Genomic DNA, 54,981 nt, shown 5'->3' on the forward strand with positions numbered 1-54,981 from the left:
AACACTTTCTTATATGTTCAATAAAAAATGGATCAGCAGATTTGGCCTGAACCAATTGCGGATTTACGCTTCGACCAATAACCTGATCACCTTTTCGAAATATAGTGGCCCTAACCCGGAGAACGTAACCACATTAGGTCGCGATATTTCAAACGGTTACCCTGTACCACGTACTTATAACCTTGGTTTAAACTTAGAACTTAATACAGGCAACTAATCAATATTATTATGAAAAAAGTTATCATTTATACTATAATTATGGCGGCAACATTCTGTTTGCCTTCCTGTAAAAAGTTTTTAGATATACAGCCACTAGATAAATTAACCGGAAACAATTTCTTCCAGTCGAAAGAAGACGTGGTGGCCAACATTTATAATTTATCGCGTATTGTTTTTGGCAAGTATAACGAAACGCACTTTATTGGTGCCACCGGCGAATACCGTTCGGGCGAAGTATTGTACGAAAGTCAGTCTGATTTGGCACCTGCCCGTGAGTTTGTAGAGATTTTAGGTAAAAACAACCTCTTATTCTTAATTTCTGGCGGCAGGCCATGGGATTTCTACAACTTTGGCCGCATTACCGACTGGACGGCTTATTACCAGGCCATTCAGGGTGCCAATATTTTAATTGCCAAACTGGATGAAGGTGTTCCAGGCGTATCAGAAAGTGAGAAAAATTCATTTAAAGCTGAAGCCGCATTTATCCGCTCGCTAAGCTATTTCACCATGGTGCGTTTATATGGCAACGTAGTGTATTATACTGATGCATTTCACTCTGCGGCGCAACCTAGAGAAAACTTTGTTTCAGTATTGAACAAATGTATAGCCGATCTTAAAACTTATAAAAATTCGATCGCCTGGACCTATACCGACCCTTCTTTAAAAGGGGTACGTGCAAGCCGGGGTAGTATTGTGGCGCTGATGATGGAAATGAATATGTGGAATGCAGGTTTCGATCCCAACAATGCCCAGAAATATTATCAGGAAACAGCCGATTTAGGTAAAGAACTAATTGCGAGTAATGCGTACCGTTTATTGCCAATTAATGAGTGGGCAACCGTAGTAAAAGGACGTTCGGATGAAAGCTTATTTGAGTTTTACCGCAGTATTAACTATGGCGATGCAAATGCAAATATTGCGCCTATTGCGGATATGTTTTTGCACTATCCGTATAAAAGACCAGAATATACCCACCGTGTGAGTTTTGCTTATTACCGTGGAGAATATATGCAAAAACTTTTTCAGGATGGTAGCGATAAGCGGATTACCAGCTGGTTTAACGAAGATATTTTCGCCGATAACGGAAAGTTCATGATGCTGAAGTTTGCACAAAATTCATTTTCTACAGGCGAGGAAGATGCCAACCCCGATAACACCTTTATGGTTTTCAGGTATGGTGGCGAAATATTACTGGCAGCCGAAGCACTGGCCAACCTGGGTGAAGATACGGAATCGATCAAATTGTTAAATATGGTTAGAGATCGTGCACAAGCTTCTAAATACACTGGCGGCGGTGGCTCGGCCCTTAAAGATTTTATCTTTTACGAAAGATCGAGAGAGCTGATTGGCGAAGGTCACCATTATTTTGATCTGGTACGTACCAAAAGAATTTTAAGTAACCAATGGTCGTACAATGTACTAACGGCAGATAAATTTAGCCGTGGCGCATGGACCTGGCCAATAAACTCAAGCGCATTAAATAACAACCCGTATATGGTACTGAATGAGTACTGGGTTAATGGCGGTAATTAATTTGATTTAAAAGATTAAGAAGAAGATATGAAAAAGCTAATGATGATATGTGCGGCACTTTTACTCTTGTTAAACGCTTGTAAACGTGACGAATATTATATAGATGGCGGTAGGGCCAATCCCGATTATCAGGGCAGTATGCTTAAATACCTGCAGGATAAAAAAGTCCCTTTTGATACCGTAGCGAAGATAGTTAAGCTGGCTGGTATGGAAGAACAGTTCAGTAAAGAAGATTTTACCTTCTTTGCCTTTGATGATGATGTGATTAAAAGGACCATCGGCGATATCCATACCAACGACAGGAATAAAAACCCAAGATTACTTTCTTTAAACCAAATGCTCTACGAAGCCGGAAAGGATACTGTGAAAACACTTGATCAGATTAGCCCGCTAATTTGGCGCAAATACCTGCAACGCTACATGTTTAAAGGAGTAAATGCATTAAAAGATTATCCGCAGATTGATATGGATTTAAAAAGCATTTATCCAGGTGCCCTTCATTACGATTATAACAACGATGTATCGAACATAGGAGTGGTGTATAACAGTGCCAATGGAATTAAGTACATCGGCTACAGGCAATTGGTATTTTCATATATACCCGATATTTCAAAGCCGAACGACAATTGGTACATCAGCTATGTAGCATCGTCAGATATCAAGCCTACCAATGGTATGGTACACACCTTGCGTTACCAGGGTGCATACCTTGGATTTAGCCTCTTCGAGTTTTTTAACGATGTATACAATACCGGTTTAACACCAAGTAACAAATAATTAGCCTGTTATCATTTTAAAAGAACAAAAACATGAAAAAAATAAAATACATGCTAATCGTATTTTTTCTTTGCGGCCTGGTTATTCAGGGATGTAAAAAAGAAGAAGAATTGGGTAGCGATCCCTATGCAGATGGAAAGGCTGCATTGGGCATTGGTATAAGCCAGACCTTACCGTCTGTACCTGCAGAAGGTATTGTAGGTACAACCGTTACCATTAAAGCCACCGGACTTTTGCCCTATAAAGATCAGTTAATCTTTATGTTTAACGGCGAAAAAGCACAGGTAGTAAGCGTAACCGCAAGCGAAATTACCGTTAAGGTACCCGATGCCGGTAGTACGGGGATCACTTCAATTGCCATTGGCGATCAGTTAATCCTAGGCCCGCAGTTTACGGTAACAGGTATTATTAAAAATGATATTACCTGGAAAGCAGCAGCAGGTGCAAACGGTTACGTAAGCCAGTTTTACGAAATGCAGGATGGTCGTGCGTTGGTAATTGGTGCTTTTAATAACTACGATAATAAAGGGATTATTACCAACATTAATCGTATTGCCAGAACATCATTAGACGGCGATTACGACCGTACTTTCAGAACGGGCAGAGGCGCTAATGGTTCATTATCGCGGGTAATCGAAATCGGTGGCAGGTTTGTCATCGCCGGTGGTTTTAGCGGTTACAATCAGCGTACCGAAAACATCAGTAACATTACTACTTTATATCCTAACGGCGCCATTGATACCATTAAAATACAAACCAAAAAGAAACCAACCTTAACTGATACTGTTACCCAAAAATGGTTTCCGAAATTTAATGGTGGTACCAACGAATTCATCAACCGCATTTATCCGCACCAGGGGAAAATATTGGCCACTGGTAATTTCAGGTATTATGTAAAACGTACTTACGATAAAGACAATTACGATTTTACACGCGATACTGTTATTCTGGATAGTACCGAAATACGCCAGATTTTAAGATTCAATTTAGATGGTTCGCTAGATAAAACCTATCGTTTTAATACGGCAACCAATAAAGGTAATGTAAGTGCAAATGGCCCTATTGATACCTATATGCATACCGATGCAGCCAACTTTGAAAAACTGATGGTTTTTGGAAACTTCAGCACTTTCGATGGGCAACCTGCCGTAAAGATATTAAGACTGGCAGCCAACGGAACGGTTGATCAGAGCTTTAATCCGGGTAGTGGGGTAGATAATGGAATAACATCGCTTACCTATAATGCCACTACCAGAAAATACTTCATTACAGGGGCATTTACAAAATACAATGGCAAACCTGTAAATGGAATGGCGCTCATTAATGAAGATGGTAGTCTGGATGAGTCTTTCAACGCCAGATTCTTTGAAGGTGGCTACCCTTACTTTGCCCGCCAGATTTCGAACGGGTTGATTGTGGTAAGCGGCGATTTTAAAAAGTACAATAATGTAACAAGAAATGGTTTTATGGTGCTTACACCAACAGGACTGCTTGCGCCTGGATACAATACTACCGGACCATTTTCTGGTGGACTTTCTGATGTGGTTGAAACCAAATCTGCCGATGGTAAAAAAGCATTATTGCTGATTGGTGGCTTTTATCGTTTCGATAATCAGCCTTATAACAACATGGTAAGAGTAACTATTGAATAAGCGTAGTTAAACATAAATTAAGATGAGCACAATAAAAAAATATAAATTATTGATGGGTGTAATGGCCGCAATAATTGCAATCGCGATACTTTCTTGTAATAAAGATTTCGATAGGACGCTTACCGCTAAAGATGGTACCGATACCACAAAGGTAAGATACGGCAGCCGTAAGGTTTTGTACCTGATTGTTGATGGTGCAAGAGGGCAATCTGTAGCTGCGGCCAATATTCCAAATATTACCGCTTTACTGCCAACTTCTATTTACAGCTGGGTGGCCTTAAATGAACCGGAGGCTACACAGAATGCGAGTAACTGGGCAAACATGTTAACCGGGGTAAAGAAAAGCAAAAGTTTGGTAAATGATGATGCGCTGACCAATAATAACCTGCAGAATTATCCGATTATTTTTAAACGGATTAAAGAAAGCAGGCCACAGACTAAAATTGCCGCTTATACCTCCTCTACAGTATTTAAGAGCTTAACTACCGGGGCCGATATCAGCGATCTGGTAGCTGGCGATGACCAGGTAAAAGCTGCGGTAATTAACCAGCTCAATACCGATACCGCTTCGGTGGTGGTAGGGCATTTTACGGATGTAGATAAAGCCGGTATCGCTTCTGGTTACGACAATTCATTCCCTGCCTACAAAGCAGCTATAGAGAAATTTGATGCCGGAGTAGGAGAGATTATGTCTACCTTAAAAAAGCGTAAAAACTATGCAAACGAAGACTGGCTGGTGGTAATTGCTTCAAGCGATGGAGGTGCATTTACACTTCCTCCAAATGCCGACGATCAAACCATTTTTAGTAAAACAGCCAATAATGCGTTTGTGATTTATTACAGTGCAAGCTATAAGAAAAGGATCCTTGTGAAGCCATTTACCGGTAACAGGTACCTGGGTAAAACGGTTAAACTGGTTGGGCAGGACATTAGGGCGGAAATTGCAGGAACCGATGCCGATGTTTATAATATTGATGATACCACCAAAATGACTATTGAGCTTAAGGTGAAGAAAAACAAAGATCAGTTTTTCTGGCCAAGCATTTTGGGCAAACGTAACGAATGGTCTAGTGGGCACCCAAGTGTGGGTTGGGTAATCTATCTCGAAGACCGTTACTGGTATTTTGAGTGGAGAGGTACAAAAGATGGCGATTATAGGCAATGCAGAGGCGGCGACCTCATTCAGGGGCGTTGGGAAAACCTTTCGGTTAAATTAGAACAACGTGGTAATCAAAGATTTATCCGTACCTACACCAATGGTACTTTTAACAACGAATTGGAAATTACCGCTTCAGGCTCACTGGCCAATACTAACGCACTTAAACTGGGTTATTTAAATGGACAGGGGCACGGAGAACCTGATGTGTATGTTAGTGATATCCGTTTCTTTAAGTTAAGTGTGCCAGATGGGGTAATTCAGCAATATGCTTGCGAAACCGCTATCGATCAAAGTCACCCATCTTATAACTATTTAGTTGGTTACTGGCCTGCTACCGATGGAAATGGTGATAAAATGGTCGATCTTTCGTCGCAGGCCCGAGATTTCAAATTACAGGGACCATATGTTTGGGAAAACTTCAACGATCTGATCTGTCCGCCTTCTGCCAGCACTTTGGCGGTACTGGTTCCACAAACATCAGATATACCCGTTCAGGTAATTAACTGGTTAAAGATAGCCAACAAGCAAAACTGGGCGCTTGACGGAAGAGTTTGGTTAGATCAATAAAATTTTGCCATCATTTAAAAATATCAAAAATGAAAAAAATTATATACACCCTGTTAATAGGTTTCATCATCATTATTGGTGCCTATTCTTGTAAAGAATCGCAGATAGAAGATTTGAAACTGCCTGATCCGGCCGGTAAAAGCATTACAGGAGAAGGAATTGTGGTAGGCAATGTAACCATGGACAACCAGTTTGTAAAAGTGCCTTTCAAAATCTCCCTTTCGGGTATGGCTGAAGAGGCTTTTCAGGTAGGTTTAACCTTAAATAACGATACCGTTACCCAGTTAATTAATAACGGAGGCTTAACCAATGCCGTACTCATGCCATCGGCAGCGGTAGAATACCCCAATGTAATTAATGTAGCTTATGGTACCGATAATGCTGAAGGAATAGCTATTGTACGCAGATCTGTACTGGAACGTTACCTGGGTAAGAAAGTGGTTTTTGCTTTAAAGCTATCTGCACCAGGCAAAGGCAACAAAATTGCCAGCGGTAAATCTACTATTTTGGTTGTTATTAATACATCCGATTTACTGAAACAAAGTGATGTACATTATCTTACTTTTCAAGGCGGTGGTATCTATACAGTTGTTCAGGGACCAAATTATCAGGTTGGGCCTGCCGGGGTCACCATTCCATTGATTATCAGTTTGGATAATGCGCCTACAACAGCCTTTAATGTTAAGATCAAAGATAATATCGATACCATTGCCACCTTACTTTCGGCAGGTACCCTAATAAATGCCATCCACTTGGCTGCTAAAGATTTTACCCTCGATACTTTGGTGCGGTTTAACACCGGGGCAAGCAGTGCAACGGTCAGGCTATCCATTCCGTGGCCGGTTTTTGATGCCAACATCGTAGCCAATAAAAAATTTGCCTTTGCTTTAAGCCTTAGCGATAATACCAATCACGTTATCCACCCTACAAAAGGTAAAGTAATTGTGGTGGTAGATCCAAGCGTAAACCTCGATAACAACTCCCCGATTATTGGCAACGGTACTGGTTTAATTGCGAAATACTATACCGATACCCAGCTGGCACCTGATGATGGAAGAGCACCAACAACAACAAGGATTGATGCCGAAATTAATTTCGCCGGTGATGACTGGCCTAAAAATGCAGGAGTAAGTTTTGATAATTTTGCTTCAAGATGGTCGGGAGAATTTTTGGCACCGGTAAGAGGCGATTATATTTTCTACCAGACTACATGGGACGATGGTTCAAGGTTATTTATTAATGGGAAAGCAATAATCGACGATTACACCACACAATGGAGTCAGCCTGGAAGGAAGGCTACCATCCGGCTAGAGCGAGGAATCAAATACAGAATTGAGGTACACCACCGCGAAAATGTTGGTGGTCAAGAAGCCAAACTTGAATATGAAGTACCTTCGGCAGGTATTACAGGTAAACGTGTTATTCCAAAAACACAATTATTCCCAACCCCATAAACATAAATAGATATGAAAAGTAACATGAAAAGATTATTCAACATCTGTGCACTTTTACTGCTTATCGTTGTGTTAACGGTAAAGTGCAAAAAGAACAGTACGGAAGAGGTTGTACCGGTAGTAGAAGAGCCCAAACCACTGGTTGCATTCGATTATAAAATACCAGACCCGGCGAAATACCAGGAGGTGCAGTTTACGGCCGATCCCAAAAATTATAAAACTTTGTTGTGGCAGTTTGGTGATGACAGTACTTCGGTTGAGGTTTCACCTAAACACGTGTACCGTTTTCCGGGTACTTACCGGGTAATTTTAACCATCCGTAATGGACAAGGATACTCTGCAACTAAAGAGATTAACCTGAAAGTGGTCGACCCTAACTTCGATCCAACCAAATATGGCGAAAACTACATGAAAACCATTGGCGGTAAATTTTCAGTTAACCTCGAGGCTGGTGCAGGTCCCAATTCTGCTGAAGGATCTAGTAAACTTGTCGATCAGGACATCAATACCAAATTTTTGCAGGCAGGTTTTGATGGTACACAACGTTGCACTTTCGAGCTTAATACACCACAAGTAGTGGGTGCCTATACCATGACTTCAGGGAACGATGCCGCCGACCGCGATCCGAGATACTGGATTTTACAGGGCTCGTTAGATGGCATTCAGTATACCGATTTACATACCGTAACGGTGTGCCCATGGGCAAATGAAAACAGCGGACCAAGCAGAAAACAAACCAAACTTTTTCACTTTGATAACTATGTGGCCTATAAATTCTACCGTTTGTACATCAAAGCAAACAGGGGTAGCCGTATATTTCAATTGGCCGAGTGGACAATCAACAAAAAACAGCCTTAGTTTAAATAGGTTTTACACACAATTTGAAAAATACATGGAGCTTAAAAACTTCATGTATTTTTTTGAAGATTGATTTTAAATGTCAAAAAGACAATTAAAAAATCAGCATCTCTAGCAAAAAGTAAATTATATTTTATACTTTAGTAAAACGTTTAACTAACGTTAAATCTAACCAGAATATAAATCAGATTTCAACACACATACAAATTATGAACAAAACCAACACTTTAAAATTCTTGGGCATACTGGGCTGCATATTTGTAGGCGGTTTGCTAAAAGCACAAGAGCGTAAAGCCCCGGCTTATCCCTTAATTACGCACAATACCTATTTTAGCATTTGGTCTAACACCGATAAATTAAACGAATCTGCTACCCAACATTGGACGGGTGCCGATCATTCTCTTTTGGGGATGATTAATGTTGATGGTGGAATTTATCGTTTTTTAGGTAAAGAAACCACTACTTACAAAACAGTTGTACCTGCTTCAGATGAAAAAGGTTACGAAGTAAAATATACAGAAACCGAACCTCAAGGCGATTGGAAAGCTGCAAATTATACGGCCAGCAACTGGCAAACAGGTAATGCCCCAATAGGAGACGATGCCAAAAATGTGAAAACATTGTGGAAATCGCACGATATCTGGGTAAGAAGAACCTTTAACATAGCTAACCCAGCATCAATAAACGAACTGTTTTTAAAGCTCAACCATGACGATAATATTGAGGTTTACCTAAATGGGAAGAAAATTTATACCAAAGAAGGCTGGACCAATGATTTTAAATACATTGCCTTAAGCAATGGGGATAAAAGCGCTTTAAAAGCCGGATCGAATGTAATTGCCATCCACCTGATTAATACTGCCGGGGGCCGTTTTCTTGATTTTGGTTTAGTAGACAAATTAAAGGATAATGCCGAAAAAGTACAGATAGCTAAACAAAAAAGTGTTGATATTAATGCTACACAAACCATTTATAACTTTACCTGCGGCAAGATAGATTTAAAATTAACTTTTACATCTCCTTTGCTAATGAATGATATGGGCTTATTTGCACGTCCGGTTTCTTACGTCTCCTATCAGGTAAAAGCAAATGATGGTAAAACCCACCAGGTAAAAGTATACCTCAGTGCATCATCAAACATTGCAGTTTACCGCCCTACGCAAGAAGTTACAGCAAGTAAATATAGCACGGCCAAATTATCGGTATTAAAAACGGGTACAGTAGAACAGCCAGTTCTTCAAAAAGCAAGTGATGACATGCGCATTGATTGGGGCTATTTTTATGTGGCTGCGCCAAAAACAAGCAATGCCATCCAGTTTGTAACGACCGAAAAAGATGCTGCTGATGCTTTTAGAAAAGGAAATTCGGCTTCAACGGCTAAACAGGGTAAAATGCTTGCATTAAATACCGTTATCCCTTTCGGACCGGTAGGTAAAGCTGCGGTAGAAAAATATGTTGAATTGGGTTATGATGAAATTTATTCCGTTCAATATTTTAATAAAAACTTAAGACCATGGTGGAATACCTCAGGTAAAGAAACCATCGAAGCACAATTAAGCGCTGCTGCAGACGAGTACAAAACCGTGATTCAGAAATGCGAGGCTTTTAATCAAAACTTATATGCTGATGCCTTAAAATCAGGTGGTAAAGAATATGCAGATTTATGTGTTTTAGCTTATCGTCAGAGCATTGCTGCGCATACTTTGGTAAAGAGTCCGCAGGGCGAAATTTTATGGTTATCTAAAGAAAACAACAGTGGTGGTTTTATTAATACTGTTGATGTAACTTACCCTTCGGCGCCATTATACCTCATTTATAATCCAGAATTATTACAGGGCATGTTGAACGGTATTTTCTATTTCAGCGAAAGCGGAAAATATCCCCACCCTTGGGCTGCGCACGATTTAGGTACCTATCCTTTGGCAAATGGACAAACTTATGGCGAGCCTATGCCGGTAGAAGAATCGGGCAACATGATTATTTTAACTGCTGCCATTGCTAAAGCACAAGGAAATGCCGACTACGCCAAAGCACACTGGAAAACTTTGACCACCTGGGTAGATTATTTAACCAAAGAGGGTTTAGATCCTAAAACGCAATTGTGTACCGATGATTTTGCTGGTCACCTGGCCCGTAATGCCAATTTATCGGTAAAAGCAATTGTAGGTATTGCCTGTTATGCACAAATGGCACAAACTTTAGGTTATACAGACATAGCTAAAAAATACCGTGATATTGCCGAAAATATGGTGCCAAAATGGATAGAAATGGCCGATGCAGGCGATCACTATGCCTTAACTTTTGATAATAAAGCTACCTGGAGCCAGAAATACAACCTGGTTTGGGATAAAGTATTAAACTTAAATCTGTTCCCTCAAAAGATTTACGATACCGAAACTAAATATTACCTAACCAAACAAAACAGGTATGGCATTCCATTGGACAGCAGAAAAGCCTACACCAAAAATGACTGGATTTTATGGACGGCCACTTTTGCTCCTACCCAAAAAGAATTTGAGGCTTTGGTGCACCCGGTGTACAAACACGCTATCGAAACTGAATCGAGAGTACCTTTGAACGATTTTTACGATTCAAATACAGGTATACGCGATAACTTTAAAGCCAGGAGTGTAGTTGGCGGTTTTTATATGAAAATGCTTGCCGATAAATTGGCTGGCAGATAATTTTACCCCTTAAAATAAACAATTAAAGGTTCTGCATTAAATTGTAGGACCTTTTTTATTCCCGCCATGCTACGTGTCCTCACGTAATATCAGTATCTCTCCTCTTGGTCTGTGCCACCACAGATCTGAATATAGCCCCGGTTGCAGCGTTACCCTGCAGCAACGAGGTACGAGGCAGCGAAGCGTATAAGCGTAAAACGGGAAGAAACCTACAATTTTTTACCGGCTTTGCGCTTCAAATGAAAATTGTTTTTTTTATCTTGCCCATTGTTGCCTCAATGACCGAAATAAAAATCATAGCGTTTGTAAGATTGCTTCTTCGGCCGAAATAGCCTCATCGCAATGACGACTTATTTTTCAAAACTCAAATTCTAATTGATTGCTTTCTGGCTTTTCGATCTCCACATCATCATAAAACCGCGATAAAGTAATACCCAACAACCGTACTTGGGTTAGCCCAATGGTTGCTTCTTCTAAAAGTTTGATGGCTTCTGCATAAATCACTTCTGCTTTGTTTATCGGCGTAGCAAAAGACCGGCTGCGCGTAATGAGTTTAAAATTGGCAAATTTGATTTTTAAGGTTACTGTTTTACCGCTCAGTTGGTATTTTTCCAAACGTTTGGCCACGATTTCACTAATCTGTTTCAGCAGGTCGTGCATCACCGAATCTTCATTGGTATCTTCGGGAAAGGTATCTTCTGCACCAACTGATTTGGTTTCGCGATTCGACTGAACCGGGCGTTCATCAATACCACGAACAATTTTATAATAAAACTTTCCCGATTTCCCGAATTGGGCAACAAGCTGGGCTTCAGTTAATTTTTTTAAATCTGCACCTGTATTAATCTGCATGGCCTTCATTTTGGCGCCGGTAACTTTACCTACCCCGAAGAATTTTTCTACCGGGAGTTTTTCCATAAAAGCTTCAATCTTCGACGGGCCAATAAAAGTTAAACCATCGGGCTTGTTCATGTCTGAAGCTACTTTGGCCACAAACTTATTGATGGATACGCCTGCCGAAGCCGTTAAGTTTAACTCATTTTTAATCGCGTCTTTAATTGATTGTGCAATATCAATAGCTGATCCAATTCCGAGCTTGTCTTCCGTTACATCAAGGTAAGCTTCATCCAATGAAAGGGGTTCTATAATATCAGTATATCGACTAAAAATCTCCCTAAGCGCTCTCGAAACCGCGGTATAGGCATCAAAACGTGGGTATACGAAAATTGCTGTCGGGCAAAGCTGGTAGGCTTTGCTGCTCGACATTGCCGAACGGATTCCATATTGTCGGGCTTCGTAACTGGCTGTAGAAACCACACCACGGCTATCGGGCTTGCCACCTACCACTAAAGGCTTCCCTCGGTATTCAGGAAAATCGCGCTGCTCTACAGATGCATAAAAAGCATCCATATCGATATGGATTATTTTTCTTAAAACCGTTGGAGTTGAATCAGACATGCAATGATCTAAATTTCGTGATTTTTATCAGGATTATTGAGCTAGATTTTTTTTTCTTTACAAAATATGGAGAGAGCAATTCGTTTTTATAAAAATGCAAAGCACGAATGGTATGCCGATATACCGGAATGGGGCGGCGATATAGCCGATCTGCAGATGGTAGAAGGTGCCGATGAATTATTAAACTGGATAGCGGTTGCCGCGGATGAATGCAAATTACTGATGGCTGATGAGTATATTGAAAATGCTGAAATTTTGGATCTTGTTTATGTGCGTGAAGAGAATTTAGGCGGTGGTGGCGACTATCTGTTAGAAAAATTTAGAGGAGAATTTAAAAACCATAAACTTTGGCTTTGTCATGTAACGGAGTTTATTTTTGAACAATTGCCCGAAAGGATTTATTTTAAAGAAATTAAATAATCACTAAAGCGGGCATCTGCAACCCTACCAATGAAACACCGATTTTGCAATTAGCCCCGGTTGCAGCGTTACCCTGCAGCAAATGACCAACAGGATCGTCATAAAAAAGTGAAATAAATTACCTTCGGCGAACTCGATTAAGGCCCGGTTTACTCCATAACTTTCCGCTTTGCTACACATGAGGGTAGCGGTTGGCTAATCCAATAAAATTTCTACTTTATTCAACAGCGAATCCATTTCAAATGGTTTTTCCATAAAATCATTCGCACCGGCATCCAGTGCAGATTGCCTGATGTCTCTGCTGGCTGAGATCATTAAAATAGGAATTTCCTTAAATTGAGGGTCGTTTTTAAGCTGTTTGCAGATATCCCTGCCATCATGTCCACTCATCCAGATATCTAGCATAATCAGGTCTGGTTTATTTTTTACTGCATCTATAACCGCCCCACCATCATATGTAAACTCAACATCATAACCCATCACTTCCAAAATCATCGTCACAGCATCAACAATTCCTTCATCATCATCTGCGATGAGTATTTTCTTATTTCCCATTTTGTAATTTTATTTCATATCGTTTTGTTTTTCACTGGTAAATGAGAAGATGATTGATCGCGTACTGTTATTAATGCGGTAAAGATGCTTTTTGTTTTAAAAAAAATGAATATTTATTTAAAGTATTTTGCCAAGGGGTGCATCAACCACTTTTATTACTGGATCTTATAGCTCAATGCCGAGCTTACAAATGGAATAATTTTAAAGCTTATAAAATATTTCGGACATTTATAGTTTATATTTACAGCGTTTATTCAAACTAATTGGGTTTAATAGCCAAAGATGGACAGTATTAATATTAAGAAGTTAGCAGAAGCATTAAATTTATCTACTTCTACAATTTCGAGGGCTTTTAGGGATAATAGTGACATTAATGGTGCTACCAAAGAGCGTATATTAGCCAAGGCGAAAGAATTAAACTATCAGCCCAACCATTACGCCAGTAATTTAAGGGAGCAAAAAAGCAAAACCATTGCGGTTATTGTGCCCGAATTGGCCAACAACTATTTCTCGCAGGCTATTCACGGTATTGAGCGGGTAGCCAGAGAAAACGGTTATCATATTCTCATTTACGTAACGGATGATGAATATAAAAAGGAAGTAACCTTCATTCGCCACTTACACAATGGTAGGGCCGATGGTATTATTATGTCGGTTTCCGGAGAAGCCAACGATCATAATTACCTCAATAAATTTGGCAGTAAAAGATTACCGCTGGTATTTTTCGACCGAATTTATGAAGATATTGATACACCAAGAGTAATTACCAACGATTATAATAGCAGTTTTCTGGCTACAGAACATTTAATAGAGCAGGGCTGCAATAGAATTGCCTACCTGGTGGTTAATAAAAGTTTATCAATAGGTAAAACCCGTATGCAGGGCTATCTTGATGCACTGGCTAAACACCAGATTCCTTTCGAAGAAAACCTGGTTATAGATTGCAGCAACAGTTACGAAGAGAATAGCATTATCATTAAAGAGGCTTTAACTCAATTAAAACCCGATGGTATTTTCACCTCGGTAGAACGTTTGGCTTTTGCTACTTACTATGCTTGTTACGATCTCAATATCAACATCCCAAAAGATTTAAAAGTGATCAGTTTTTCTAGTTTGGAAATTGCTCCCTTGTTAAATCCTTCGCTCACCACCATCACCCAACCGGCCACCGAAATAGGAGAGGAAGCGGCTAAATTATTGTTTACTATTTTAGATAATCATGCCGATAAAAATCTGCCAAATGAGGTAGTTTTAGTGTCTAAAATTATCAAGCGAAACTCGACCGGAAATGGCTAAAAAATGGCTCAAAAAACGGGCATGTTTTTAGACTAAAATTTTCAAAAATTTTCTTCACTTAGTGTAAAATACGCAGAATTTAGACCGATTTACGGGAACGTTCCCGAAAGATGACTGAATTTTGATCCAATTTTTTCGGGAACGTTCCCGAAAAAAGCATTAAAAATGGCTTAGTGTAATAATTACACTTTAAATTTAGATTTTACATTTTTAATATACTTATTATTAGATAATTAAAAAATTAACAATTATTTAATATAGATTTTTACATGCCAGAAAAAGCTAATTTTTATGCTGGTTTTCTTGTCTGTATTTTAGCCCGAAATATATTTTTTAAATAAATTTTGAAATATCATTAACAGCTGTAAATTAGACCTGTGTGTAAATCACTATAATATTTAACCAAATTTTTATACTTAAACGAGCTTCAAATATGAGAGTATTTTACCTGTTAAAACAGGGGCTTTTGGTGCTGTTAGTTTTTTCAGCATTAATGGTAAAAGCACAAACCGGATCGGTATCTGGTAAAGTGCTTGATGAAACCGGCCTGCCATTACCTGGCGCTTCTGTAGTTGTAAAAGGAACAACAAGAAGTACATCAACCGATGCTGATGGTAATTATAAACTAGCAGGTTTATCGAATGGTTCGATAACACTATCTGTAAGTTTTATCGGTTATCAAACCCTTGATAAAGCCGTAAGCATTTCAGCAAATGCTACTGTTAATTTTCAATTGGTGCCTGATGCACAAAAACTGAACGAGGTAGTGGTAATCGGTTATGGTACTGCAGAAAAGAAAAACCTAACCGGATCAATCACTACAGTAGGTGCCAAAGATTTTCAAAAAGGAACGATTACAACGCCTGAACAATTAATTCAAGGTAAAGTAGCTGGGGTTAACATTATTAGCAGCAGCGGTCAGCCAGGGGTTGGTAGTCAGATCCGTATCCGTGGAGGAGCTTCTTTAAATGCCAGTAACGATCCTTTAATTGTTATTGACGGAGTTCCCTTCAGTGGAAAATCAATCGATAACGCACCTAGTCCTTTATCATTGATCAATCCAAATGATATAGAGAATTTTACCGTGTTGAAGGATGCAAATGCTACAGCAATTTATGGTTCGAGAGCATCTAATGGCGTAATCTTAATTACTACTAAAAAGGGGGGGACAGGTGCACCTGTAATTAATTTCAGTACAAATAATTCTGTTGCAACCATTGCAAAAAAGGTAGATGTGCTCTCGGCAGATCAAATCCGTACTTTTGTAAATGCCAATCCAACTGCAACTTATGCAGAGGGCAAAACATTTGTTTCGCTTTTAGGAAAAGCAAATACCGATTGGCAAGATGAAATCTTTCAAAATGCTTTTGCTTCTGATAATAATCTCAGTATTGCAGGTAAATTTCACGGGGTTCCTTATCGCGTATCTGCAGGTTATTTAGATCAACAGGGTTTGTTAATTACCGATAAGTTTAACAGGGCTACAGGAGCCATTACGATTTCCCCAAGATTATTCACCGATCACTTAAAAATTGATTTAAGCCTGAAAGGTACGTTAACCGAATCTCACTTTGCGAATGATAACAATAATGCCATTGCCAATGCGATCCAATTTGATCCTACGCAATCGGTTACCGCAAATAATCAGTTTGGAAATTATTTCGAGTGGTTAAGAGCAGATGGAACCTTAAACCCTAATGCACCAAGAAACCCGGTAGCGCAGATCATGCTAAGAGATAATAACGGAAATGCTGCCCGAAGCTTTGGAAATGTAAGATTCGACTATTCTTTCCATTTTTTACCAGAATTACATGCTAACTTAAATTTAGGTTACGATGTTTCTAAGGGAGCAGGACGTATTTTTGTTCCGGCATTTGCCGCTACAAGTTTTTCAACTAACGGATCGGCTACCCAATCTCTAAATACATCCAACAATAAGGTATCAGAGTTTTATTTAAACTATGCCAAAGATGTGACCAGTATCAGAAGCCGTTTTGATGTAACTGCGGGTTATGGTTATTATGATAATGCTAAAACAAACTATAGCTTTAACGAGTATAGCGCAACAGGTGTATTAAGAACAACACCTAAGTTTCCATTCTCTGTTGATCGCAACAAATTATTGTCCTACTACGGAAGGTTGGTTTACACTTTAGCTGATAAATATATCCTTTCGGGAACTATGCGTGCAGATGCATCATCAAGGTTCGCTGCCGAAAACCGTTGGGGTTATTTTCCTTCGGTTGGTTTTACCTGGAGAATTGTGGGCGAAAACTTCTTAAAAGAAAGTAAAGCGGTTTCAGATTTAAAACTGAGATTAAGCTACGGTGAAACGGGTAATAAAGATGGTGATACCATTGGCGATTATAGTTATTTGGCTAAATATTATTCCAATAGCAATACAGGCCAGTACCAGATTGGTGATACTTTTTACGATTATTACGCACCTTCTGCCTATGATCCGGATTTAAAATGGGAAACCACAACAACCTATAATGCTGGTTTAGATTATGGCTTTTTCAAAGGAAGAATCTATGGCGCCTTAGATGTTTATTACAAAAAAACAAAGGATCTTTTATCAACTGTAAATATTCCGGTGGGTACCAATTTCAACAACCTATTGACTACCAATGTGGGTAATATGGATGTAAGAGGAGCTGAGTTTAGCTTGAATTTTGCAGCGATCAAAACAGAAAACATTTCATGGGATTTTGGTTTTAATGCCGCTTATAACAAAAGAAAGGTAACCAATTTAACTTTAAATCCTGATCCGGGAAGCAAGCAAGGTGCTGGCGATATTTCTGGCGGAACAGGGATTACCATTAAGTACAATGCGGTAAATCAGCTTCCTGGTGCCTTCTTTGTTTACAAACAGGTATATAATAGCGCCGGAAAGCCACTGGAAGGCGTATATGAAGATTTAAATGGTGATGGTGTGGTTAACTCAAGCGATCAGTATTTTTATAAGTCGCCAGATCCTAAAATTACCTTGGGGTTCAACACGGCCTTCAGCTATAAAAAATGGACCATTAGTACGGTATTGAGAGCTAACCTGGGCAATTATGTTTATGATAACGTTTCATCGAACTTTGGTATCAGAAACAATATCCTTAGTGCAGCGGGCTTAATTAACAATGCTGGTGTAGATTTCTTAAACACCAATTTCACTACAAGTCAGTATTTAAGTGATTACTATGTTAAAAATGCCTCATTCTTAAAAATGGATAACCTTGGCCTGGCTTACGATGCCGGTAAGTTATTTAAAAATAGCAACACCAATTTAAGAATTACTGCCAACTGCCAGAATGTGTTCGTAATCTCTAAATATAAAGGAGTAGATCCTGAGTTAACAGATGGTATCGACTTTAAGTTATATCCTAGACCAAGGACATACACTTTAGGTTTAAATGTTGGTTTTTAATAAAGATAAAGAGAAATGAAAAATTCGTTTAAAATAATATTGGCAACCACAGGTTTATTACTTTCTTTAAATTCTTGTAAGAAAGATGCCTTAAATTTAAAGCCTACGAATGATGTAACTGCCGATGTAGTATATGCTACACCTGCAGGATATAAACAAGAACTGGTAAAATTGTACGCTACTTATGCATTAACCAGTCCAACAGGATCAGATAATAGCGATATTGGTGGCTTGAATGCTGGATTTGCAGATTTCTTTAGGTTATTCTGGACCTCCCAGGAGCTGGTAACCGATGAAGCAGTTTGTGCCTGGGGAGATACCGGTATTCCCGAATTAGACTACGCAACCTGGAATACCGATAATCAATTTTTAAGAGGTTTATATTCTAAAAGCATTCTGCAAATCACCATTTGCAATGAGTTTCTTCGCGAAAGTACACCAGAGAAGCTGGCGAGTCGGAATATTACCGGTGCCGATGCTTCAGCTGTTCAACGCTACCGTGCCGAAGCCCGTTTCTTAAGAGCATTTCAGTATTGGGTTTTATTAGATGGTTTCGGAAATCCCCCTTTTGTAACAGAAGAGGATGCAATTGGTAAAACCAATCCTAAGCAAATTCAAAGAGCAGCTTTGTTTGCTTATGTAGAATCAGAATTAAAAGCCATTGAAGGCGATTTGGCTGATCCTCGTACTAACGATTATGGTCGTGCGGATAAAGCTGCAGACTGGGCATTGTTAGCCAGATTATATTTGAATGCTCAGGTTTACACCGGAACAGCAAAATATACTGAAGCTATTACTTATTCAACTAAGGTTATCAACTCTGGTTATTTATTAAAAGCCAATTACAAAGATTTATTTTTAGCAGATAACAACTTAAATAATACAGAAAACATTTTAACCATCAATTATGATGGTGTAAGGGGAACAAACTACGGTGGAACTACCTTTTTAATTAATGCTGCAATTAATGCAGACATGAGTCCTGCATCATATGGAGTACCTTCAGGTGGTTGGGGTGGTAACAGGACCCGTCAGAATTTACCGGCATTATTTCCTGATCCTAATGGAACGGCAGATAAACGCGGTATATTTTTTGGTACAAAAAGCAATGTAGATGACATTGGAGTATTTACAGATGGATTAAGAGTAACCAAATTTAAAAACGTTACTTCAGGAGGAGTTACACCTGCATCGTTAAACGGAACGTTCAGTTCATTAGATTTTGCATTATTCCGTTTGGCAGAGCAATACTTAATTTATGGTGAAGCCGTAATGCGTGGTGGTTCAGGTGGTAGTACTGCACAAGCACTTATATATGTGAATAATTTACGTCGCCGTGCTTACGGTAACAACAGTGGCGATGTAAGTACCCTATCGGTAGATTTCTTTTTAGATGAGCGTGCCCGCGAATTGTATTGGGAAGGACACCGCCGTACCGATTTAATCCGCTATGGTAAATTTACCGGGGCTTCTTATTTATGGCCATTCAAAGGTGGTGTTAAAGCAGGAGCAAGTTTACCCGCTTACCGTAACTTATATCCAATTCCGACAGCAGATTTAATTGCTAATCCGAATTTGGTTCAAAACACAGGTTATTAATCTTAATATTTTATAAAGATGAAATCAATATTCTTTAAATCCTTAGCTCTTAGCTTTATCGCGCTATCGCTATGGTCATGCAAAAAAGACGAAACCCGTGCCATAGCCAATGCAGGTACCGGAGGTTCTTTAAAAAGTTCGGCTACGTCGGTAGTTTTGGACAAAAGCATGCTCACCACCAATGTGATTACTTTTACCTTAACCAATGCTAATTTTGGTTATCAGGCAGCTGTAACCAATACCTTACAACTGTCTCCTAAAGGGGCAAATTTTGCAGCAGATAAAACAAAAGAAGTAATTATTGATGCAAATGTGACCACTAAAAGTTACAATGGATTGGATTTTAATAACTTACTGCTTTCTTTAAATTTATCTACCGCTGTAAATTCTGATGTAGAAATCAGGGTAAAAGCGGCCATCTCTAATGCGGTAGCTCCGGTTTACAGCAATGTTGTTTCTATAAGTGCAAAGCCATTTCCTTTAACTTCATGGGTATATGTGCCTGGAGCATATCAAGGATGGAACCCGGCAACAGCCGACAGTTTAGTTTCCATCACTGGAAATGGCATTTATACCGGAATTATTAAGTTCGATGGTGGTAATTTTAAAGTTACTCCAGCCAAAAAATGGGACGTAGCTTATGGCGATGCCGGAGGTGGTAAACTCAGCACTTCAGGTGGCGATATCAGTTCCGTTTCGGCAGGTTTTAAACTGTTAACTGTTGATCTTAATGCGAATGTCTATACCATAGCCAATGCAGATTACTGGTCGATTATTGGTAATGCAATTCCCGGAAGTAACTGGTCTGTTGATACCGACCTAAGCCCGGTAAATGATGGCAAAAATACATGGATTGGAACAGTTGCTTTAACTCCAGGTGCCTTTAAGTTCAGAAGAAATCACGATTGGGGAACCAGTATTGGTGATGGTGGTGCAGATATTAATGTTACTGTTGCCGGTACATATAAGCTAACCTTAACACTTAATGCCGATGGTAAAACAGGTGCTTTCACCATGGTTAAAATTTAATCATTAACTAAACTATTCCTGCAGAAATCTTTTGATCTCTGCAGGATTTTTAAAAACATTAAAAAGTTTTAGCATGATAAAATCTTCTGCCCCTGCTACGTTTCTTTCCGTTATTCATTCTCCTTTTAATGCTCAAACTAAAATCCACGTAAATGCGCGGGGATTAAAAAAAATGCTGCTTATCCTTATTGTACTGTTTAACAGTATCAATCTCTTTGCCCAAAAGCTAGAGCGTGTAGAACCGATGTTCTGGTACGTGGGGATGCAAAATCCTAAGTTGCAATTATTGGTTCATGGCGAAAACATTGCTTCAAGCTCGGTTTCATTAACTTATTCAGGGGTAAAACTCGTAAAGGTTAACAAAGTTGAAAACCCGAATTATTTATTTCTCGATTTAACACTTGCCGCTACAGTAAAATCCGGAAGTTTCCCGATTAATTTTTCTGTAAACGGCAAAAAGATATTCAGTTACACCTACGAATTAAAAAACCGCGATAAAAGTACGGGCAGAATTCAGGGCGTAACCAACAAAGATTTTATTTATTTGCTGATGCCCGATCGTTTTTCGAACGGCGATAAAAGCAACGATGTGGTGCAAGGTTTAACCGAAACCGCGTTAAACCGCGATAGCATGTACTATCGCCATGGCGGTGATATTCAGGGGGTAATTAACCACCTCGATTACCTGAAGGATTTAGGGGTGACCACAGTTTGGATGACCCCAGAGGTAGAAAATGACATGCCGCAAGCTTCTTATCACGGCTACGCGGTAACCGATCATTATAAAATTGATCCCCGCTATGGAACAAATGCACTTTACAAAAAGTATGTCGAGATTGCCCATGCCAAAGGATTAAAGGTAATTAAAGATATTGTACACAACCACATTGGCACCCAACATTGGTTTTATAAAGATTTACCAATGAAAAGCTGGTTAAACCAATGGCCAAAATACACCCAAACCAGTTACCGCGATCAGACCATAATGGATATACACGCATCCGCGGCCGATCGTAAACAGATGTTAGATGGCTGGTTTGTACCTTCAATGCCAGATTTAAACCAAACCAATCCATATGTGCAGAATTATCTGACCCAAAACCACATCTGGTGGATCGAATATGCTGGTATTGATGGTTTACGCTTGGATACTTACGGATATAACGATCCGGTTTATATGGCCGATTGGGCTTTAAAAGTTCAGGCAGAATTTCCGCACTTATCAGTTTTTGGCGAAACATTGGTAACCGCAGTGGCGAATCAGGCTTTTTTTACAGGTGGCAATACCGTTAACCGCGGTTTTGATACCCATTTGCAAGGCATTACCGATGCCACTTTAAAAGATGCGATTTACGAAGGGATAAACGGAAAAAATGGTTGGGTAGACGGAATCAACCGTTTGTATGCCACCTTAGCGCACGATTTTCTTTATAAAAACCCAAATACCAACTGCATCTTTTTGGATAACCACGATATGAGCCGCTTCTACTCGATGGTTGGCGAAGATTTCGATAAATATAAAATGGGAATAAGCATCCTGTTAACCATGCGCGGCATTCCTGAAATGTATTACGGAACAGAAATTTTAATGAAAAACTTTTCCAATCCAGATGGACTGATCCGTTCCGATTTTCCTGGTGGTTGGGAGGGCGACAAAAAAGATAAATTTGTTGCCAGTGGCCGTACGGATAAAGAAAATGAGGCCTTTAACTTTGTTAAAACCTTAGCCAATTTCCGCAAAAGCAGCGCTGCATTGCAAACCGGTAAATTGATGCAATTTGTGCCGCAAGATGATATTTATGTTTATTTCCGCTACAATACCGAACCAAAAGGCACCGTAATGGTTATTGTAAATAACACTGAAAAAGAAAAAACATTAAATACCGATCGTTTCGCCGAAAGAACAACAGGAATTACAAGCGCTAAAAATGTAATCACAAGCGAAAATATCGATTTCAAAAACATTAAAGTACCTGGCAAAACAACGTTGGTGCTTGAGTTAAGATAGAAAAGGTAAGAGGTTGAGGGGGTAAGGTATAGGGTTTATATTTTGCTACTAGATACTATAGTCTTGATACTCAATGCTCCCTGCTTGATACGCTCTACTCGATAATAAAAAAAATAACAATGATGCAAGATAATAATCATACAGAACCTTCCACCTTCCACCTTCCTCCATCTGCCTCAATAAAGGCCTGTCTTTTTGATCTTGATGGCGTACTTGTAGATACCGCGGTTTACCATTATAAAGCTTGGAAACGCTTGGCCAATACCATGGGTTTCGATTTTACAGAAGAGCAGAATGAACAGTTGAAAGGTGTTAGCCGAGTAGAAAGTTTAAATAAGATTCTCGACTGGGGAGGAATAGAGAAAACCGATGCAGAAAAAGAAGAACTGGCGACATTGAAAAACAGCTGGTATGTAGATATGATTACCAAAATGACACCAGCAGAAGTTTTGCCCGGTACGGTTGATTTCTTAACCGCGATTCACAAAGCGGGTTACAAATTGGCTTTAGGCTCGGCGAGTAAAAATTCAGGCATCATTTTAGAAAAAACAGATCTTGCTCGTTTCTTCGATGAAATAGTTGACGGAAACATGGTTACCAAATCAAAACCCGATCCTGAAGTATTTTTAAAAGGAGCCGAACTTCTAGGCTTTAAACCTGATGAATGTGTGGTTTTTGAAGATGCGGTTGCAGGAGTAGAAGCTGCAAAAAGAGGTGGAATGAAAGCCATCGGTATAGGCGAAAAAAGCGTGCTTACCGAAGCTGATAAGGTAGTAAGCGGATTAGACAAATTAACAGTTAAAGACTTAGAAGAGTTGTAAAGGAGTAGCAAGTATTAAGTAGTCAGTATCAAGTGGTGAATTTATCTTGATACCCGATACTAATACTTGATACAAGTAACTCCCTACTTGATACTAGATATGAAAAATTACATTAAAGCAGATGAGTGGAATATTATCGAAGAAGGCTTTGATCCACATTTAAATAAAATTTCGGAAAGTATTTTCAGTTTGGGTAATGGCCGTATGGGCCAGCGCGCTAATTTTGAAGAGACTTATACCGGAGAAACCCTACCGGGGAATTACGTTGCAGGTGTTTATTATCCAGATAAAACCCGTGTGGGATGGTGGAAAAACGGGTATCCCGAATATTTTGCAAAAGTATTAAATGCTGCAAACTGGGTAGGTATTGAAGTAAAGCTAGACGATGAAATTCTTGATTTAGCAACAGCGGAGGTAAGTGATTTTAAACGTGTGCTGAACATGCATGCCGGATATTTAGAGCGGACCTTTACAGCGAAATTAAAAAGCGGTAAAACCTTAAAAGTTAAATCGACCCGTTTTTGCAGCATTGCCGATGATGAGGTTGGTGCCATCCGTTATAGTATTACACCATTAAATTGCGATGGCAGATTAACATTAATACCTTTTATTGATGGCGATGTTAAAAATCAGGACAGCAACTACGACGAAAAATTCTGGGATAAAGTTTCAGATGAAATTACTGGAAATGAGGTTTATATTAAACTTAGGACAAAGAAAACAGAATTTGAAGTTTGTACAGGGAGTAATATTGCGCTGTATAAAAATGAGGAGAAATTAGATATCAGTCCGGATGCAGTTCGAAAAGAGAAATTTGTTGGACAAACTTTTTCTCTTGATCTAAAAGCAAATGAAGAGATTACGCTCGTTAAAATTGCCGCGAATTTATCCTCAGAAAATTACCCAAAAGAGTCACTTTTAAAAGAAACAAAATCGGTAATTGCTAAAGCATCTGCCAAGGGGTTTGATACTTTGTTAAAAGAACAAGGCGAAGCATGGGCAACGAAATGGGAAGAAAGCGACATCGTTATTGAAGGTGATGTTTCGGCTCAACAAGCTATCCGATTTAATATCTTTCAGCTTTTTCAAACTTATACCGGTAAAGACGACCGATTAAACATTGGTCCGAAAGGTTTTACGGGCGAAAAATACGGTGGCTCAACCTATTGGGATACTGAGGCCTATTGTGTGCCTTTTTACCTGGCAACAGCTCCACAGGAAGTAAGTAAAAACTTGTTGGTATATCGCCACAAACAATTGGGTAAAGCGATTGAAAATGCAGCAAAATTAGGCTTTACAGCTGGTGCCGCACTGTACCCAATGGTAACGATGAACGGTGAAGAATGCCACAATGAGTGGGAAATTACCTTCGAAGAGATCCACCGCAATGGAGCCATTGCCTTTGCCATTTTTAATTATATCCGTTATACTGGCGATGAAAGTTATCTTTCTGATTTCGGTTTAGAAGTATTGATCGGTATCGCCCGTTTCTGGAAACAGCGTGTTAACTGGAGCAACGATAAACAGCAATATGTAATGCTTGGCGTAACGGGGCCGAATGAATACGAAAACAACGTAAACAACAATTGGTACACCAATATTCTGGCAACATGGTGTATGAAATATGCAACCGAAGCAGCCGAAATTGTAAAAATACAGCAACCTGAAAAATACTATAGTTTGTTAAAAAACTTAAATTTCGATCAAAAGGAATTTGCTGATTGGGCCGATATCATCGAGAAAATGTATTATCCACAAGATGAAAAATTGGGTATTTTCTTACAACAGGATGGATATTTAGATAAAGAACAAACTTTAGTAAAAGATCTGCCTGCAAGCGAAAGACCAATTAACCAGAAATGGAGCTGGGACAGGATTTTACGTTCGTGTTTTATTAAACAGGCCGATGTTTTACAGGGTTTATATTTCTTTGAAGAAAATTACGATCTGGATACATTAAAACGCAACTTCGATTTTTATGAGCCTCGTACTGTGCACGAAAGTTCATTGTCGCCTTGCGTACATAGTATTTTGGCCGCAAAATTAAACGACGAAGCCCGTGCTTACGAATTTTATTTACGTACCGCCCGTTTAGACTTAGATGATTATAACAACGATACCGAAGATGGTTTGCACATCACTTCTATGGCCGGTACCTGGATGAGTGTGGTAGAAGGTTTTGCAGGCATGCGTGTACGCGATGGTAAACTGCAGTTTAATCCTTTCTTGCCAGGCAAATGGAAGTCTTTCTCGTTTACCGTCGGCTTCAGGGGAGCTACCTTAAAGGTTAATATTACCGAAAGCGGTATCAGTATTAAAAACAATGCAACCATTGATTTAGAAATCGGTATCAGAAATCAGGTCTATAAATTGGGAGGAAATACCGAAATTGAAGTGAACAATGCAGCGTTCGTATGAGAAAGGTAGAGGGTTTAAAGGTTGAAGGTAGTGGGTTAAAATCTCAATCTTCCATCATTGGAAAAAGCTTTTCGACTCTATTTTTGTCCCTCTTGGGAGGGGGCAGGGGGAAGACCTGCGTATTGTATGTTTTCTTTTTACTATTTTCACTGCCATCCTTTGCACAAAAACAGCGTACAAAAATGAACGATAAGCAGATCGTTATTTACCAGTTATTGCCCCGCTTATTTGGGAATAAAAATACAACTAATGCCCCTTACGGAACCATCGAGCAAAATGGTTCCGGTAAGTTTAACGATATTACCGAAAAAGCTTTAGATGGCATAAAAGAACTCCATGTAAACTATATTTGGTACACCGGAGCACTCGCCCATGCGAGCTTAACCGATTATTCTGCGTATGGAATTAAACCGGATGATGCTGATGTGGTAAAGGGTAGAGCAGGTTCGCCTTATGCCATCCGCGATTATTACGATGTAGATCCAGATCTGGCTGTTGATGTTAAAAACAGAATGAAAGAGTTTGAAGCACTTGTGAAAAGAACACATGCTAAAAACTTAAAAGTGCTGATCGATTTTGTTCCCAATCATGTGGCCAGAAGCTACCATTCTTATGCAAAACCAAAAAATGCAATCGATTTTGGTGCCAAGGATGATGTGAGCAAAGCTTTTAGTCCTAAAAACGATTTTTATTACATTCCAGGGCAACATTTTGTGGTTCCGGCTGGTGGACAAAAAACGCCACTTTCTACCATTCAGGATGATCAGTTTAATGAAACCCCCGCTAAGGCTACAGGGAATAATGTTTTCTCAGCCTCTCCTAAATACGACGATTGGTACGAAACCATTAAGTTGAATTATGGCATAGATTATCAGAACGGTGAAAAGCAATATTTTGATCCCATTCCATCCGTTTGGCTAAAAATGCGTGATATTTTAACCTACTGGACTAATAAGGGGGTAGATGGCTTTAGATGTGATATGGCCGAAATGGTGCCTATTGCTTTTTGGAACTGGGTAATTCCACAGGTTAAAAAAGTGAATCCTGATTTAATTTTTATCGGAGAAGCCTACAACCCAAAAGTTTACAGTCAATATTTAGATGAAGGCAAGTTCGATTACCTCTATGATAAAGTTGGTTTATACGATGGACTTAAAAAACTGATCAGAAATGAGCCAACCGCAGATGTAGCAGCGATTAAACACGTGTGGCAGGTAGAGAGTGCGGGTTTTGGCAAACACATGTTGCGTTTTTTAGAAAACCATGATGAAGAACGGATTGCTTCTGCCGGCTTTGCAGGCAGGGCTGAACTGGCTTTACCAGCGATGGTTGTTTCAGCAACATTGGGCTCAGGTCCGGTAATGCTTTATTTTGGTCAGGAAGTTGGCGAGCCAGGAAAAGGACAGGAAGGTTTTGGTGGAGATGATAACCGGACAACCATCTTCGATTATTGGGGTGTTCCAAAACACCAGAAATGGATGAATAACGGGGCTTTTGATGGCGGAAAGTTAAATGATGATCAGCTAAAACTTAGAACATTTTATAAACAATTATTAAAAGTTACCTCAACCAGCGATGCCGTAATGAACGGTGAGATTTATGAGGTGCCAGCTACAGGTAATATGAATAACCGTATGTATGCTTTTATCCGTTATTCGGGCAAACAGCGTTTATTGGTATTGGCCAATTTTGATCGGACACAAACCTTAATCGCCAATATCGAAATCCCCGATCAGATTTTAAAAGTTAAACATTCATCTCCGGTTACAGATCTGTTAACAGACAGAAAATTAAATATCCCGGCAGAAACAAGTATACCTGTAACAATTGCGCCGGTAAGTGCACAGGTGATAGCGTTTTAACCACTAGCGGTGCGTCAAGCGTCGTGCGGTTAGCGATTGAACATAATATAGTAATCAAAATATATCGCCTTGCGCCTTGCGCTAAGCGCTTAAACAAAAAAAAATGAGCTTAAAAACATTATTCGAGAACCCGAAATTAACACTCGTACAGATTATCAACATGAGTGTTGGTTTTTTTGGTATCCAGTTCGGTTGGGATTTACAGCGCGCAAACATGGGCCGCATTTACGAAAACCTTGGTGCCAATCCAGATCAGGTTCCATTATTGTTTTTAGCAGCTCCCTTAACGGGTTTATTGGTACAGCCAATTATTGGTTATCTCAGCGATCGTACCTGGCACCCAAAATGGGGTAGAAGAAGGCCTTATTTTATGATTGGCGCCTTGGTGAGTAGTATAGCGCTAATTTTTATGCCACATAGTAGCGCCTTATGGATGGCGGCGGGTTTGCTTTGGATCCTGGATGTTTTTGGAAATATTGCCATGGAACCTTTCCGCGCTTTTGTTACCGATAAATTGCCCGATAGCCAGGTTAACCGGGGGTTTATTATGCAGAGTATGATGATTGGTTTAGGCGGTAGTGTGGCCTCGGCCTTACCGTGGATTATGAACAATGTATTCCATTTAACCAACACCGCAGAACAAGGAAGTATTCCAGAAAACGTAAAGTTTTCTTTTTATATAGGGGCTTTTTTCTTCTTCGCCGCTGTATTATGGACGGTACTTACCACTAAAGAATACCCACCTCAGGATGTAGATTTTAAAGAAAAAGTAAAAGAAAGCAATAAAGGTTTTGGTGGTGGTGCAAGGGAAATTTTTTCTGCCCTGAGGAATATGCCTAAAAGAATGCAGATTGTTTCTTTGGTTCAGTTTTTTACCTGGCCAGGTTTGTTTTTAATGTGGTTCTATTATACTACGGCTGTTGCTGTTAATGTTTTTGGTGGTAAAGATGCTGCTGATCCGGTTTATGCACAAGGCGCAGATTTTGGTAGTTTAACACTCGCTTATTACAGCGTAATTACTTTTCTATTTGCATTGGTGTTACCAAAAATTGCCGATGCATTGGGACGCAAAACCACACATGCCCTTTGTTTAATCTGTGGGGCCATCGGTTTAATCAGCGTAGCTTGGGTACATGATAAAAATATGCTGTATTTGTGTATGACAGGTGTGGGGATTGCCTGGGCCAGTATTCTTTCTATGCCATACGCCATGTTGAGCGGATCTTTACCCAAAGATAAAATCGGTATCTACATGGGCATCTTCAACTTTTTTATTGTATTGCCAGAGATTATTGCCTCCTTAGGTTTTGGTTGGTTAATGCGTAATGTACTCCATAACGATAGGCTTTTGGCAGTTCAACTGGGCGGTGGTTTAATGATTTTAGCTGCTGTAATCTGTTATGTATTTATCCGCGAACCAAAGAAAACAGACGAAATCTTGGCTTCAAAGCTTGGAGTAGAAGAAAATAGATCTGTATAAACTATTTCTTGGTCTGTGTTCCTTGGTCTGTGTCCCCACAGACCAATACGATATAAATAGGTCAATATAAGATCTCAATGGCCTGTGTCGTCACAGTTCATTAACGATATTATTGACGTGAATTAATAAAAAAACTCTAACCAAATGAAAAAAATTATCTACCTACTGCTATTGGTAACAGCGTTTAATACTGCCTGCAAAAAAGCATTAACAGACGCTGGCTTAGAACCAACGCCAACAAACCAAACAGCAGCCTTACCTGCGGGAGCTAAAGATGGTGTGGTATTTATCAACAACGGAACATCGGCTATTGTAAGCTTGTATGCACCCAATAAAAAATCAGTCGCGTTGATTGGTGAATTTAACGATTGGTCTACGACTACTTTACCCATGAAAAATACACCTGATGGAAATTATTGGTGGGTTCAGGTAGATAATTTAAATCCGACTACTGAATATGCCTATCAGTTTTATGTAGATGGAAACCTAAAGGTTGCGGATCCTTATTGCGAGAAAGTACTCGATCCTGATAACGATAAATACATTACTGCAGCAACGTACCCAAATTTAAAAGTCTATCCAACAGGTAAAACAACAGGAATTGTAAGTGTAATGCAGGCTAATCAGCAACTTTATACTTGGAAAAATGCCAGCTTTACCCGTCCAGCTAAAGATAACCTCGTAATTTACGAATTGCTCATCCGCGATTTTACCGCCGATCATAATTATGCATCAACTTTGGCCAAACTCGATTATTTAACGGGTTTGGGCATAAATGCAATTGAGTTAATGCCGGTAAATGAATTTGAAGGGAATTTAAGCTGGGGTTACAATCCATCATTTTATTTTGCGCCCGATAAATATTACGGTACCAAAACGGCTTTACAAAATTTTATCGATGAATGCCATGGCAGGGGTATTGCTGTGATTTTGGATATGGTTTTGAACCATTCTTTCGGACAATCGCCTATGGTACAATTGTATTTCGATGGTTCAAAACCTACTGCAAATAGCCCTTGGTTTAATGTTGATGCCAAACATCCTTTTAATGTGGGGTATGATTTTAACCATGAAAGCCAAGCCACCAAAAAATTCTCGAAAGATGTAATGAAATTTTGGATGCAACAATATAAAATTGATGGCTTCCGTTTCGATCTTTCGAAAGGTTTTACCCAAAAAGCATCAACCGATGATGCGCAGTTCAGGTTATACGATGCTGGCCGTATCGCCATCTGGAAAGACTATAATGGTTACATCAAAAGTTTAGATCCCAATTTTTATGTGATTTTAGAACATTTTACCGAAGAATCGGAAGAAAAGGTACTGGCAGACGATGGTATGATGCTTTGGAATAACCTGAACCGCGATATGAACGAGGCCACAATGGGCTGGTTGGGTGGATCTAATTTTCAATGGGGGTTTTATGCCAATCATGGTTTTACCAAATCTGATGGCCTGGTTACCTACGGCGAAAGTCATGATGAGGAGCGTTTGAACTATAAAAATATTACCTATGGAAATGCTTCAGGAAATTATACGATAATTGGGAATTTGGCCACCTCATTAAAAAGAGAAGAACTAGCAGCTGCCTTTCTGTTCAGCATTCCCGGACCAAAAATGATTTGGCAGTTTGGAGAACTGGGTTACGATATCAGCATCGATTTTAATGGAAGAACAGGTGAAAAACCGATTAAATGGGATTATTACACAGATGCGAACCGTAAAGCTTTGTACGATGCCTATGCTAAATTTATCAGGTTAAAAAAGAATAACAGCATTTTTAATTCAACAAACTCAAGTTATAACCTGGTTGGTGGAATCAAATATATCAAGTTAACCGAAGTGGCAAATACAGTTGTTGTGCTTGGTAATTTTGATGTAGTGAGCCAAGTCGCTAATATAGATTTCGGTTCATCAGGTACCTGGATTGATGCTGATGGAAGTAGTATTAACTTGTTATCAAATAGCTATAATAAAACTTTAGCACCGGGAGAATATCACATTTTTAGTAAAACAGCTTTAAAATAGAATTCAAACCTATTGTTTTTTTAAGCCTGACCGGTTTTTTGCAATGATCAAAATCTGCAGATAATAATCTTGTTGTTTTTAGTTAATATTGTGATAACAACTAACAATTTAATGGAGAACAAATTAGCGCATCACTTATTATGGGAACGATTACGGATTGGCGATAAAGATGCATTTTTTGATCTCTATACGGCACTTTATTATCCACTTGTAAATTTCGGGATCAGAGTTTGTGCCGATGCGGATACCGCTAGCGAAGCTACAGATCTTGTTTTTACCACCATTTGGGAAAAACATGAAAGCTTAACCCGTGTTGATCATGTTGAAGCCTACCTGCGTACCTTTCTTAAACGCAAACTGCTCAGAATATTAGAAAGAAAGCGTAAAATTAACGATGCGCTTTTTAATGCCGGGGCCGATGGCGATTGGATGGAAATGAGTTATGAAGAGTTTATTGTCAAGGTGCAAAGCGACGAACTGGTGCAGCATCAGCTCAAAAATGCATTGGAAAAACTCACCTTTAAGCAAAAACAGCTGATCCATTTAAAATTTTTTGAAGGTTTAAGTTATGAGCAGATTGCCGAACAAAGTAACCAGACTATAAAAACAGCCTATAATACCATTTACGATGCGCTTAAAATTCTGAGAAAAGAATTTAATACATAAAATCATTTACGAAGTTAGTGGGGGCTGTAAGGGAAACTTCGTAAATCTTAAGCATCTGGTAGGTTTAATAGTTAGTTTTTCTATGTTTTGAAAACGAACATTCCAGTCTCCGTATGTACTGTAGCCCCGTTATGCACTTCAATCTTTTTATTGCAATTTATCGATGCCAGCAATAAGTATAGTTTAATGCTGTTTTAAGCAATAAAAAGGATTTCCGTTACTACCGGGTTTAGGGAATTAGGGGGGGGGCTTGGCGGTTTACTGTCCTGCACCCTGCAACCTCTAATAGTAAAACAGCCTGAGCCACCTAAACCTGACAGGAGCGGGCACCGAACGCAGAGAGGTAAAGCGGATGGCAGGGCTGATACTTACCGAAAAGCTTCTGTAATTGCTTTTCGAAAAATAACAGGATATTTATTAATACAGCCAAACTTAACGCCTTTTAGACTTCGGAAGATGTATTTCTGCAAATTAAATTTCCTTATTCTGATGCTGTTCAGGGCATATATTCGGTCACATTAAAAAAAAGTTAAAATTTTCTTAGGAAAAAGTAAAGCTTTTGGGCACTGATATATAAAAGGCAAATTATAATGGTTGATAGAAGTAAATTCAATGCAGAAGATTTTCTTGTCGATAGCACTTTCCAGCAATATTGTGCTGGTACCGACAAGCTTTGCATTGGATATTGGGAAAAGTACATTAATGCCCACCCTGAGCAGGCTGCAGTAATTGCAGAAGCAAAAAAACTTTACGTGATATTGAGCGGGAATAAACGCCCATTGAATAAACAGTCTGAGATTTTAAGGGGAAGTATGTTTCCTGAAGAAAAAGCGGTTAAACTGAACCATTATTTATGGCTTAAAATTGCAGCAGCATTAGTTTTAGTGCTTGGCTCAGTGTTGGTTTATAACACATACTTTAAGCATAACAATACAGAAAATGCCGCACAGGAGGTTTATATCTTTACAACAAAAAGCGGTGAGCGTAAAAAAATTAAGCTTCAGGATGGAACAACAGTACTCTTAAATGCCAAAAGTTCTTTATCGGTTACCAAAGGTTTTAACGATCAATACAGAGAAGTAACCTTAACCGGTGAGGCTTTTTTTGATGTGTCCCACGATAAAAACAAACCTTTTAAAGTGCACACAACCGATTTTAACATCAATGTATTGGGTACCGCTTTTAATGTAAAGGCTTATCCTGATGAAACAACATCAGAAGCCACCTTAATCCGTGGCCTCATTACAATGGAAGGTGTAAATGGTAACGGCGGAACCATTACCTTAAAACCAAGTGAGAAAGTTACTTTTTACAAGGGTGTTGCTCAGCAGCAGAAAAGTAAATTACCTAAGCACGCCACCTTACAGCCCGAAATTACCATTAACCATTACACAAAGATTAAAGACAGCACCATTGTAGAAACAGCCTGGACACAGAACCGGATCGAAATTTATGATCAGGATTTTGATGAGATTAAGAATGTTTTAGAAAAATGGTATAACGTTGAAATTAAATTTACAGATCCTTCGATAGAAAAATACCGCTTTACGGCAACCATTACAAATGAAAGCATTGAAGAAGTTTTACATGCTTTAAAAGCAGCTGAAAATAATTTTAAATATGAGATAAAAGGAAAACAGGTAACCATCTCGAAATAGGAAGAAAAAGGACGGTGTTGGAGCACCGCCCTTAACAATTTCTCTTTTGATTAATTAATGGCAGTTTATGCGCAAACAGATTGCTGCCAAGAACTTTATGCAACCAAAAAAACAAAAATATGATTTATTATTACTTACTGCAAGGGCGCCCAAAATATAAGGCGCTTCTAAAATTCATTATGCTAATGAAACTAGCCTGTATTATGGTTTTCATTACCTGTCTTAATGTTTCGGCATCGGTTTTTTCTCAGGAAAAAATTTCTTTAGATGTTAAAAAAACAAAGTTAGCCAGGGTATTACAGATTATTGAGCAGCAAAGCAGTTACCATTTTGTTTACAGTTCTTCTTACGTTCCGGTAAATAAAGACGTAAGCATTACGGTAACCAATACTTTGGTTACGGATGTGCTGGCAGCCATTTTAAACAGAACCAACCTGAAATATTCTGTTTCTGAAGGTGGCTTAATCGTAATCAGCAAAAATAAAGAAGTACCTATTAGCGGAACCGTAAAAGATGCCCTTGGAGGGGCTTTACCTGGAGCAAGTGTGCGGGTTAAAGGAACCGGTATTGGCACTTCTACCGATATAAACGGAAAATTCGTCTTAAATGCCCCCGAAAATGCAGTTTTGGTGGTTTCTTATGCTGGTTTTCAGACCAGGGAAATCGCAATAGGTACGCAAAACAGTATTGATATCGTACTGGCAGATGACACCAAACAGCTTACCGATGTGGTGGTTACTGCTTTGGGTATCAAAAAAGAAAGAAGAGCATTAGGTTATTCGGTTACACAGGTAAGTGGCGAAACGTTAACGCAGGCCAGAGAAAATAATGTAGCCAATTCTTTAGTCGGTAAAGTAGCTGGTTTAGATATCAGTTCCACATCAGGCGGTGCTGGTGCAGCAACCAGCGTAACCATTCGCGGGGTTTCCAGCTTAAGCCAAACCAACCAGCCCTTATATGTAATTAATGGTGTACCGATGGAAAATAAACCGGTAGGTTTAAATAACCTAAATGCCAATGGCAACTCTGGTAGCCAATACGATAATGCACCAGATTTTGGGGATGCGGTTGGAAATTTAAATCCAGATGATATTGAAAGTATTTCAGTACTTAAAGGTGCTGCGGCTGCAGCTTTATATGGTTACCGTGCAAAAGCAGGAGTAATTCTGATCACTACAAAAAGCGGAAAGGGCAATAGCATCGAATTTAATACCAATTACGTTGCAGAGCAGGTAATGGACAGAACCAACTGGCAGTACGTTTACGGACAGGGCGCCAATGGTGTAAAGCCTACTGATGCCGCTGCTGCTGCACAGGTAGGTGGATCGAGCTGGGGTGCCAGATTAGATGGATCTAACGTGGTTCAGTTTGATGGGGTAAGCAGACCTTATACTGCACAGAAAAATAATATAGAAGATTTTTACCGTATCGGAGGCACATGGTCTAACACCCTGGCTCTGAATAAAAGTTTTGATGGCGGTTCCATCCGTTTATCTGCCAACGATGTTCACAATACTTCGGTTGTGCCTAATTCTGGCTTAAACAGACAATCTTTTAACCTGGTAGGTACCTTTAACCCAATTAAACGCTTAACCATTGATGCCCGCATGAATTACATTCTAGAGCAGGCTAAAAACAGGCCGATGGTATCAGATGGTGCAGGTAATGCCAATTATAATGTGGCTTTTTTACCAACCAGTGTAAGTGTAAAAAACCTCGATCCATGGAAAGATGCAAATGGAAATGAAATTCAGTATAATAAAGGCAATGCTTATGCAACCAATCCCTGGTTTGCGGCAAACGAATTTGTAAACAATACCAAACGCGACCGCTTGATCAGCTCTTTTAATGCCCGTTATACTTTTGATAATGGTTTGTTTTTACAAGGCCGTGCCGGTCGCGATTCTTATAACGATACCTATAAAAATGTAGTGCCTTCGGGTACAGCTTATTATGCTCCCGGTAAAATTGTAGAGCAGGCTACCAAATTTGCAGATGTTAACGTCGATGTATTAATCGGCAAGCCTTTTAAAGTAGACGAAGATTTCTCGATTACACCAAATATCGGTGGTAGCTACCGTAGAACAAGTATAACTCAAACGACCAATAGTGGCGCCGATTTTGCCGTAATGGGCGTTTATAATATTTTAAATGCTAAAAATAAATCAGTGGCTTATGTCGCATCCGAAGCCGAAACACAATCTGTATATGGTACTTTAGAACTCGCATATAAAGATATTTTGTATTTAACTGGTAGCGGACGTACCGACTGGTTTTCTACACTGGCAACTCCTGGTAAAGACAATAAGTTAAATGTGGTTTATCCTTCTATTAGCGGTTCATTTGTTTTTTCAGAACTTTGGAAACCATCATTTTTAAGCTTTGGTAAAGTTAGGGCAGGTTATGCAGTAGTTGGCCAGGCCACTGATCCTTATCAAACTTTGTTGACCTATAGTTTAAGAAGTGAAGTTTTAAACGGATTGCCGTTGGGTACCATTTCGAATGTAAATATTCCTAATTCTGCATTAAAGGCTTCAAAAGCATCAGAATTGGAGATTGGAACAGAAATGCGTTTCTTCGGAGACCGTTTAAACCTTGATTTTACCTGGTACAAAAAAATATCTAAAGATGAAATCACTTTTGTAACCACATCTACCTCAACTGGTTATAGTGGTGCGGTATTGAACTCGGGCAAAATAGAAAATAAAGGAGTAGAGCTGTTGCTGTCTGGTCAGGTGGTAAAAAACAAAGATTTTGTATGGACTTCTTCTTTAAACGGATCGTATAACGATAACAAAGTAATTTCGCTTGCAGATGGTGTGACTTCAAATCTTATTGCTACTTCAAGGTCGGGAGTTGGCTTTTTACAGAATATTCCGGGCAAAGCAGCCTCTCAGGTAATGGCTTATGATTATAAGTACGATGCATCGGGCAATATCATGCTCGGCGCAAACGGTGCACCCCAACGTGGAGATCTTGTTGCATATGGCTCTGCTTATAATAAATGGTTTGCTGGCTGGAATAACGAGTTTAATTATAAAGGGGCAACATTATCATTTTTGATTGATGGTAAATGGGGCGGGAAATTATTCTCTGCTACCGATTATTATGGCTATGTATTTGGGTTACATCAGGCCACACTTGAAAACCGTGAAGCTTTAGGAAATACTGCTGCAGCTTATTATCAGCTTTCTGCAGATAACGTATCAAATAAATTTGTACAGGATGCTAGTTTCATAAAGTTCAGGCAGATGACCCTGGGTTATAACTTTCCTGCCAAAATGTTCAATAACAAGATACATGGCTTAAATGTAAGTCTTGTTGGTCGAAATTTATTTATCCTAATGAAAAAGACGGATAATATTGACCCTGAATCGAGTTATAACGCCACTTTTCCGGGATTGGAACTGGGTGGTGTACCACCAGTTAGAACGTTTGGCATAAACCTTAGTGTTAAGCTTTAATTTTAAACAGACAGAACAATGAAAACAAACATATTAAAAAAATATAGCCTGTTACTTTGTATCGGCATGTTAATGATCTCGGGTTGTACCAAAAATTTCGAAGATATCAATACCAACCCTTCTGCGTATGGAGCAGCAACTTTTGATCCCAATTATACTTTAACTACTGCTCAGCTTACTTACACCGGGAGTATCGATTTCGCCTACGACACGTGGAGAGGAAACCTCATTTATTCATCAACCATGATGCAGGGACTTTCTACCGTGCTGAGTTATTGGGCAGGTGATAAATATTTACTTAACGAGGGTTATACCGCAGCATACTGGGGTAGCACAACTGTTGGGGCTTACGTAGAGCAGGTTAAACCGATTGTAGATATTGTTGAATTTACAAAAGGATCTCCTAAGTATAATAACGTTCGGCAGGTGGCCCGGTTATGGAAAGCACTGATCTTTGAACGCATTACAGATTTGTATGGCGATGCTCCTTATTCGGAAGCAGGACAAGGTTATTACACAGGTAATTTAGCACCTAAATATGATAAACAACAGGCAATTTATACCGATTTATTAAAAGAAGTAGAAGAAGCAACAAATGCATTGGATATTAATGGAGATAAGGTTACTGGAGATGCCATTTACAAAGGAGATATTAATAAATGGAAAAGGTTTGGAAATACATTATTGTTACGTATAGCCATGCGTTTAACCAAAGTAGATGAAAATACGGCTAAGGCCTACGCTCAAAAAGTTATTGGTAAAACAATGATTAGTAATGATGATAACGCGCTCGTTAAACATGATGTATCAGGTGCAAGAGTAACTCAGAACCGTAATAGTCAGGTACTGGCCGGAGATGGCGGACAAGAAAATTATTATGTGAAGTGGTCGCAAACATTTATTAATAAATTAAAAACAGCGAACGATCCACGTTTAGGGAAAGTTGCGGTTACAGGTCTTTATCTTGATGAAAACAGTAAAACACAAAATCCTAATTACAGTGCCGATCCGCTTTTACAAAAAGGAATGCCTAATGGAAAAGACCTGAGCGGTATAGCGGGCAGAGATGTTAGGCAAGATGCTTCTTATACAACTTTTGCTGCTTATTCATCACCAAACCCAGCAATGATTAAGAAAGACGGGGTAACTTTTATCTTAACCTATACCGAAAGTGAATTGTTATTGGCAGAAGCAGCCCAAAGATGGGCAATTGGCGGATCTGCAGCGGCCCACTATGCTAATGGTTTATCTGCTGGTATCACTTTCTTATCACAATACGATGCTAGCCTGGCAATATCGGGCACAATAGCCGATGCCTACGCTATCGCCAATCCATATATTCCAGCAAATGGATTAGAAATGATTAATACCCAATACTGGCTACATACATGTACCATGTTAGATTTTTACGAAACCTGGTCTAATTGGCGCAGATCAGGATTCCCGACACTAAGCCCCGTGGTTTACCCAGGAAATGCAACTAATGGAACTATTCCCCGCCGTTTCCCGTATCCAGTAGAAGAGGCAACGAAGAATGGGGTTAACTACAAGGCCGCCTCTGCAGCTGTACCAGGCGGAGATAATCTGACCGGTAGAGTTTGGTGGGATAAATAATTTATATCATCCCGGTTTTTACTGGCCGACATTGCTTATGCAGTGTCGGCTTTTTTGTTCCATTATTTTCTATCGTATTTTCATCAAACGTTTGCGCAAAACTTGCTTGAGTGTATAAAGAAGTTTAGTTTATCTTTAACGCATAAGCGCATCATCTTCAGCATAAAAAACTGCAATGTGTTTAATGTTATTATAATAATTCATCATTTACATATGAAAAGCATTTTATTTACTCTTGGTTTCATTATTGTCACTCAAGGTCTTTTATTTGGTCAAGCCGACAGCACTGTTATTCAATCGGTGCCTGATATTAAAGAAATAAAAGCTGGCGATAAGAAAGTTATTTTCCCCACAAGTCCCAAAGGTTATTTATTGGTATTCAAGGGAAGTAATTGCGAACCCATTATTGATGGATCTGGAAGCATAACTACCCCTTTGGTTGCAACAAATGTGAGCTTGTATTTCGAGTTGATCAGTCAATTAAGTGATTCGATAAAGTATGATGTGTCTAAACAGATCGCTGTTCCTGGAAAATTCTCTGATGGAGGTGTCAATCCACAGCCTTTTGTAATCCCTTCATTACGCGAATGGCACGGAGGTAAAGGCATTCTCTCTTTAACTACAGCAAGCAGAATTGTTTTAAACACAGCGAATGAAAAACAATTGAAGAACGCAGCAAGCATTTTAAAACAAGAGCTGAAAGATCTGTTGGGTTTTAACCTGTTAATTGCAAAAGGAAAGCCTAAGAAGGGTGATATTTTTTTAACGTTAAATGAAAAGGATAAAAGTATTGGCGAAGAAGGTTATTACTTTAATACAGATGAATATGTTGCCATTAGTGCCGTAAATTATCAGGGGCTGTTTTGGGGAACGAGAACTTTGCTGCAATTGTTGGAGCAGAAAAATGCTATTCCAAAAGGATCAGCAAGAGATTATCCAGAATTTAAAGTACGCGGTTTTGTGTTAGATGTGGGACGTAAGTTCTTTAGCCTGCAGTTTTTAAGGGATTATGTGAAGTTCATGTCTTATTATAAATTGAACGATTTTCAGATCCACTTAAATGATAACGGGTTTAAAAAATATTTCAACGATAATTGGACCGATACCTATTCGGCTTTCCGTTTAGAAAATACAACCTATCCGGGCTTAACCGCAAAAGATGGTTCCTATACCAAAAAGGAATTTATAGCGCTGCAACAGTTGGCTGATAAGTATGCAGTTCGTATTATTCCGGAAATTGATGCACCGGCACATGCACTGGCCTTTACCAAAGTGGTTCCCGAAATTGGCAGTAAGGCATATGGCATGGACCATCTTGATTTGCATAATCCACTTAGTTATACGGTTATGGAAAATGTATTTAAAGAGTATATTTCTGGCAGCACGCCGGTATTTACCGGTAAAGCGGTTCACATCGGTACAGATGAATATGCTAAAAAAGATGCAGAAGTTTTTAGGGCTTTTACCGATCGCATGATTAAATATGTAGAAGGTTTTGGAAAAGAGGTTAGACTTTGGGGAGCATTAACCCACGCAAAAGGTACTACTCCTGTAAAAGTAGAAAATGTAGTGATGAATACCTGGTATAACGGTTATGCCAACCCTGTTGAAATGAAGAAACTGGGCTATAAGCAAATCAGTACGCCAGATGGGTGGTTGTATATTGTACCTGCAGCTGGCTATTATTATGATTACCTGAATATTAAAAATCTTTATAACAAATGGACACCTTCTATGATAGGAAATGTTCAGTTTAAACCAGGCGATCCGACTATATTAGGTGGGTCTTTCGCGGTGTGGAACGATATTGTAGGCAATGGAATTACAGAAAAAGATGTACACGACAGGGTATTCCCTGCCATGCAGGTATTATCGCAAAAGATGTGGAGCGGCAGTAATACTACTTTAAAATTCGACGATTTTAATGTTTTAAGTAAAAAAATAGGAGAGGGCCCTTCGTTAAATATAAGTGGAAAGTTATCTAAAAACGATGCGCCATTTGCAACCCTGTTTAACTTTGATAAAAAGGATAGTCAAATTAAAACCACAGGAGCTGTTTACGCAGAAGGATATTCAAAGAATGCTCTATCATTTTCAGGGAAAAATAGTTATGCCCGGTTGCCATACACTGAAATAGGATATAATTATACCGTTTCGTTTTGGGTAAACCCTGCCAATAACAACTTGGATGGTGCAGTGTTATTCGAATCGCCTAACGCTACTGTAAAATTAAGACAAACAGGCTCTGGCAAACTTGGCTTTTCAAGAGAAGGTTACGATATTGATTTTGGATATGCTGTGCCTGAAAATAGTTGGACGCATGTGGTGATAACCGGAACCAATAAGGGCACCAGCCTTTATGTAAATGGTAAACTCGAAAAGCGATTATACGATAATTGGATCGTGTTTACAGATAAAGACAAAACAAAAGTCCGCAAATCGGAAACTTTATTTTTCCCACTTCAAACAGTAGGTGGATTTAAAGGAAAGTTAGACGAATTACAAATTTGGAACAAAGTCCTGTCAGACGAAGAGATTCTGGCCTTAAAATGATAAAAAAGAGTTAAACAATACCGCATCTCGATTAATTCAGTTTTTACCCGCCGACATTGCAATATGCTTGTCGGCTTTTTTATTCCCGGCATTTTGAATAACATTTTAAGCAAACGTTTGTGCTGTATCAGTTTGAGACTTTGTTTTCTTATGCTTAAACTATATTTAAACTGTAATATTAAACAGTCGCAGATATTTAATTTCGTTATTTTTTTAGATTTGGTATTCTGTTGTCAGTCAAACGTTTGCGCGTTTATTTGGATGAATATATCCTTCGTAAAGCATTATCTTTAATTATCAAGCTACTATATCTGGCCCGTAATTTAATGGTTATTCACTTTTACTACTGCGTAAGATTGTAGTTGTATTTTCTGGCGCTATACACAAATTATTTTTAATTAATATTTAACCCATTTAAACAAAAGAAAATGAAAAAAACAATTGCTTTGCTCGTCGCTTCTTTAGCTTTTACAGTTTGTCTGTTTAGTAGTTTTACCCCGGAAAAAGTAATCCTTTCCCCTAAAAAGGTAATGCGGAGGGGTGTGGTTACGGTTACCAAAAATTTTACTACCAGTAATGGCCTGGCTGCGGTGGCAACACTTCAGTATACCACTGGCCAGGTTTATTCTAGCATTACGGTAACCATACAGGGAGAGGGTAATGTTCCGCTAACATCGGTGTCTCATTCTTCAGGCCCAATTTATGCCGATACTTTTGAAGGGTATAAAGCCGGGTCTTATTATGAATATTTTGTAAATGTATTGGTAACTGGAAACCCAACTATAGGTTGGCAAATTTCAGATACAAGTGCAGAAGCCGTTGTAATTTAAGTTACAACCCCAAATAAAGAGTCTACTGCTTCATTGCAGCAGTTTTTTGCAGAACCGGCATTGCCAAAAGCTATGCTGGTTTTTTTATGGTAACATTTCTAATGCGCTTTTTGATTAACGCTACAATAGTTTGATATTTAGAAACCAAACCAAAACAATGAAATTCAGATTTATACTCGCTACGTTTTTAAGCATGGGCATTATTGCATATGCACAACAAGAACCAAGAAAAAGCCAATCTAAAGAGACCGTAACCACTACCCAGGTTACTGTTAAAGACGAACCGAAATCTTCAGTAAATGAAAGGACCATTAAAGTGGAGAGCTCGGTCGTTACCAATCACACCGTAAATATCGATGGTAAATCTGTTCCCTATAAGGCTACAACAGGTACGCTGCCAGTTTGGGATGAAGATGGAAAACCGATTGCTGGTTTATTTTATACTTATTACGAACGCAGTGACGTGCAAAATCGCAATAAGCGACCCTTGGTAATCTCTTTTAATGGCGGCCCGGGTTCAGCTTCAGTTTGGATGCACATCGCCTATACTGGTCCCGTGGTTTTGAATATTGATGACGAAGGTTATCCCGTACAGCCTTATGGTTATAAAGAAAACCCATTCTCTATTTTAGATGTGGCAGATATTGTATATATCGATCCGGTTAACACAGGCTATTCCAGAGTCGTGAGTAAAGATATTCCAACCAATAAGTTCTTTGGTGTACGTGCCGATATTAAATACCTGGCCGAGTGGATCAATACTTTTGTAACCCGGAATAACCGATGGGCCTCTCCAAAATTTTTAATCGGAGAAAGTTATGGTACTACACGTGTTTCGGGTTTGGCTTTAGAGCTGCAGAACAGCCAATGGATGTATTTAAATGGTGTGGTATTGGTTTCGCCAACCGAACTGGGTATTGAACGTAGTGGACCCGTTGATGCAGCTTTGCGTTTACCTTACTTTGCCGCAACAGCATGGTACCATAAAGCTCTGGCCGGAGATTTACAGGCAAAAGATTTAACAGCAATGCTGCCAGAAGTAGAAACTTTCACCATTAACGAATTAATTCCTGCTATTTCGCAGGGTGGGATGTTGAGTGCCGATAAAAAGAAGGCCATTGCCGTAAAAATGGCCCGTTACTCAGGTCTTTCTGAAAAAGTGATTTTAGATTATAACCTCAACGTACCAACCGATTTCTTTTGGAAAGAATTACTGAGAGATAAAGGCTTTACCGTTGGTAGGTTAGATTCGCGCTACCGCGGTATCGATAAAATGAGTGCAGGCGAAGGACCCGATTATAATGCAGAGCTAACCTCTTGGTTGCATTCCTTTACGCCAGCCATTAATATGTACATCCGCAACGAGCTCAACTATAAAACAGATTTGAAATACAATATGTTCGGTTCTGTATACCCATGGGATAAATCTGGAGATCAGACAGGCGATAATCTCCGCCAGGCTATGGCACAGAATCCTTATCTGCATTTATTGGTGCAATCGGGTTATTACGATGGGGCCTGCGATTATTTCAATGCCAAATATAGCATGTGGCAGCTAGATGCAGCTGGTAAACTGAAAGACCGTATGAGCTGGGAAGGTTACCGTAGTGGGCACATGATGTATTTGCGGAAGGATGATCTCAAAACGGCTAATAACCACATCCGCGAGTTTATTAAAAAAGCATTGCCAAAGGAAGGCGTGGCTGCTAAGTTCTAAGATTTTAGAGTTGACAACTTTCTTATGCAGATTGCTATTAAAGTTGTCGACTCTTTTTGATTTATTTGGAGCGCAGGTGCTGTGTAATAATTATCGTAAATCCTGCTTTCCATTACAAGTCCGCACTCGTACCTCGTTTGCGGGCTTTCCATTTCAATCAGGGCTAGGTAGGTTAGTGGTATTAAAACCCCTCGTCATTACAAATACCTTTCTTTTTTGAAAAAATGAACGTTCCTGCCCAGGAGGCGTCTCTATAGGCCGCTTTGTGCGCCTGTGGTTAAAAACGCTTAACTTAATGACATTGACCAATGGAACGTAAGATTTTCATCACACAAGCCGTCCCATAGGGACGGCTCCTAGGTAGCCAATTGTATAATTGGCGTTAAACGTTCCGTAGGAACGTTTGGTGGTAATCCATATATAATTCCTTTTTCCAGGCCCGTGTTTTTTCCAGGCTCTTTTTAGGCAATGACACGAAAACCCCTCATAGTAGCAGGAACAGCTGTAATCTAAACCTGCTCTACCTCCTGCCGATTTTTCATCGGCAGGAGGTAGAGCAGGACGGAACTCAAACAAAACACTACTGCAATTTGCTTTCCAAATCAAAAAAACGAATAATTTTGCTTATGCATTAAGCGATTTAAGTCCCGCAAATTCTAAACAAAAAACTGTTGGTTACAAACTAAAAATAATTACTTATTTTTGTGGTTCAATTATGCAGCAAATAAAAACATCATTCGATTTTGAAAAACCTATTGCCGATTTAGTTCAGCAGATAGAAAAGGTTAAGCAAGTTGCGGAAAAAACTAAGGTAGACATGTCTGCCACGTTAGATGAGCTTGATGGTAAATTAGATGAAACTACCAATAACTTATATAAAAATTTAACCGGTTGGAATAAGGTTCAGATGAGCCGTCATCCCGATCGCCCGCAAACACTCGATTACATCAATATGATCTGCGATGATTTTATTGAGTTGCATGGCGATAGAACGGTTAAAGATGATAAAGCAATTATTGGCGGTTTTGCTTCTATAAATGGTCAAACGGTAATGGTTATTGGCCATCAGAAAGGTAAAAACACCAAAGAGCGTCAGTTTCGCAATTTCGGTATGGCCAACCCAGAAGGTTATCGCAAAGCATTGCGTTTAATGCGTTTGGCGGAAAAGTTTAATAAACCTGTTATTTCTTTTATCGATACTATGGGGGCTTACCCTGGTTTAGAGGCCGAAGAACGTGGACAAGGTGAAGCTATTGCCAGAAACTTATTGGAAATGTCTGTTCTACGTGTACCGATTATCTGCATTGTTGTAGGTGAAGGTGCTTCTGGAGGTGCTTTGGGTATCGGTATCGGCGATAAAGTATACATGTTAGAGCATACCTGGTACTCCGTAATCTCCCCTGAATCTTGCTCATCTATTTTATGGAGAAGCTGGGATTTTAAAGAGAAAGCTGCTGAGTGCTTAAAATTGACTTCTGATGATATGTTTGGGAACAAACTAATAGATGGCATTATTCCTGAGCCACTTGGAGGTGCACATCAGGATCCGGAGTTGATGGGCAAAACATTAAAAGAATATATTGTTAAAGATTTAGCCACTTTAGGTAAACTAAAAACCGATAAACTGATTGAACAGAGAATTGATAAATTCTGTGCGATGGGTGTTGTAAACGAATAATCATTAACTAAAATAAATTTGAATCCTGTTTGGCCATGCTGAACGGGATTTTTTTGTGAATAAATCCCCAGCTTTTAAGAATATCATTAGATCCGTCACCCTGAACCGAGCCTTAGCGAGCTCACCGAAGGTAATTTATTTCAGGGTCTTTGTAGCATGATAGATGCTGAAATAAATTCAGCATGAACGATTGCACGGATAACAGAGTGGAAAATTAATTATTATTAAGCCAACTTGGGCTACGATTTAAACCTTACAGGTTTTCCAGAACCTTCAAAATTTGAACAAAAAAAGCAGCTACAAATTAATGCAGCTGCTTTGTAAGTTATTTCCAGATCCGTTTATTATTGCGGACCTTGTTGTGGGAAGAACATTGATAAACGGCCTTCAAGGTTATTAAATGTTTTTTGCAGTTTCTCACTCAACTTATCCTGACCCGCAGCTTTACTGGTCTTAATCATTCGATCCAGATAGTATAAGCCGGTTTGAATGTTCTGCGATCCGGTTAAACCTTTTGATTGTGAAATATCTGCCAGGTAGTTTAACTCTTTATTGATATAATCGCCAGATTTGTCTAAAATATCATTAGCTCTGGCAGTTTCGCCTAGTTTATATAGGTTTTCAGCTAGATAGAATTTCACTACAACAGTACGGATGCCGAAGAATTTATCAGGCATTACCTCAAAATATTTATCCACCACTTTTTTTGCCTCAGCAGTTTTACCTTCTTTAATTAAGCTGTTGGTTAAGCTACTGAAGATATTGGTGAAAATAAAAGTATCATCTGATGATTGAGGGTCTAAATATTTAGCAGTTTTCATATTTCCCCACTTAAATTTAGTCATCACATTATTATACAATACAGGTGTATTTAATTGCTCTGGTCTATCCTCAGATGCTGTTGTGTCAGCCTTAAGCGGCAGTAAACGCATCGCTAAGCCTTCGTTATATAAATACTTATCCAAGCCATTGTATTGATCTGAAGGTACTGTAGAAGCGAAATAAATCGGGCGCTTCCAATTGTTGTGCGCAAGGATATCGAACATGGCCAAAGTTCCTTTAGTAACATAACCTTTATTAAATTTCCAATCCATGGTGGTGGTAATTTTTGAAGCATCGGCTGCGGGTACTGTTCCTGTACTTACCACTTGCTGCGGATCTACCGTAATTTTAAGGTTTTTAGTTGGTAAGAAATTAGATTTTGATCCATCCTGCATGGCAACTTTATCACTCTCATCGTTTGATAACAATAAATCAACTACGTTTTTAAGCTCAACACTACCTGCAATTTTATAATCATCGTATGGCATTACATCCCTTTCACCTTGTACATATTGTTCTGGTTTCATCGAAATTGGCAATGGAGCAGATTCATTTTGTTTTTGCCTTAAACCGTTGATGTACCAATCTGTATCGAATAAACTTAGGTTTACAATACGCACATCAGGACGAACATTTTCTACCTCCTGGATGTACCAAAGCGGGTAAGTATCGTTATCGCCATAAGTAAACAAAATGGCATTTGGCGCACAGGATTGTAAGTAATCCAAAGCAATATCATGCGGAACCAGTTTGGTAGAACGGTCATGGTCATCCCATCCCTGTTCGGCCATAATTACCGGTGCCGCCAATAATCCGATCACGGTTGCCCCAATAGCTCCGGCAGTTGGGGTTAATTTTTTAAACAACCACTCTTTAATAGCCAGCGCCCCCAGCCCAATCCATATGGCAAAGGCATAGAAAGATCCTACATAAGCATAATCCCTTTCGCGCGGCTCTAAAGGCTTTTGATTTAAATATAATACAATGGCAATACCGGTAAAGAAGAATAGTAATGCTACAACTCCCGCATCTTTTTGGTTACGTTTGAAATGCCAAAGTGCACCAATAACACCTAAAATTAAGGGTAAAAAGAAGAAACGGTTGTATGCTTTATTATCAACAGTTGATGGTGGCAAATGACTTTGATCGCCACGCAACCAGCTGTCAAACGGTTTAATACCACTAATCCATTCGCCTTCAAATCCGCTGCCCTGGCCTTGCTCATCGTTCTGGCGCCCAACAAAATTCCAGAAAAAGTAACGCATATACATGTAACCAATCTGGTAACTCGCCAAAAAGCCAACATTATCAACTAAGTTCGGGTGTTTACTATCATCCAAATGCATCCACTCTTTATAAAAACTGGCATGTTTAGGGTCGTCGCTATACATACGTGGCAATAAAGTGTTATTGTTGTACTCGTAATCGGTTTTTTTGCCCGCTACTTCATATTTGTCTTTACCTTTTCTCCAGATGGTTTTACCTTCCGTTACACCTGTTCTTTCAGAGTTATAATTTGGTCCATAAGCCAATGGTCTATCGCCATACTGCTCGCGGTTCAGGTAACTTAAGAAAGAGAAAGCATCTTTCGGCGCGCTATTATTTAAGTTCGGATCTGCCTTTGCCCTGATAATGATCATCGAGAAAGATGCATAACCGAAAATGATTAAAACCGTAGAAATTAAACCTAGGTTTAATAATTTTTTTTGATGCTTGATCGAATAACGGATTCCCCAAACCAGGGCGCCAATTAACAGAATAGCGAAAAACAAAACGCCTGTTCCAAAACCTAAACCTAATGTGTTAACGAAGAACAGGTCGAAATAAGCACCAAATGAAACCAGGTATTGGATAATACCATATTGGATTACCGCTAAGATTAAGATACCAACAATAAGGGTTTTAAGAATTCCTGATGTTGTTGCTTTATCAGTTCTTTTGAAATAATAAATAAAAGCAAGTGCTGGTATGGTTAACAAGTTTAATAAGTGGATACCAATTGATAAACCCATAATATAGGCAATAAACAGTAACCAGCGGTCAGCACGTGGTTCGTCGGCATGTGCTTCCCATTTAAGGATAGCCCAGAATACAATCGCTGTAAATAACGATGATTGTGCATAAACCTCCGATTCTACTGCCGAAAACCAAAAACTATCAGAGAAAGTATAAGCTAAAGCACCAACGGCCCCTGCCCCCATAATACTGATTAATTTACCTGTTGTTAGTTCTTCACCAGCTTTTAATATCGTTTTTTTAGCCAATGCAGTGATGGTCCAAAATAAGAATAAGATGGTTGCTCCGCTCGAAACAGCCGAACCTACGTTCATCCAGTAAGCGATTTTGGTTAAATCTCCAGCTGCAAAAATAGAGAAGAAACGTTGGATCATTAAGAATAATGGTGCGCCAGGTTGGTGAACAACCTGCATTCTAAATGCCGATGCGATAAATTCACCGCAGTCCCAAAAACTGGCAGAAGGCTCTAAGGTTAAAACGTAAGTTAGTGTAGCAATTAAAAAGCAGATCCAGCCTACTATATTATTAACTTTTGAATAATTCATTGGTTTGTATAATGATATTAAAAATTGTTTTCACATAAAAATGCTGCCGAAATTAACTATTCTAGTCGATAAAACAGGTAAATTTTTAGATTGATTTAACAATTTTTAACGGCCTAAGGCCTTTAACATAAAGGATTTTAATTTATTGGGAAGCAAAAACCCATAAGCAGAAAGGTGAAATCTGCCTATGGGTTAAAATTTAGAATGTTTTTTGCTTAGCCTGCAGCAAACGGGGTAAACCTTATAATCAGATCGTTGTATTGTTTTTCGAGGCTTTTGTTTAGCCCGGTTTGTTTAAATACTTCGGTTAATTTTACCATTTGCCCTAAATAGCCAAGATAGAAACGTATATCCTGCTCTGATGATAGCTGGTTTTTGCTTTCCGAAACATCAGCAAGATGGGTTAACTCTTTGCCTATATAATCAGCAGTTTTTTTAATCATTGCATTTGCGCGGTTTAGATCATTTAACCGATACAGGTTTTCGGTTAAATAATAAGTGCTCATTACCTGGCGCATACTGTAAAATTTAGCAGGAATCACCTCAAAATATTTATTAGCCACTTTTTTGCTTTCGGTAATTTTGCCTTCGTTTATTAAGCCGGTTAATAAACCATTAAACATGTTAGAGAACATGGTTACATCATCAGCAGATTGCCTGTCTAAATGGTTGGCATTTTTAATGTTGCCAAAGCCGTAAACATTCATCAGGTTATTGTACATGGGTTTCAGGTTTACACGATCAAAATCTTGTGTAATTGCAGTATCTGGTTTTAAGGGTAGCAGTCTTTTATTTAATCCTTCAGAATAGAGGTATTTGTTAAGCCCTATATATTGCTCGTTTGGCATGGCACCGCTAAAATAAATCGGGCGTTCCCAGTTATTGTGTGTTAAAATATCAAATAAAGCTAAGGTGCCTTTGGTTACAAAATTCGAATTGTAAGTCCATTCCATACTGCTTGCAATTTTACCGGCATCTTCCTTGGGTACAGTGCCGGTATCTAAAACCTGTTGCGGACTTACGGCCAGTTTAAGGTTTTTGGTTGGTAATACATTGTATTTTGAACCATCTGTCATGGTTACTTTATCTTCGTCATGATCGGATAGAAGTACGTCTAAAATTTCTTTTAACTCAATATGCTGTGCAATCTTATAATCCTGATAATACATAATATCCCTCGTGCCTTCAACGTATTGCTCATGCTTTAAGGTGATGGGTAAGGGGGCAGATTCGTTTTGCTTTTTTCGCATCCCATCAATGTACCAATCAGCCGTAAATAAGCTTAAATTTACTACGCGCACATCCGGACGGATATTTTCTACCTCCTGTGCATACCAAACCGGAAAGGTATCATTATCGCCATAAGTAAACAAGATGGCATTGGGGGCACACGATTTTAGGTAATTGACAGACATATCTCTCGCTACGTGGCTGTCAGAACGGTCGTGATCGTCCCACCCCTGGTTGGCCATAATTATCGGCGCACCAAACAAGGCGATAACTGTGGCAAAAATGCTGGCACGCTGGGGTGTTAATTTTTGGAAAACCCAATCCTTTAATCCAAATACTCCTAAACCGATCCAGATGGCAAAAGCATAAAAAGAGCCCACATAGGCATAATCCCTTTCACGAGGCTCAACAGGAACAGAATTAAGATAAACAACTATTGCTACCCCGGTAAATACAAAAAGTAAACCGATAATGCCAGCATCCTTTTGATTACGTTTAAAATGCCAAATGGCACCGATTAAACCGATAATTAAGGGTAAAAAGAAAAACCTATTGTATGCTTTGTTCTCTACGATGGATGGTGGAAGGTTTTTTTGACTGCCAAGCCTGATTGCATCTAATGGTTTTACGCCGCTAAGCCAATTGCCATCTTTTCCGCCAAACTGCCCATCTTCATTATCCTGTCTGCCTACAAAATTCCACATAAAATAACGCATGTACATTTGTCCGGTCTGGAAAGAGAACATGTAATTTAAGTTATCTATCAAGGTGGGTTTGTGCTCATCATTAAAACCCATGTAACTTTTGTAAAAGTTAATGTGTTCAGGCTTATCGCTGTACATGCGCGGCAGTAAAGTTTTATCGGCGAAAATATATGCCGATTTTGTGCCTGCCGGTTCGTATTTTTTGTCGCCTTTACGGATAATTTTACCCGTTTCTTCAACGCCGATTTTTTCTGAATTGTAATTCTCTCCATAAAGCAGTGGCCTATCGCCGTATTGATCGCGACCAACATATCTCGAAAAAGAGTATACATTATCTACATTATAGTTGTTTAAATTTGGTTTAGCCTGCGCCCTGATAATGAGGAGTGCAAAAGAGCTATATCCAAAAAGTAGCAGAACGGTAAATAACATGGCCAGGTTTAAAATCCTCTTATTTTTAAGGATAGAATAACGGATGCCATAAACCAAGCTCCCGATTACGAGCACCGCAAAAAACAATATGCCTGTTCCAAAACCTAAACCGATGGTGTTTACAAAAAAGTAATCGAAACTTGCTGCAAAAGATATTACATATTGAATAATGCCAAATTGAACGGCTGCCAGAACAGCAATTGAAACAAAAAATACTTTTAAAACGCTTTGCCAACTGGGCGATGGATTCTTTTTGAAATAATAAACAAATATTAAGGCAGGAATGGTAAGCAGGTTTAAGATGTGTACACCAATAGAAATTCCCATCATGTAAGCCACAAAAAGTAACCAACGGTCTGATTTAGGTTCATCAGCCTGCGATTCCCACTTTAATATGCCCCAGAATACAATAGCCGTACAAAGCGACGACATAGCGTAAACCTCGGCCTCTACAGCCGAAAACCAGAAACTGTCAGAAAAAGCATAAGCTAAGGCGCCAACCAAACCGGCACCCATAATCCCGATAATTTTTTGCTTGGTAATTTCTTCGCCTTTTTTAATTACTGTTTTCTTGGCCAGTGCAGTAATGGTCCAGAACAAAAAGAGAATGGTACCTGCACTTGCAAGCGCAGAAGATATATTTATGAAATAGGCTACCTTGGTTTTATCGCCAAAAGCGAGTGTCGAAAATAACTTTTGAATCATGGAGACTATTGGAGCACCTGGTTGGTGAACCACCTCCATTCGGAAGGCAGAAGAAATGAATTCGCCACAGTCCCAGAAGCTTACAGATTGATCTAAAGTTAAGATGTAAGTGAGCGCGGCAACGATAAAACAGAGCCAGCCTCCAATGGTGTTAATCCTTGAGTAATTCATAGTTTAATTTTAGTCTTTGATAATAAATGATTTAAGTGGTTCGTAGTAAAAAAAGTCGTATAAAAAAAGAAAATGTTGCACGCTATGTAATGATTTTTTTATCTTTGCATCGCAAACAGGAACAGCGGGAGAGAAATTAAAAATATTTTAAAATCGCTCTTGCATATTTAAAATAAGGTTCCTACATTTGCATTCCCTTTCGAGGAGAATATCCTTGAGAAGTTTTTGTCCGATAGTATAAGGGTAGTACAACGGTTTTTGGTACCGTTTGTCTTGGTTCGAATCCAGGTCGGACAACTAAATTTAATAACGGATCATGTTTTAAATAGACATGATCCGATTTTTTTTAACCGTAACTACACGAACCCATGCCATTGCAGTTTAACCCGGTAAAGCTTTTTTCCGGAACAGGTTCTAAGGGATTATCACTTAAGATTGCCGAACATTACGGCAAGCCACTTGGTAGCGTAACCATTCACAAATTCAGTGATGGAGAGTTTCAGCCTTCCTTTGATGAGTCAATTCGTGGTAGTGATGTTTTTCTAATCCAGTCTACTTATCAGCCTAGTGATAATTTAATGGAGCTTTTGTTAATGGTTGATGCTGCTAAAAGGGCATCGGCACATTACATTACTGCAGTTGTTCCTTATTATGGTTTAGCCCGTCAGGATAGAAAAGATAAACCGCGTGTAGCAATCGGTGCCAAATTAGTGGCTAACTTATTAAAATCAGCAGGTATTCACCGTATTATGACGATGGATCTACATGCTGCACAGATACAGGGTTTCTTCGATATTCCGGTTGATCACTTAGACGGATCGGTAATCTTTGTACCTTATATCAAAAGCTTAGGCTTAAAAAACTTAACTATTGCATCGCCAGATATGGGCGGTTCGTATAGGGCACGTACTTTTGCCAAGTTTTTTAACGCTGAGGTAATTATTTGCGATAAACGCCGTAAACGTGCCAACGAAATCGAATCTATGTCGATTATTGGTGATGTGACTGGGCAGGATGTCGTATTAATCGATGATATTTGTGATACCGCCGGAACCCTATCAAAAGCTGCGGCTTTGATTATGGAAAACGGTGCAGCAAGTGTTAGAGCGGTTTGTACACATGCTGTATTATCTGGCAAAGCAATAGAAACGGTAGAAAATTCGGTATTAACCGAGTTGATCGTTACGGACACTATCCCATTGAAACAGGAAAGTCCGAAAATTAGGGTGCTAAGTACAGCCGGTTTATTTGCAAGGGCAATTGCCAATGTAAACGAGCATGGATCGATTAGTGATCTGTTTAGAGTGTAAATTAAGGTGGAAGGTAGAGGGTTGAAGGCTTAAGGTCTTGATACTCGATACTTAATACTGACTACTAATAATTAAATAAATAAAAAAAAATGAAAACAATCGCAATTAGCGGTTCTCCAAGAGAGAACGTAGGGAAACGCGATGCCAAGGAACTTCGTTACGAAGGTAAAGTTCCGGCGGTATTGTATGGTGGAAAAGAGCAACAACACTTAGCTGTGGTTATTGCTGACTTAAGAGATGTTATTTATACCCCGGATGTAAACTTTGTGGAAATTAATGTGAATGGTGTTAAAACCAAAGCTATCGTAAAAGATACGCAGTTTCACCCACTTACCGACGTATTATTACACATCGATTTTCTTCAGTTATTTGATGAGAAAGAAATCGTTATGGAGATCCCGGTTAAATTAACAGGAACTTCTCCAGGTGTTAAAATGGGGGGTAAATTAATCCAGAAATTACGTAAACTACGTGTTAAAGCATTACCAGCTAACATGCCACAAAACGTAGAAGTAAGCTTAGAGAAATTAGAAGTAGGTAGTTTATTCCGTGTTCGTGACCTTAAAGGTGATAAATACGTAATCACTAACACTCCTGAAGATACTATCGTTTCTGTTGCAATGTCTAGAGCATTAAAACAAGCTGAAACTGAAGCTGCTAAAGGTAAAAAATAGTACGCTGAGTTCACAGATTTAAAGCGGTAAAGAAGAAATTCTTTACCGCTTTTTGTTTATAGGATATCGTCTTGCTGAATTTATTTCAGCATCTGAAAATAGTGAGACCCTGAAATAAATTTACTTCGTAGCTTTCCGCTATGCTACAGGTCAGGGTGACGAGTAACAAAAAAAAGCTTTCGCTTTAGCCTTTGGTCTTTTCGCTTTAAGCTTCTACCTTTGCCCCATGAAATATCTTATAGTAGGCTTAGGAAACATCGGGCCGGATTATGCACATACCAGGCATAACATTGGCTTTGATATTGCTGATGAACTGGTTAAAGGTTTAGGTGGTAGCTTTGATAATATCCGTTTGGCCTATTATGCTGAGGTGGGCTTTAAAGGTAAAAAACTACATGTAATTAAGCCAACAACCTTTATGAACCTGAGTGGTAAGGCCGTTAACTATTGGATGAAAGAGCTGAAAATAGCACCGGAAAATGTACTCGTTATTGTTGATGACCTTGCCTTGCCTCTCGGAAAGCTAAGGTTAAAATTACAAGGTTCTAGCGCGGGTCACAATGGTTTAAAAAGCATCGAAGAAGTTTGTGGTGGGCAAAACTACGCGCGCCTTCGCTTTGGAATTGGAAACGATTACCCGAAAGGCAGGCAAGTAGACTTCGTTTTGGGTTTGTTTGATAAAAATGAACAGTTGGAACTTCCTGCATTGATTGATAAAAGTGTAGAATTGATTAAAAGTTTTGTAACCATCGGCCCGGCACACACCATGACCGCTTTTAATAAGTAGTTCCCTTACAAGAATCGTCATGCTGAATTTATTTCACTGTTGTCCGGTTAAAATTGATTATTGAAGATAAATAAGGCTTATTGGCTAATTAAGGTTGTTTATGTTTT

At 39.1% G+C, this 54,981-nt stretch carries 34 protein-coding genes (1 of these 34 cut by a window edge); 30 read left to right on the forward strand and 4 right to left on the reverse strand.

Going from position 1 to position 54,981, the window contains the following annotated elements; all coding sequences use genetic code 11:
- The 8 genes from HDC90_RS15795 to HDC90_RS15830 form a co-directional block, all read left to right on the forward strand.
- Positions 1 to 217, forward strand: partial view of a SusC/RagA family TonB-linked outer membrane protein gene (locus HDC90_RS15795; protein ID WP_255497705.1) — the 3' portion only. Its footprint begins 2,933 nt before the window's first position; the window shows 217 of its 3,150 coding nt (coding positions 2,934-3,150); the start codon falls outside the window, past its left edge; the stop codon is at positions 215 to 217.
- Positions 218 to 228: 11 nt separating this feature from the next.
- Complete coding sequence (locus tag HDC90_RS15800) at positions 229 to 1,752, forward strand: RagB/SusD family nutrient uptake outer membrane protein (protein ID WP_184468021.1); 1,524 nt, start codon at positions 229 to 231, stop codon at positions 1,750 to 1,752.
- Positions 1,753 to 1,779: 27 nt separating this feature from the next.
- The gene (locus HDC90_RS15805; protein WP_184468023.1) at positions 1,780 to 2,529 is read left to right on the forward strand and encodes a hypothetical protein; all 750 of its coding nucleotides are present in this window, start codon (positions 1,780 to 1,782) and stop codon (positions 2,527 to 2,529) included.
- 32 nt (positions 2,530 to 2,561) lie between these two features.
- Positions 2,562 to 4,181, forward strand: a complete 1,620-nt coding sequence (locus HDC90_RS15810) for a DUF5008 domain-containing protein (protein ID WP_184468025.1) — start codon at positions 2,562 to 2,564, stop codon at positions 4,179 to 4,181.
- Positions 4,182 to 4,203: 22 nt separating this feature from the next.
- Positions 4,204 to 5,907 (forward strand): DUF4983 domain-containing protein, encoded by a 1,704-nt coding sequence (locus HDC90_RS15815; RefSeq protein WP_184468027.1) that lies wholly within the window; start codon positions 4,204 to 4,206, stop codon positions 5,905 to 5,907.
- 29 nt (positions 5,908 to 5,936) lie between these two features.
- Positions 5,937 to 7,361 (forward strand): PA14 domain-containing protein, encoded by a 1,425-nt coding sequence (locus tag HDC90_RS15820; protein WP_184468029.1) that lies wholly within the window; start codon positions 5,937 to 5,939, stop codon positions 7,359 to 7,361.
- A gap of 24 nt (positions 7,362 to 7,385) precedes the next feature.
- The gene (locus HDC90_RS15825) at positions 7,386 to 8,219 is read left to right on the forward strand and encodes a PKD domain-containing protein (RefSeq protein ID WP_184468031.1); all 834 of its coding nucleotides are present in this window, start codon (positions 7,386 to 7,388) and stop codon (positions 8,217 to 8,219) included.
- A gap of 209 nt (positions 8,220 to 8,428) precedes the next feature.
- On the forward strand, positions 8,429 to 10,903 hold the full coding sequence (locus tag HDC90_RS15830; RefSeq protein WP_184468033.1) for a glutaminase family protein: 2,475 nt from the start codon (positions 8,429 to 8,431) through the stop codon (positions 10,901 to 10,903).
- 357 nt (positions 10,904 to 11,260) lie between these two features.
- On the opposite strand, the gene dinB is transcribed toward HDC90_RS15830, so the two are convergent.
- The gene (gene dinB / locus HDC90_RS15835) at positions 11,261 to 12,361 is read right to left on the reverse strand and encodes a DNA polymerase IV (protein ID WP_184468035.1); all 1,101 of its coding nucleotides are present in this window, start codon (positions 12,359 to 12,361) and stop codon (positions 11,261 to 11,263) included.
- Positions 12,362 to 12,427: 66 nt separating this feature from the next.
- Here dinB and HDC90_RS15840 point away from each other — a divergent pair, with 66 nt between their 5' ends.
- Complete coding sequence (locus HDC90_RS15840) at positions 12,428 to 12,781, forward strand: DUF6717 family protein (protein WP_184468037.1); 354 nt, start codon at positions 12,428 to 12,430, stop codon at positions 12,779 to 12,781.
- Between the two features lie 195 nt (positions 12,782 to 12,976).
- Here HDC90_RS15840 and HDC90_RS15845 read toward each other — a convergent pair whose 3' ends face one another.
- Positions 12,977 to 13,336 (reverse strand): PleD family two-component system response regulator, encoded by a 360-nt coding sequence (locus HDC90_RS15845; RefSeq protein WP_184468039.1) that lies wholly within the window; start codon positions 13,334 to 13,336, stop codon positions 12,977 to 12,979.
- Positions 13,337 to 13,618: 282 nt separating this feature from the next.
- Between HDC90_RS15845 and HDC90_RS15850 the strand changes: the two genes are divergently transcribed.
- The 18 genes from HDC90_RS15850 (at position 13,619) to HDC90_RS15935 (ending at position 45,478) form a co-directional block, all read left to right on the forward strand.
- Positions 13,619 to 14,632 (forward strand): LacI family DNA-binding transcriptional regulator, encoded by a 1,014-nt coding sequence (locus HDC90_RS15850; protein ID WP_184468040.1) that lies wholly within the window; start codon positions 13,619 to 13,621, stop codon positions 14,630 to 14,632.
- Positions 14,633 to 15,065: 433 nt separating this feature from the next.
- Positions 15,066 to 18,053, forward strand: coding sequence for a SusC/RagA family TonB-linked outer membrane protein (locus tag HDC90_RS15855; RefSeq protein ID WP_184468042.1), 2,988 nt, complete (start codon positions 15,066 to 15,068; stop codon positions 18,051 to 18,053).
- A 15-nt stretch (positions 18,054 to 18,068) separates the two neighbouring features.
- Positions 18,069 to 19,652: a RagB/SusD family nutrient uptake outer membrane protein gene (locus HDC90_RS15860; RefSeq protein WP_184468043.1), complete on the forward strand. Its 1,584-nt coding sequence runs from the start codon at positions 18,069 to 18,071 to the stop codon at positions 19,650 to 19,652.
- Positions 19,653 to 19,670: 18 nt separating this feature from the next.
- The gene (locus tag HDC90_RS15865) at positions 19,671 to 20,681 is read left to right on the forward strand and encodes a SusE domain-containing protein (protein WP_184468044.1); all 1,011 of its coding nucleotides are present in this window, start codon (positions 19,671 to 19,673) and stop codon (positions 20,679 to 20,681) included.
- Between the two features lie 73 nt (positions 20,682 to 20,754).
- Positions 20,755 to 22,689: a glycoside hydrolase family 13 protein gene (locus tag HDC90_RS15870; protein WP_184468046.1), complete on the forward strand. Its 1,935-nt coding sequence runs from the start codon at positions 20,755 to 20,757 to the stop codon at positions 22,687 to 22,689.
- A gap of 119 nt (positions 22,690 to 22,808) precedes the next feature.
- On the forward strand, positions 22,809 to 23,510 hold the full coding sequence (gene pgmB, locus HDC90_RS15875; RefSeq protein ID WP_255497707.1) for a beta-phosphoglucomutase: 702 nt from the start codon (positions 22,809 to 22,811) through the stop codon (positions 23,508 to 23,510).
- A 99-nt stretch (positions 23,511 to 23,609) separates the two neighbouring features.
- Positions 23,610 to 25,928 carry a glycoside hydrolase family 65 protein gene (locus HDC90_RS15880; RefSeq protein WP_184468048.1) on the forward strand — a complete coding sequence of 773 codons (2,319 nt, stop codon included), beginning with the start codon at positions 23,610 to 23,612 and terminating at the stop codon, positions 25,926 to 25,928.
- A 182-nt stretch (positions 25,929 to 26,110) separates the two neighbouring features.
- The gene (locus tag HDC90_RS15885) at positions 26,111 to 27,790 is read left to right on the forward strand and encodes an alpha-amylase family protein (protein ID WP_184468049.1); all 1,680 of its coding nucleotides are present in this window, start codon (positions 26,111 to 26,113) and stop codon (positions 27,788 to 27,790) included.
- Between the two features lie 103 nt (positions 27,791 to 27,893).
- Entirely contained in the window at positions 27,894 to 29,270 is a 1,377-nt protein-coding gene (locus HDC90_RS15890) for an MFS transporter (RefSeq protein ID WP_184468051.1), read from the forward strand.
- Positions 29,271 to 29,414: 144 nt separating this feature from the next.
- Positions 29,415 to 31,298: an alpha-amylase family glycosyl hydrolase gene (locus HDC90_RS15895; protein WP_184468053.1), complete on the forward strand. Its 1,884-nt coding sequence runs from the start codon at positions 29,415 to 29,417 to the stop codon at positions 31,296 to 31,298.
- Positions 31,299 to 31,409: 111 nt separating this feature from the next.
- On the forward strand, positions 31,410 to 31,964 hold the full coding sequence (locus HDC90_RS15900; protein WP_184468055.1) for an RNA polymerase sigma factor: 555 nt from the start codon (positions 31,410 to 31,412) through the stop codon (positions 31,962 to 31,964).
- Between the two features lie 590 nt (positions 31,965 to 32,554).
- Positions 32,555 to 33,622: a FecR family protein gene (locus HDC90_RS15905; protein WP_184468057.1), complete on the forward strand. Its 1,068-nt coding sequence runs from the start codon at positions 32,555 to 32,557 to the stop codon at positions 33,620 to 33,622.
- Positions 33,623 to 33,807: 185 nt separating this feature from the next.
- Positions 33,808 to 37,086, forward strand: coding sequence for a SusC/RagA family TonB-linked outer membrane protein (locus tag HDC90_RS15910; protein WP_255497708.1), 3,279 nt, complete (start codon positions 33,808 to 33,810; stop codon positions 37,084 to 37,086).
- A gap of 18 nt (positions 37,087 to 37,104) precedes the next feature.
- Entirely contained in the window at positions 37,105 to 38,700 is a 1,596-nt protein-coding gene (locus tag HDC90_RS15915) for a SusD/RagB family nutrient-binding outer membrane lipoprotein (RefSeq protein WP_184468061.1), read from the forward strand.
- 213 nt (positions 38,701 to 38,913) lie between these two features.
- Entirely contained in the window at positions 38,914 to 41,253 is a 2,340-nt protein-coding gene (locus tag HDC90_RS15920; RefSeq protein ID WP_184468063.1) for a family 20 glycosylhydrolase, read from the forward strand.
- 428 nt (positions 41,254 to 41,681) lie between these two features.
- Entirely contained in the window at positions 41,682 to 42,083 is a 402-nt protein-coding gene (locus HDC90_RS15925; RefSeq protein ID WP_184468065.1) for a hypothetical protein, read from the forward strand.
- Positions 42,084 to 42,240: 157 nt separating this feature from the next.
- Positions 42,241 to 43,800, forward strand: coding sequence for a S10 family peptidase (locus tag HDC90_RS15930; RefSeq protein ID WP_184468067.1), 1,560 nt, complete (start codon positions 42,241 to 42,243; stop codon positions 43,798 to 43,800).
- Between the two features lie 715 nt (positions 43,801 to 44,515).
- A complete protein-coding gene (locus HDC90_RS15935) occupies positions 44,516 to 45,478 on the forward strand; it encodes an acetyl-CoA carboxylase carboxyltransferase subunit alpha (protein WP_184468069.1) in 963 nt (320 codons plus the stop codon).
- 344 nt (positions 45,479 to 45,822) lie between these two features.
- Here HDC90_RS15935 and HDC90_RS15940 read toward each other — a convergent pair whose 3' ends face one another.
- Complete coding sequence (locus HDC90_RS15940; protein ID WP_184468072.1) at positions 45,823 to 48,861, reverse strand: DUF2723 domain-containing protein; 3,039 nt, start codon at positions 48,859 to 48,861, stop codon at positions 45,823 to 45,825.
- Between the two features lie 215 nt (positions 48,862 to 49,076).
- Positions 49,077 to 52,103, reverse strand: coding sequence for a DUF2723 domain-containing protein (locus HDC90_RS15945; protein WP_184468074.1), 3,027 nt, complete (start codon positions 52,101 to 52,103; stop codon positions 49,077 to 49,079).
- Between the two features lie 368 nt (positions 52,104 to 52,471).
- Here HDC90_RS15945 and HDC90_RS15950 point away from each other — a divergent pair, with 368 nt between their 5' ends.
- From HDC90_RS15950 to pth, 3 genes are all read left to right on the forward strand, one after another.
- Complete coding sequence (locus tag HDC90_RS15950; protein WP_184468076.1) at positions 52,472 to 53,413, forward strand: ribose-phosphate pyrophosphokinase; 942 nt, start codon at positions 52,472 to 52,474, stop codon at positions 53,411 to 53,413.
- Positions 53,414 to 53,502: 89 nt separating this feature from the next.
- Positions 53,503 to 54,087 carry a 50S ribosomal protein L25/general stress protein Ctc gene (locus HDC90_RS15955; protein WP_184468078.1) on the forward strand — a complete coding sequence of 195 codons (585 nt, stop codon included), beginning with the start codon at positions 53,503 to 53,505 and terminating at the stop codon, positions 54,085 to 54,087.
- 226 nt (positions 54,088 to 54,313) lie between these two features.
- Positions 54,314 to 54,874: an aminoacyl-tRNA hydrolase gene (pth, locus tag HDC90_RS15960; RefSeq protein ID WP_025144146.1), complete on the forward strand. Its 561-nt coding sequence runs from the start codon at positions 54,314 to 54,316 to the stop codon at positions 54,872 to 54,874.
- Positions 54,875 to 54,981 lie beyond the last annotated feature (107 nt).

This window comes from Pedobacter sp. AK013 (assembly GCF_014205835.1).
Classification (GTDB): Bacteria; Bacteroidota; Bacteroidia; order Sphingobacteriales; family Sphingobacteriaceae; genus Pedobacter.

Coding starts and splice junctions, on each gene's coding strand:
- HDC90_RS15800 (WP_184468021.1), top strand. CDS start 229: ATGAAAAAAGTTATCATTTATACTATAATTATGGCGGCAACATTCTGT.
- HDC90_RS15805 (WP_184468023.1), top strand. CDS start 1,780: ATGAAAAAGCTAATGATGATATGTGCGGCACTTTTACTCTTGTTAAAC.
- HDC90_RS15810 (WP_184468025.1), top strand. CDS start 2,562: ATGAAAAAAATAAAATACATGCTAATCGTATTTTTTCTTTGCGGCCTG.
- HDC90_RS15815 (WP_184468027.1), top strand. CDS start 4,204: ATGAGCACAATAAAAAAATATAAATTATTGATGGGTGTAATGGCCGCA.
- HDC90_RS15820 (WP_184468029.1), top strand. CDS start 5,937: ATGAAAAAAATTATATACACCCTGTTAATAGGTTTCATCATCATTATT.
- HDC90_RS15825 (WP_184468031.1), top strand. CDS start 7,386: ATGAAAAGATTATTCAACATCTGTGCACTTTTACTGCTTATCGTTGTG.
- HDC90_RS15830 (WP_184468033.1), top strand. CDS start 8,429: ATGAACAAAACCAACACTTTAAAATTCTTGGGCATACTGGGCTGCATA.
- dinB (WP_184468035.1), bottom strand. CDS start 12,361: ATGTCTGATTCAACTCCAACGGTTTTAAGAAAAATAATCCATATCGAT.
- HDC90_RS15840 (WP_184468037.1), top strand. CDS start 12,428: ATGGAGAGAGCAATTCGTTTTTATAAAAATGCAAAGCACGAATGGTAT.
- HDC90_RS15845 (WP_184468039.1), bottom strand. CDS start 13,336: ATGGGAAATAAGAAAATACTCATCGCAGATGATGATGAAGGAATTGTT.
- HDC90_RS15850 (WP_184468040.1), top strand. CDS start 13,619: ATGGACAGTATTAATATTAAGAAGTTAGCAGAAGCATTAAATTTATCT.
- HDC90_RS15855 (WP_184468042.1), top strand. CDS start 15,066: ATGAGAGTATTTTACCTGTTAAAACAGGGGCTTTTGGTGCTGTTAGTT.
- HDC90_RS15860 (WP_184468043.1), top strand. CDS start 18,069: ATGAAAAATTCGTTTAAAATAATATTGGCAACCACAGGTTTATTACTT.
- HDC90_RS15865 (WP_184468044.1), top strand. CDS start 19,671: ATGAAATCAATATTCTTTAAATCCTTAGCTCTTAGCTTTATCGCGCTA.
- HDC90_RS15870 (WP_184468046.1), top strand. CDS start 20,755: ATGATAAAATCTTCTGCCCCTGCTACGTTTCTTTCCGTTATTCATTCT.
- pgmB (WP_255497707.1), top strand. CDS start 22,809: ATGATGCAAGATAATAATCATACAGAACCTTCCACCTTCCACCTTCCT.
- HDC90_RS15880 (WP_184468048.1), top strand. CDS start 23,610: ATGAAAAATTACATTAAAGCAGATGAGTGGAATATTATCGAAGAAGGC.
- HDC90_RS15885 (WP_184468049.1), top strand. CDS start 26,111: ATGAACGATAAGCAGATCGTTATTTACCAGTTATTGCCCCGCTTATTT.
- HDC90_RS15890 (WP_184468051.1), top strand. CDS start 27,894: ATGAGCTTAAAAACATTATTCGAGAACCCGAAATTAACACTCGTACAG.
- HDC90_RS15895 (WP_184468053.1), top strand. CDS start 29,415: ATGAAAAAAATTATCTACCTACTGCTATTGGTAACAGCGTTTAATACT.
- HDC90_RS15900 (WP_184468055.1), top strand. CDS start 31,410: ATGGAGAACAAATTAGCGCATCACTTATTATGGGAACGATTACGGATT.
- HDC90_RS15905 (WP_184468057.1), top strand. CDS start 32,555: ATGGTTGATAGAAGTAAATTCAATGCAGAAGATTTTCTTGTCGATAGC.
- HDC90_RS15910 (WP_255497708.1), top strand. CDS start 33,808: ATGAAACTAGCCTGTATTATGGTTTTCATTACCTGTCTTAATGTTTCG.
- HDC90_RS15915 (WP_184468061.1), top strand. CDS start 37,105: ATGAAAACAAACATATTAAAAAAATATAGCCTGTTACTTTGTATCGGC.
- HDC90_RS15920 (WP_184468063.1), top strand. CDS start 38,914: ATGAAAAGCATTTTATTTACTCTTGGTTTCATTATTGTCACTCAAGGT.
- HDC90_RS15925 (WP_184468065.1), top strand. CDS start 41,682: ATGAAAAAAACAATTGCTTTGCTCGTCGCTTCTTTAGCTTTTACAGTT.
- HDC90_RS15930 (WP_184468067.1), top strand. CDS start 42,241: ATGAAATTCAGATTTATACTCGCTACGTTTTTAAGCATGGGCATTATT.
- HDC90_RS15935 (WP_184468069.1), top strand. CDS start 44,516: ATGCAGCAAATAAAAACATCATTCGATTTTGAAAAACCTATTGCCGAT.
- HDC90_RS15940 (WP_184468072.1), bottom strand. CDS start 48,861: ATGAATTATTCAAAAGTTAATAATATAGTAGGCTGGATCTGCTTTTTA.
- HDC90_RS15945 (WP_184468074.1), bottom strand. CDS start 52,103: ATGAATTACTCAAGGATTAACACCATTGGAGGCTGGCTCTGTTTTATC.
- HDC90_RS15950 (WP_184468076.1), top strand. CDS start 52,472: ATGCCATTGCAGTTTAACCCGGTAAAGCTTTTTTCCGGAACAGGTTCT.
- HDC90_RS15955 (WP_184468078.1), top strand. CDS start 53,503: ATGAAAACAATCGCAATTAGCGGTTCTCCAAGAGAGAACGTAGGGAAA.
- pth (WP_025144146.1), top strand. CDS start 54,314: ATGAAATATCTTATAGTAGGCTTAGGAAACATCGGGCCGGATTATGCA.